Source organism: Paenibacillus vandeheii (genome assembly GCF_030433635.1).
In the GTDB taxonomy this organism is placed as follows: domain Bacteria; phylum Bacillota; class Bacilli; order Paenibacillales; family Paenibacillaceae; genus Paenibacillus; species Paenibacillus vandeheii.
Genome location: NZ_JAROCD010000005.1, coordinates 345,205 through 402,875 on the forward strand (window position 1 = coordinate 345,205; position 57,671 = coordinate 402,875).

Below are 57,671 nucleotides of genomic sequence, written 5' to 3' on the forward strand. Positions count from 1 at the left end.
CCTTATACTAACGGCGGCTGAACCCAAGACAGTTGTTGAGAAGTGGAATTGGCTCCAGAAGCATATGCCATACATATCTCCAGAACAGTTTATAACCTGTAAACGGAAGAATCTGATTAATTTCGATCTGTTAATTGATGATGGAGCGCATAACCTGATACCGGCGCTGAATGATGGTAAGAAAGTCATTTGCATCCCTCATCCATGGAATGTAAACGAGCGGGAGCAACATCAGTTTCCGTTAATGACCTCCTGGAAAGGTGCAAAGGCTTATGTGGATCGTTTGCTTGGAACAGAACATGAAGAGAGCAAGCTTGAAACGGTAAAGAGATGAACCCAGGGAAAGGAGCAGAAGGCAGGAACACTTAATTCGATGGTTTAGCTCTGAAGTTCCTGCGATAGCCCTGCGGGGTTTCTCCCGTAATGCGTTTGAAGACGGCGTAAAATGAATCTACATCCCGGTAGCCTACAAGTTCAGCAATTAAACTGACTTTATGTTGTGAATTCTTCAGCAATTCACAGCTTTTTTGTATGCGCAAATGTTGCAGATAGGCACCAAACGTCCGCCCGGTGTGGGTCACGAACATACGTCCAATATGTCTTTGACTCCAACCGGAGATATTCACGAGTTCGCTTAGACGGATTCGTTCGTTAACATGCTGGTCGAGGTAATGAAGGATGTGTTCCATATCGGCTGTATTTTCCTTCTCGGTCCAGGCAGGTTGATGGAGGTGTCTATAGGTCGTCACGACGAGTTGGCTTACGAGTGTATACAGGATCGTGGATGAGCCGATTCCCGGAACAGCAGATTCGCGGTACAGCTTTACCATTAATTCTTCCATCCGTTGGCTGTAATCAGTGATAGATACATAAGGAACCCGATTCTTTTCCATATCTGTCAGATGGTTTCGAATCTCCGCCTCCTGAATAATGATGGACAGGGTGTGGATCAGTTCAGAATTGAACAGACAGTTATAGATAATGAGTGGATGCTCTGATACATTCGCTGTAGCCGGACGGAATACATGAGGAACGCCAACCGGAATGACAAACAGCATACCTTTGTGCACCGGGACAATATCTTCACCGATGTGATGAAAGCCCTTTCCTTCTGCCACATAACTATACTCAACAAATTCGTGTGCGTGAAAGGGAACTACAAAATCCTCGGAGCATCGGTTCACGAACAGCTTCAAATTATTCTGAAAAAAGGATTCGCTCTTGAACAGTTGGACGGTTGGATTCACGGAATAGCCTCCTTGGTTGGAATGACCAGATTACCGGGTTAAACTGTCCTCATTGCCGGGTATTTCCGATCACAGAATCGATATAATTATATCGTAACCTTGAATTGGAAACCACGATGGAAAGGGATGGTTCTCTGATGTTGACCATAAGTCATCTGCGTTGTGAATACAGAATAAACCCGATTGGAATAGACATCACGTCGCCCAGGATAAGCTGGCATTTACAGTCCGATCGCAGGAATTGTGTACAGTCAGATTATCAAATTCAGTTGTCACGGACGGAAGTTTTCGATCAGATTGAATGGGATTCCGGCAAAAAGAGCTCTGATCAGTCCATTCATGTTGAACTGGATCACTGGGTACCTGAAGCACGAACCCGCTACTATTATCGCATTCGTGTCTGGGATGGTACAGGAGACGAGTCGGCTTGGTCGGAAACGGCTTATTTCGAAACGGGATTCATGGGTAGTGAAGATGCCTGGCAGGCAGAGTGGATCACAGTAGATCCATCCTCTCATCAGGATGAGTCTTGCCCGCGACTGCGCACCTTGTTTGAACTGAAAAAGCCTGTCGTTGCGGCAAGAATATATGTGACTGCACTTGGATTGTACGAACTTCATCTGAATAACCAGCGTGTGGGTGAGGCATACTTCACGCCGGGGTGGACCAGTTATGGTAAGCGGTTGCAATACCAGGTCTATGATGTGACCGATCAGCTTCAGAATGGACAGAACCTACTCGGTGCTTATCTGGGTGATGGTTGGTATAAAGGACATTTGGGATGGGATAAGAGGCAGAAGATCTACGGAGCAGACCATGCTTTACTGCTGGAACTTCATGTTCATTATGGGGATGGTTCGGAGGAACACATTGTATCGGATCAACACTGGGAGAGCGCGCCCAGTGCCATCCGCATGTCGGATATCTATATGGGTGAAACGTACGATGCTCGCCTGGAGTCCGAGTGGACAGATTCTACCTCAACGACATGGTCACCCGTACGTGTGCTGGACTATACGAAAGAGATCATCGTTGCTCAGGAGAATGTGGCGGTAACGCAAGTACAGGAATTGAGTCCGATCGCTTTGCTGAAAACGCCTCAAGGAGAGCGTGTGCTGGACATGGGACAGAACATGGTCGGCTGGATGAGATTCAGTATTCAGGGTGAGTCGGGTCATATGGTTGAATTACGACATGCCGAGATTTTGGATCATGCAGGTAATTTCTATACAGAAAATCTCCGTAGTGCCACTCAATGCATCCGCTATACGCTGAAAGGCAGCGGTGTGGAGACGTATGAGCCGCATTTTACGTTTCAGGGATTCCGTTATGTGAAGCTCATCGGGTTTCCGGACCACGTTAACCTGGAGGATTTCACAGGAGTTGTGCTGCATTCCAATATGGAGCGTACAGGTCACTTTAAGACCTCCAGTCCTTTGGTGAATCAACTTCATCACAATATATTGTGGGGGCAAAAAGGGAATTTCGTTGACGTACCGACAGATTGTCCGCAGCGTGATGAGCGGCTGGGCTGGACGGGAGACGCGCAGATGTTTATACGAACTTCTTCATACCTGATGAACACGGCACCATTCTTTACCAAATGGCTGCGGGACCTGGAAGCCGATCAGGGAGAAAATGGAGGTATTCCCTTCTTTGTTCCTGATCTGAGGAGTCCGACGTCTGAGGGATGGGGAGACACCAATCATTCTTCTGCCGCCTGGGGAGATGCTGCTGTCATCTGTCCATGGACGATCTACGAGATGTATGGGGATGTCAGGCTGTTGGCTGAGCAATATGACAGCATGAAACGTTGGATTAATTACATTCATGCTCAAGGGGAGAATCCTTACTTGTGGAATACAGGCTTCCACTTTGGCGATTGGCTCGGACTGGATTCCAAGCCGGACAGCTATATCGGGGCCACAGACAAGGATTTTGTAGCGACAGCATTTTATGCCTACTCTGTTTCTCATACAGGGAAAGCGGCCGCGGTGTTGGGGAAGAAGGAAGATGCAGTGTATTATGATAATCTTCATGACAACATTGTTGCTGCATTTCAGGATGAATTCGTGACACCTGCGGGCAAACTTGCCGTCCCCACACAGACAGCGCATGTACTTGCTTTGCATTTTGACCTATTGGATGCTACAGCTAGGAAACGTACCATTGATCAATTGGGGAAACTGGTTGCGGAAGCAGGGAACCATCTGACCACCGGATTTGTGGGAACACCTTATCTGAATCCGGTACTGAGTGATACGGGACATCATGATCTGGCCTATACGCTACTCTTTCAGGAGGATTATCCATCCTGGTTATACCAAGTGACACAAGGTGCGACTACAGTTTGGGAGCATTGGGACGGTATCCGGGAGGACGGAAGTCTGTGGAGTGCTGATATGAACTCATTCAACCATTATGCATATGGCGCCATAGGAGAGTGGTTATATCGTTATGTTGCAGGGATTAATACGGATGAACATCAGCCTGGATTCCGGATTGTGCACATCAAGCCCAAACCAGGACCTGGACTGGAGTGGGTTGAAGCAAGTTTCGAGACGATGTACGGTTGTGTGACATCAAACTGGTATCGTCGTGAACATAACGAGATGGAAGTCCATGTGACGTTTCCTGCCAATACGACGGGTACAATCCTTCTTCCTGGAGCAGATGTACAGACCGTTCGGGAGAACGGGAAAGCTTTGGACCAAGTAGCGGGTATTCATGATTTTCAAGCACAGGGAACCGATGTACGAATTGCGCTTGGATCAGGAAGCTATCAATTCACTTACAAGATGCTTGGAGCGGATCAGGAAGTCTATGCACAACAGACGGAATCAGTATAAAGAGTATGGATTAGAGGAATCTGCCAACAGGATCGTGAACTAATATAATAGCGAAAGCTGGACCCGAGAGGAGGATCTGCATACGCAGGTTCTCTTTTTATACTTGGATAATGATACTGTTCTTCAAATCGATAAGAGGATCATAAGTTATTAATGCAATGAAGGGAGATGGATTAATTTGACGAGTGGAAAAATACTGGGCATTGCATACAATGTCATTCCTGTGACAAATGTAGAGCAGTCAGCAGCATGGTTTGTGAACCATTTTGGATTCAATATCAGGCAGCCTAGAGAAGGCTATATTAGTCTATTTAGAGACAATAGACCGATTCTCGATTTGATTGAAAGTGATCATGACTCCAGAGCCGTATTTCAAGTGAGGCAGAAAAAGAGATGGGTAATCACTTTTTTTACTGACGATATCGTTAAACTCCATACTGAACTCACTGCTGGTCATGTCCGTGTTGGCAAAGTTAGTGATGAGGGTATATACGGGAAGTTTTTTACTTTCGAGGATTTGGACGGTAATCTGTTCGACGTTTGGGAGCATCATGACTGTGAATTAGTATATTAGGTTGAAATAGCAGGGCAATCAATATGAGTGAGGAGGACGTACGTAAAATGAGCAAAGAAAAAGTTAGACTAATCAAACCTTCAGCAGAATATAAAGAAACGTATATGGCATTTTATGAAGACTGGGTTGCAAGCGGAGAATCGATGGTACCGTGGGTCATTTCGAAAGAGCCCTACCCTTTTGAAGGGATGTTAGCTTTTTTGGAACGTAGTGAGCAAGGTATTGATATACCGGAAGGCTGGGTTAGGGACAGTACATACTGGCTCGTGACGGAAAGTGATCGAGTGGTTGGAGCCGTGAATATACGACATGAACTAAATGAGAAGCTGTTTCATAGCGGAGGACATATTGGTTATGGGATTCGTCCAGGCGAACGGCAAAATGGATATGGTGCCGAAATCCTCAAGCTTTCCTTGGAAATCACGAAAGATCTCGGAATCACGAAAGTGCTGGTCGTATGTGACGCGCACAATGAGGCATCCCGAAGAGTTATTCTTCGTAACGGAGGGATTCAGGATCAAGACTATGTTGAGCCTGATGGGAATATCGTAGAGCGGTTCTGGATAGGTGATGTCGAATAATGTTGATCATTGTTGTAATTTAACGAAAATAATATGGATTATGATTGTAATACCCACGTCTGCTGATTTAAAATGAAGGGTAGAATCTGGATTGCGGCCGGAAACTATCATTCTATCAGGCATAAGTGAGGTTTTGTTATGAATCATCCGGTTAATCGGCCCCGGCGTATTGAGTATCTGGATCTCTATCGTGCATTTGCAATCATGGCTGTGGTTGCTATTCATGCGACTTCAACGGCAGTTGCGCATTATCCCAAGCACACGCTGGATCATGACTTTTATTATTTTTGGAACAGCTTTCTGCAATTCGCCGTACCTGCATTTCTGTTCCTCTCCTCGCTGGTGTTGTTCTACAATTACAGCTCCAAGATGAAGGAAAAGGGCTGGATGCCCACTTTTTATAAAAAGCGATTATTTTATGTTTTTGTGCCTTATCTGGCTTGGTCACTCATTTATTTTATCGTCAAGCAGTGGTTAGCAAACAAAGAGCCTTTGGCACATGTGAAGCAGTTCTCGGAGCAATTGTTAACCGGCACTGCACACACGCATCTATATTTTTTTCTAATTATATTGCAATTTTATGTGGTATTTCCACTGCTTCTTTCGTTAACACGTTATCGTTTATTTAATCAATATTTACCGTTGTTTTTTATTGCGGCACAGGCTGTTTTTTACGCCCTGCATCTGCAGTTTCATTTCTCACGGATGGGGAGTTTGCTGCCAAGTTACTTGATTGTTATTGGATTCGGTGCCTGGATTGGGTTGAACTTCGATGCAGCAATGAAGAAACTGTTCTCCTATCGTTATGTGTTGATCGCTGCATTGTTGAGCGGAGGGGCCGTCTTTATTTATGGAAATACTTATGTAAAAACGACTTTCGCCGCATCTCCGGCGCTAACCTATACGCTACTATTTCTTTTCCGTAATCTGTTTACCCTTTCGGCCTGCTTGCTCTTGTTGATGACATGTGAACGAATGGGCGCTTGGAAACAGAGCGGATCTAATCGGGCAACTCGCATTCTGAACTCTTTGGGCACGGTGGCATTTGGTGTATTCTTAATACACCCATTAGTACTGTTGTTCTGGAGAAGAGAACTCACCGTGGAGCTCGCTCCACATTTTAGCCTAGGCATTATGCTTTCTTATGTTGTAGCAATACTGCTCTCATGGATTATTGCCATGGGACTCCGACGTATGAAGTGGGGATGGGTTCTGATTGGACGTTAATGTGGGTACACTGTGAAACGATGAATATAAAGTGTAACCGAAAAAGAGATTTCAAGCCCTGAACTTTCAGTGGATGGCTTGAAATCTCTTTTTTATTTGTCCAAGAGGCGTTATTATGGATTAATGTCCATAAAATTCAAGTAATGGAATACATGTAACTGAAGTCAGGAGTGGTGGAATGAAGTTTATCATTATTTTTGGTCCACAGGCTGTAGGGAAAATGACGGTTGGCCAGGAATTGGAGAAGATCACTAATCTGAAATTGTTTCACAATCATATGACGATTGAACTGGTGTCGCCTTATTTCAGTTATGGTACGCCTCAAGGAAAGAGGCTTGTTAACCTGTTCCGTCAGGAGATTTTTGAAGAAGTGGCGAAGAGCGAGCTGCCCGGTTTGATTTTTACATTTGTGTGGGCTTTCGATATGAAAGAGGATGGGGAGTACATTCGCAAAATCAGTGCGTTGTTCGAATCCAGAGGTGCTGAGGTATGCTATGTTGAACTGGAAGCTGATTCGACGGAACGTCTGGTTCGTAATAAAAGCCCACATCGGCTGCTGCACAAAGCAACGAAGCGGAATGTCGAATGGTCTGAGCAGGATCTGATTTCGAGCATGGAGAAATATCGATTGAATTCAGAGCCTGGAGAAATTACGCACGAGCATTATATTCGAATCAATAACACGGATAAGAGTGCGACAGAGGTTGCTCAACTCATCCAAGAACGATTCAATCTGTAATTGAAAGAGGAGGCGAAAAAGGCATGTACATTATTTTGGCTTTAGTAGTAGGAGTTGTTCTCTGTCTTCTGTTCCCATATGGTACGATTCTGGCAGGTGCTATTATATTTGCACTTGTTGCAGACAATTATCGTCAGACCATGAGTATGCGCGAGGATATTCGATCCATCAAGCATCATCTGGGACTGATGAACAAGGGTGAAGCGGAAGAATACAAGATAGATGAACAGTTGACAAATGTCGAACACTTGGATTCGGATCAGTTGAAAGTAATCAATCGCAGGATTGAAGCAGAGTTGGAGAAGGAAAGCCGCAACAATAAATCATGATGAAACGATTACACGAAAAGGGGGACACGAATGACTATTCATATAGATAATACTGAAGAATACGATAACCCTGCGTTATACGATCAGGAGAATAATGCATACCTTGAAGATGTGAAATTCCTTTCCAAATGGGCTGCAAATACGAATGGTGTGATTATTGATATCGCATGTGGTACAGGAAGAGCGACTATTCCATTAGCAATGGAAGGTCACCACCTGGTTGGTATAGATGTCCATAAAGGAATGTTAGAGGAAGCCAGAAACAAGACAGCCGATCTCCAGTTAGCTATTGAGTGGGTGGAACAGGATTGTACCAAACTGCAATTAAATGTGGTAAGCAGGCTGATCTACTCCATTGGCAATTCGTTTCAGCATTTCCTGACCAATGAAGCCCAGGATGGATTGTTATGCTCAGTGAACAAGCATTTAGAGATGGGAGGTCTCTTTATTTTTGGTACACGCTTCCCGAGCACAGAGGAATTGTTGCAACCTCCGATTGAAGAATACTGGAGAAGCTATGTCGATAGTGAAACCTATAATGCTGTCGATGTATATACCCTCAACCGATATGATTCAGTCCAGCAGATCCAGCACTATATTACAACAAGGAAGACGAAGGATGGGAATGGAAATATCATTAGTGAAAAAGGGACCAATATCCGTTTAAGATATACATATCCCCAAGAGATGGAGCGTCTATTACGTACAAATGGATTCAAAATACTACATCTCTACAAGGATTGGCAGGGTACACCGCTCACTGAAGAATGTTATGAAATGATATATGTCTGCCAAAAAAGTGAGCAATGCGTGACGAAATAAAAATATTTAATTTTTTTGCATGCAATTTTTCATTATTCGGACACATGAAGCCCTCTAAAATAGAGGGCTTTTTTGTATATTTTTTGATCCGAATTCAACTTGATTTTAAGAATTGTGAAAGTGAAAAAAGGTAAATAAGTGCAAGCGTTTTTTGTCTGAAATGAGGCGGAATTATTTATGAACGTATCTATTAATTTTGGCTTATATGCACAAAGTCAAGGGCGAGTAAGAAAAAGTGGTCTAATGCAGACAGGTATTGAAATTAAGGATTTGGTGTTCCGGGTGTCAAGTATAATTCTCTGGATAAGCGTCATGCTAAGGGAGTGGTTTTGATGGGAAGGCAGGAACATATAACTTGTTTATACGCAAACAGAAAAAAATACAAAGCAGCTGAACAGATTCATTTAGACGTTCAACATGTGGTTTGTTAGTGATAAAGCATGATCGATTTTTTTGTTGCACATTGTAGAAAAATGTAATACCATGAACGCACATTAGTTAATATTGAAGTGAAAGGGCAAGGCCAGTGACCTCGTAGAAGGTACGGTTTGCCTTTTTCTGTATATTGGAGTGGATAAAGTGAAGATCGAGAAGGTGTTAAACAATAATGCTGTAGTTGCGATTAAAGACGAACGTGAGGTCATTGTCATTGGCCGGGGCATTGCTTTTCAGAAGCGAGCTGGCGATGACGTGTCCGAGCAGCATATTGATAAGATATTTACTTTACAGAATGAAGATATCCAGGAAAATTTCAAGGCATTAATCGCGAGCATACCACTGGAATACATGAAAGTGTCTGAGGAGATTATTGCCTATGCCAAGCTAAAGCTTGGGAAAAAGCTCAACGAGAGCATCTACCTGCATCTGACGGATCATATTCATTTTGCCATTGAACGTTATCGTAACCATCTGCCCATCCGTAATGGATTGCTCTGGGAAACCAAGCAGCTTTACAAGGATGAATATGAGGTAGGAATGGAAGCGCTGAATATGATTTGTGATCAGTTTGGTGTGCTTTTGCCAGAAGATGAGGCGGGTTTCATGGCACTTCATTTTGTAAATGCGGCACTCAACGAAGAGATGCCTAACATCCGAAGCATGACGCAGGTCATGCAGGAGATTTTGACGATCATCAAATATCATTTCAAAATGGACTTTGACGAGAACTCACTGAATTATTATCGATTTGTGACCCATCTGAAGTTTTTCGCCCAACGGCTGGTGAAAGGCAAGCATTACAAGAGCAACAACGACGATGAGTTATTTGAGATGATTCAGAAGAAGTATCCTGAAGCGCACAAGTGCTCGGAGAAGATTCGAAAATTCATTGAAAATAACTACACGTATCAACTGACTAACGAAGAAATGATGTACTTAACCATTCATATCGAACGCGTGGTGCACGCCACATCAGAGTAACGATATTACAAAATAAAGATTCTTAAAAAAACGCTTGCAAAAGTTCAGAGGTTATTATATTATGAATTCATAAAGTAAGCGCATACATCAATCGGATTGTAACTGTTCAATCAGGCAATTCCGATACTTCCGACCACTCTGGGTCCGTAAAGATGGGTTGCAACTTACTTTAAGATGAAGTTGTTAGTGTAACAACTGAATATCGCTATGTACAGCCTTACAGGGTTGCAACCGTTAAGGGCAAAACCTGAATTGCTGAATATCACGACTTGTTTCCGGAGCTTCCGGTGCGTTGTGTATGTTCAGTAGTTCAGGTTTTCTTTGTTTCACAAGCATCGGGAGTCTACTTAGAGAGGGAGAATTACTATGAACTACGATCAACTGGCCAAAGACATCTTGTCTGGTGTAGGCGGAGCCAAAAACGTAAACAGTGTATTCCATTGCGTAACCAGATTGCGTTTCAAACTCAAAGATGAAAGCGTTGCTAAAACGGAGGAACTTAAAAATCTGCCAGGTGTTATTACCGTCATGCAGAGTGGTGGACAGTATCAGGTCGTTATCGGCAATGAAGTGCCGGATGTATATAAAGCAGTTGTTAAGGCAGGTAATCTGCCTGCTGAAGGACAGGTTGCAGAGGAACAGGAAGATTCGGGTAACAAGGGGAGTTTGTTCAGTCGTTTTATCGACATGATCTCTGGTGTCTTCACACCTCTGCTCGGACTACTCGCTGCGACAGGGATGATCAAAGGTTTTACAGCGATGTTTATATCCTTTGGTTGGATAACGAATACATCAGGAACGTACCATCTGTTGAATGCAACGGGTGACTGTCTGTTCTACTTCTTCCCGGTATTCCTTGGTTATACGGCGATTAAGAAATTTGGCGGATCACCGTTCCTGGGTATGGCGATCGGAGCTACGTTGGTTTATCCAACGCTATCCGGGTTATCTACGGGAGATCCACTGTACACCCTGTTCGCAGGTACATTGTTTGAATCACCAATTCACATTACGTTCCTGGGCATTCCTGTTATCCTGATGAACTATTCATCATCGGTTATTCCGATTATTATCGCTACATTCTTTGCTGTAAAAATAGAGAGATTCTTCAAAAACGTCATTCCTAAAGTGGTTAGTACGTTCCTGGTTCCATTCTTTACATTACTTGTTATTGTTCCAGCAACATTCCTTGTAATTGGTCCAATCTCTACTTGGGCAGGTCAATTGATCGGTGCAGGAGCAACAGGCATCTATGAATTAAGCCCGCTCGTTACAGGTTTGGTCATCGGTGGTTTGTGGCAAGTGTTTGTACTGTTTGGTCTCCACTGGGGATTGGTACCGGTTATGCTTCTAAACCTGAGCACGTCTGGATCCGATCCGGTGGTAGCGATGTCGTTTGCCGCTTCCTTTGCTCAAATTGGTGCAGTATTGGCTGTCATGTTAAAAACGAAAAATGCCAAATTGAAATCGTTAAGTATTCCAGCCTTCATTTCAGGTATTTTCGGAGTCACCGAGCCAGCCATTTACGGCGTGACGCTTCCGCTGAAAAAACCGTTTATCATGAGCTGTATTGCAGGTGGTATTGGTGGAGCCATCTTAGGGTTCTTCGGGTCTAAAATGTACATGTTTGGCGGACTTGGCGTATTCGGGTATCCAACCTTTATCAACTCGGCCACTGGCGTTGATTCCGGATTCTACATGGCACTTGTGGCAACAGCGGTTGCGTTCATACTTGGTTTTGTTCTTACCTACGTTGTTGGATTCAAGGACAAAGTAGAAGCAACGCCAGTATCCGCTCCCGCACCAGTACTTGATCCAAACCCGAACAACAGATATGAAATTTTCAGCCCAATGGCTGGTGAAGTGGTTGAACTGAAAGAAATCAACGACGTTACATTTGCTGGCGAGCATATGGGTAAAGGAATCGCCATCCGTCCAACCAGTGGCAGAGTGGTATCCCCGATTAATGGAGTTGTGCAAACCGTGTATCGTACGAAACATGCCATTGGATTGGTCACGGATGATGGTGTTGAGATGCTGATTCATATCGGACAGGATACGGTACAACTGAAAGGCCAACATTTCAATGCTCATGTGAAAGACGGCGACCGTGTAAATGTAGGGGATCTGATTATGGAATTCGATCTGCAAGCCATCAAGGATGCCGGATATGAGACGGTTACACCCATTATTATTACGAATACGTCGAATTATCTGGATGTCGTGGGAACCAAAGATGCCGTTGTGAATGAAAAAGACAAATTGCTTACAGTGCTCAGTTAGTTGAATGTTTTCAATACGAATAGGAGGAACAGCCGATGTTTGAAAAATTAACAGCCTTCCCGGAGAATTTTCTCTGGGGAGGAGCAACGGCAGCGAATCAGCTTGAGGGAGCCTATCTTGAAGGAGGTAAAGGGTTAACTACGGTTGACCTGATTCCAACAGGTGCAAATCGATTCCCTATTGCCATGGGAAAGCTAGATTCTTATAACCCGAAAGCGGGGGAGTTCTACCCTTCCCATGAAGCAATTGATTTTTACCATCGGTATAAAGAAGACATTGCCTTATTCGCGGAAATGGGATTTAAGTGTTTCAGAATGTCCATTGCCTGGGCACGGATATTCCCAAATGGTGATGATGTTGTGCCGAATGAGGCAGGATTGCAATTTTACGATGATGTCTTCGACGAATTATTAAAATATAATATTGAACCTGTGGTCACCATCTGTCATTTTGATGTTCCCGTGCATCTGGTCGAGACTTACGGCGGATGGAAAAACCGCAAAATGATCGGATTTTTCGAGACTTATGCAAAGACGCTGTTCAATCGTTACAAGGACAAAGTGAAGTATTGGATGACGTTTAATGAGATCAACATGCTGCTGCATCTACCATATATCGGTGCGGGTATTGTACTTCAGGAAGGCGAGAACAAAGACCAGGTTCTCTATCAGGCAGCCCATCATGAACTGGTAGCAAGTGCCCTTACGGTTAAGGCTTGTCATGAAATCATCCCCGGTGCTCAGATCGGTTGTATGCTTGCTGCAGGGATGGTCTACCCATACACATCCAACCCAGATGACGTATGGAAAGCGATGGAGCAGGATCGGGAGTCCTTCTTCTTCATCGATGTTCAGTCCAAGGGAGCTTATCCAGGTTATACCAAGCGTTTCTTCAGAGAACATGAGATCCTGATTGATATGCAGCCAGAAGATGAACATATTCTCTTGCAAAATACGGTCGACTACATCGGTTTCAGTTATTATGCCAGTCGCTGTACAAGCGCGGATCCAGAAATTTTAAAGGATTCGACGGAAGGCAATGTATTTGGCTCGGTGAAGAACCCCTATCTTCAAGCATCGGAGTGGGGATGGACGATTGATCCCAAAGGACTTCGGATTACATGTAACCAGCTGTATGATCGCTACGGTAAACCGTTGTTTATTGTAGAGAACGGACTTGGTGCTACGGATGTATTGCTGGACAATGACACCGTTGAAGATGACTACCGCATTGAATATCTGAATCGTCATTTTGCCGAGATGGCTGAAGCCATTCAGGATGGAGTTGAGCTTCTGGGCTACACCAGTTGGGGACCCATTGATCTGGTCAGCGCAGGTACTGGGGAGATGAAGAAACGGTACGGTTACATTTATGTAGACCGAAACAATGATGGGACGGGCACACTTCGCAGAGTGAAAAAGAAAAGTTTCCATTGGTACAAAGAGGTTATTGCCAATAATGGGGCGCAATATTTCTAAGTCTGATTTATATGCCGATCGAATCGAATGGAAGGGGCAGTCTCGTTATATGGGATTGCTCCTTGCTGTATGAAAATAGTGAGGTAAAAAAGATCATTCCCAGAACTAGCAGGGAAACATTTCTTTTACCTCACGTTTCTAGAAGATTTCATGTTAGAGGCGTGAGTGTAGAAACCGTAGGACAAGTCGTAGGCAGCATAAAATAAAATTCAGAGACTTCCGTTTATGATAAATAGAGAAAAGTATTAAGGTACCTGCAAACTGCGCTCGGCATTAAGTCGCCCATATTGCCAGTAGACACCAGAACCGGATACGGTATCGGATGCGAAGCATAGCGCATCGCGAATCTGAGCATTCGTTTTGCCCTGTGCAGCCAGCAGAGCCGCTACTCCCGCTACATGGGGAGCAGCCATGGACGTTCCACTGAGATAAGCATAAGAGCCACCCAGGTATGTGGACAATATGGAATCCCCTGGCGCAGCCATATCTACCCAGGATCCATAATTGGAGAAATTGGATTTGAGGTCGGAAGGATTGGTTGAAGCTACTGCAATGACGTTGGGATAAGACGCGGGTACAATCGGATACGAAGTATTATCATTACCTGCTGCCGCGATGATGACAGCACCTCGATCCCATGCATACTGCACGGCAGCCTGAAGAAAGGCTTCTCCCGTAGGCCCGCCGAGACTCAGGTTAACGACTTGAATACCATTGTTGGCGGCGTAAACAAGTCCGTTTCCGACGTTGCCCGTCGTACCTTGTCCATTGTTGTCCAGTACACGCAGCGGAACAATGGAAGCAAGCGGTGCAGCACCTGCAATGCCCACTCCATTGTTGGTAATGGAAGCGGCAATTCCGGCAACATGTGTGCCGTGCCCATTACCATCTTCGGGGACATTATCGTAATCAACGTAATCATAACCAGGTAGGATTTTGCCAGCGAGCTCGGGGTGATTCAGTTGTACGCCTGTATCAATGATGGCGATTTTGACCGAACGGTTACTCTGGGAAATATCCCAGGCAGCGGGAGCATTGATTTTTTGCAGGTTATATTGGTATGGGAAAAAGGGGTCATTTGGCGTAAACGATGACTGAAGATAATAGTTGGGTTCAGCGTGCTCAATAAGCTCATGATTGTTGTAATGCTTTAATATACGGTGCATTTTCTTTCTTGATTCGACGCGATACCAGCCCAGATCTTCATACGTTTCGGCTACGCTGCATTTTGCTTTTTTATGCAGCGTGTGCATCTCGTCGGCTGTCGTACCTTCCTTGAACTTAATTAACAACTGCTTTGGCGCATGGGGATGAAACTTCTTGGCTGCACGTTTATCTTCCGCATAGCGATAGACGAACCCCAACGCCAGCAGGACTGCAGCAGAGATCCCTAGCGATAACCACATATGTTCTTCCCCCTCGAATTTGATTGATGACACGCCTTATAGTATGCGGACCCTATCAGATCGCGCGGGCTTTCTTCTATTTTGGTTAGTAGCTTAGATAGATTGATAGGAAAGGATAAATTCGGTAAGATGAGAAGCAGAGGGAGAACTTGCATCTAAATGGGTTCGTAGATGGGGTTGTCATCAGACTCGAATATAACGGATAAGGAATGTGGTTTTTTGACACAGTTTCAGATAAAACCGAGAGTGATCGCTATTCAGGAGCACCTAATGAATGATGCAATTGATTTTGCCATGCGTGTACGCAGAGAAGTGTTTCCAAGGATAGATCATGAGAGATTACCTGCTGATTTGGAGCAATTCAGAGAACATTACTTGGATTCAGCCGATGCGGTCTTTCTTGTCGCTGTCATGGATGACAATCGGATTGTGGGTTCCATTGGCATCCTGCCGTATGATGGGCGTATCAAAGCATTGGCTGGAAGATATCCGGAGCAGTCTGCAGCCGAAATTGTGAAATGTTATGTGGATTCAAAATATCGCAGATACGGCATCGGTTCAATGCTCGTGAAGGAACTGGAGAACGTGGTGACAGAACTGCGCTATACAACGTTGTATTTACATACACACCGCTTTTTGCCTGGGGCCGTCGATTTCTGGAAACGTCAAGGGTATACGGTTATTGCTGAGCAGGACGATGACTGGCAAACCGTACACATGGACAAGTCAGTAGGCCAGTTATAAAGATTTTCTTTCAACTAATGGATTTTAAATGGTTTGATATAACATAGACAAGCTACATGATGGGGGCAAATGCAGATGAGCACAACGAATCGAAAGATTGTTTTTATAGATATTGATGGCACGCTGGTAGATGATGACGGCAACATTCCGGTGTCTGCACAACAGGCATGCAAACAGGCACGTGAAAATGGACATCTGCTCTATTTATGTACAGGGCGATCGAAGGCGGAAATCTATGATTCTATTTGGGACGTAGGGTTTGACGGTCTGATCGGTGCCGGTGGAGGATATGTTGAGTTCGGTCAGGATGTGTTATATCACAAAAGGGTAACAGCTGAAGACGTTCGGCATATGGTCGATTTCTTCAATGAACACCAGATCGACTTCTACCTTGAATCCAATTCGGCCTTGTACGCCAGCGCCAATCTTCAATCTCATCTGGAACGTCGCATCTATGGTGATGTGCATAATGATCCCAATGCCAGAGCGAAAAAAGAACAAAAGCCACATCCGTTTATTGCCGGTTTAACTTATGGCGAAGCGGATTTATACAAGGATGACGTAAACAAGGTTTGTTTTCTGGAGAGCCCTACAATTCCATTCGACCGGATCAAGCAGGAATTCAAAGGCAAATTCGAAGTCATTCAATGCACCGTGCCCATGTTCGGTGAAGGCAGTGGCGAACTGATGATCCCGGGCATTCATAAAGCCATTGCTATCGCAGATTTGTTGGAACATCTGGGGATGTCGCGTAAAGATACACTTGCCATCGGGGACGGCATGAATGATGCTGAGATGCTGGAGTTTTGCAACGTAGGGATTGCGATGGGAAATGCCAAGCCAGGTCTCAAAGCCATTGCAGATGATATAACCGGAACAATTGAAGAAGATGGTTTGTACCACAGTTTTGTGAAGTATGGTTTGATTGGGTCCTAATCAGTCTCAAACGTATCGTAAGCATGAGATTGCAAGAACTCGTATTTTACCTAGAGAAACAACATTGGCACAGCTTGAAGAAATGGTAAAGGAAATGATGGCGGAGATTAAAGAGGACTTCCAGCAACCGGAACAGTTATTAGCCAAAGTGACTCTGAGAGCCAAGGAAACAGATGGGGATTTGAAATATTTGGGTTAAGGTGTTTGTTTATATAGTTTAAACCTCGGACAAAACCCAGTAAATAAAACAACCAAAGGTCCCAATGCAAAGTCCGGCAATGAATGTAAAAAGCATAACAAATTTTTTCCCGTTCATAAACAACCTCCTCAAATAGTGTATTGTAACATACAAATATTTCATATTGTTTGTTTTTAGGCAAATGGTTGAGTATTAGAAGATAAAGGAGTGAATTACATAATTCCTCCCATCTAACCGATATAAAATAGGTATGTCTATTTACTAGAAAACGAGAGGAGTACAGAATATGGATATTGCAGCATTATCAATGGCCATGAGTCAAGTCTCAGTGGCGCAGTCGGCGAGTTTGCAAGTTATGTCCATGTCGAAAGACATGGCAGAGCAGCAAGGTCAGCAACTAACAGAAATGTTAAAGTCGGTTCAGGCTCCTCATCCCAATCTGGGTGGCAGTCTGGATATTTCGGTTTAAAATGATCATCTGATTAACCGTTCTTCGTTAAACTTGCAGCAAGCAAAGCCCAAACAGCTCCAATTCAATGAATTGAAGCCGTTTGGGTTATTTATTTTGTCTCAGTTCTTCGTCAAAATGGGTGATCTGCCTTCAAACGCCAGCGTGTCCTTAAGGGTCCATAACTCATCATAACTGGAGATCTGTAGATCGGCTTTGGACAAGTCCTGATTGCCTGATCCCGGATTGTGATATCCGATACAGTGCATGCCTGCACTTTTGGCAGCCTGGACGCCATTGCGCGAGTCTTCGATCACAAGACAGTTCGATGGGGATACCCCAATCATTTCAGCTGTGGTCAGAAAAATATCCGGTGCTGGCTTTCCGTGAGCGACTTCTTCACCTGTCATTCGTACCTCAAAGTATTTTCCAAGTCCGGTCTTGTCCATGATCAGATCAATCAGTGCACGTGGAGATGAAGAAGCAACGGCTATCGGAATGTGCTGCTCATGCAGCCAGCTTAACCAGCGTTCCACGAAAGGCATGGCCGTCAGCTTCGGATGGGCCAGCATCGTCTGCATCACATTATGTTGATGGTAGGCAAGGGCTTCTTCTACGGTAGCCGTCAACTGGTGCTTGTCCAATACTTGCCGCCACATCGATTCCAGTGTAACTCCAACATAGGTGTGATGTTCTGCCTCTGTCATCATTGCGCCAAAATGGGCAAAGGAGTTGCGCTCAATCTCGAAATAAATCGGTTCGCTGTCAATCAGTACGCCATCCATGTCAAAAATGACCGCTTGAATGATGCCATCATTCGCCTCTCCCAATCCGCCAAACTCCTTATTTGCTACCATGTTGTATTCCTCCTCCAGGATTCTAAGCAATTATCTCTAATTTATCTCAATCATGGCGAACATTCCACATTAGTAACTGGAATCGCTCGACTGCAGCACCACTTTGATGGCATGGGAAGAGGCTTGAAGTGTGCGTCCCTGAATATCGCAGCCGAGTGTGCGGAACGCCTCTTCGTAATCCTCCAACGGGAAGGAATGGGTGATGATTTTTTTCGCCGGAATGATCTGCTGCTCAATCATGTAATGTGCTGTTGCGAATGTGCCCAGGGAGTCGATGGAGCCAATGATTTTCAGGCTGCGGTCTACAACTTCCTTGGGATTGAAGGATGTGTTTCCATCTCTCAGACCGACCAGCATGAGATAACCGCCGCTGGCGAGCTGCGAAAGCACCTGTGTGCCAACAACGCCTGTCGTATCCACAATTATATCAACCTGATTGGTTGTGGGAGCGAGCGATTCTATCGCATTTTCAAAGGATGAATGAACCTCCCAGCGGTCCGGTGCAATCGACCCTGCAATAGCCAGGCGTTCTTCGGAGATGTCGACGAGACAGCCAGTTACGCCTTTGGAAGCGAGAGCGTAGCTGTATAGAATGCCAATCGGGCCCGCACCGAGAATAATCGTTCTGAAATTCGGCAGCAGATGAATCTGATTAATACCCGTAAGCATGCAGCTCAGCGGTTCAGTCAGGGTCGCTTCCTCATAGCTCACATGGTCCTTCAATTTGTACAAAAAGCGATCCTCGGTTACATAATAATCCGTAAATGTACCGTCAGCACTCACACCTGTCTCCGTAACCGACTTATGTGTGCAATGGTTTTGTCTGCCTGTTCTGCACATGTCACATTGTCCGCAATAATAGGTAGGGTCAATGACAACCCGGTCGCCCGGCTGCAGTGTCGTTACAGCAGAGCCCACGGCAATGACTTCCCCGGCAGACTCATGACCAAGAATGACGGAAGGAACCGCATGATATTTACCGCTGACAATACCGAGGTCGGTACCGCATACTCCAGTCGCCCGAATTCGAACCAATACCTGATTGTCTCTTGTGATTTCAGGAACAGGCCGCTCCTCAAGTGCTACATCCCATGCCGATTTGTATACCAATGCTAACATGTTAAAACCTCCTTATAAAAATATGAATTACGTACTAATGAACGCTGGCAAGCACCGAGTCCAGTCGCTCTACAATTTCAACCAATTCGTCCTCGGTTGTGGTAAGTGATGGTCGGACCTTAACGACGTTTCCGAAGCCGTAACGTGATCCTCTTAAAATCAGGTGTTCATCCGTGAAGGCACGGTCGATAATGGCATTGGTTTTATCCGTATCCGGTTCGTTATTGTCACCGACCATTTCCAGGCCCCACATCAGCCCGACCCCGCGAGCTTCACCGATGCTTGGATACTTCATCGCCAAATCCTGCAGCAATCCGCCCAAAATTTCACCTTTGCGTTTTACGTCATCCAGAAATCCGGGTTCGGATACAACCTCCAGGGTAGACTTGGCAGCGGTAACGGAGATCAGATTGCTTCCTGAGGTGAAGGAATGTTCATGCTTTTCCAGCACATTCAATCGGGACTGCATCAATACCGCAGCAACAGGTACACCGATTCCGCCAAGACCTTTGGCGAGGGTAATCATATCAGGCTGAATATCGAACAGTTCACTGGCGAACATGTACCCGGTACGTCCGATCCCGGTCTGCACTTCGTCGGCAATAAGAATGATGTTGTACTCATCGCACAGTTTACGCAGGCGTTTGAAGTATCCCGCAGGAGGGATAATATTGCCGCCATTGCCGAGGATCGGTTCAATGATCATGCAGGCGACTGAGCCGGAGCTCGCATATTCTATGGCATCGGAGATAGCTTCAACACATTGATATCCGCAGTCTCCGCTTGAAGATTTGAATGGGCAGCGATAGCAGTATGGTGCAGGTACATGAACAGAGTTGGCAACAGCCGAATTTGGAAACCGTTTCCGCCGGAAGGCATTTCCCGAAATCCCGGTTGCAAATTGAGTCTGCCCATGATGGGACAGATACAGGCTGATAATGTCTGTGGATTGCGTGTATTTTTGTGCAATTTTGGTGGCACATTCATTGGCTGTTGAGCCCGTAATATCCCGCATCCATCCGGCATTAATGTCGTTTGGAGCATATTCAATCAGATGATCGAGCACTTCATCCACATACGGTTCTGTGAAGGAGGAAGACATATGCGTCAGATTGCCGACTTGTTCCTGAATTTTGCTCACGACATGCGGGTGATTGTAGCCCAGTGAAAGATTGAATGTACCGGATACACCATCCAGATACTCAACGCCTGCATCGTCAATCAACTTAATCCCTTGTCCGGTTCTGAAACGGTTTTTGGTTAAAGTTTGCATACGATTCCCTCCATAAATGTAATGTTCTAGCCTGACGAAGATCAAAAATTCCGGATTACGCAGGCATCACCCCTCTCAAGAAGCAGCGTTTAGATCTCTTTGCTTGGATGTGCGAGAGTCCCACTTACGGTGCTATTCCTGACGTTCCAGAGCTGAGAGAGAATGAGGGTGAAGAGTAGTATCAGACAAAATCCGGCTAGAATCCAGATCGTATTCACTACAGGCCATGCGCTCATGCTCCAACCCGTTACATATTGCAAGATGGCACCACCAATACCGCCCGATGCAATCAGGATGCTGGTTGTTCTCTCGGTCATGCCAGGAATTAAAAGGTTGGCATAGACCAGTGCGATACAGAACAGCCCTGACATGAATAATCCAGTTCCGAAAATCAGTAGATACGTTGCCCATTGGCCTGTCACGAACACCATGGCGACCGTGAACAGAAGTGTACCCACCGTACTCCAGATCAGGAAAGGCATGTAGTTAACGGCTTCTGCAATTTTTCCAGAGAAAAGACGGCCGATTATCATTGCGATCCATAGAATGGACACACTCAATGAAGCGACAGACTCCTGCAGCTGCAATCGTTCCACGAGGATAGAAGGCAGGAAGTTCATCAGCCCTAGCTCCAGCCCCATATAGATGAAGAAAAAGATGACGAATATCGTTAGCAACCCCAGATGTTTTCTGGAATACCTGGCTCTGCCTGCTGTATGTGAAGCTGTATTTTCACCGGCTTGTTTCAGATAAGAAGCAGCTGAGGTGGGCATGGTCACCCATAATAACATGAGAATAAGGGATAACGCGGAAACGGTATAAAACGTGAGATGCCACAGGTCCAGCCAGATGTATAAGGCGGCAACTGCCGGAATGAGGAGTGCGCCCAGAGCGAAAAACACATCAAGCTTGGACATTGCGACCGCTTTTTGATTTTCAGTAAATTCTATCGTGAATGCACCAACGGAGGGCTCAATGATGCCTGAGCCAAAGCCAACGAGAATGGTGAGAAGAAGAACCACACTCCAGGATGGTAAAAATCCGAGAACAGCATAAGCCGCCACAATACAGATCAGTGCAAGGGTCAGCATGGATTTTCGACCGATGCGGGCAGTCATGGAAGGAGCAACGAGCACCCCGACAAGAAAACCGAGGAATTGCAAAAATAACAAAAATCCGCCATCACTGTAACCACGCTCATAATGTGTCAATAAAACGGGTAGAAGTGCACCGAGCACAACGCTGGTTATACCGATTAACAGATAGAAACCGCAACTTAAAGCGAAAATTCTTCTCATGAGTTGTCCTCCTAAGATGGATATAAATTTTATATTTTGTAATAAATGTTTCTTTGATATATAACTTATACCATAATTATGCAATTGTACATGCTTTTTATTGTAAAATAATGTTAAATTTTGACGAATGTATGATCTTACTCACACAATGTTCACCCTAAAACGATTTCGTGTCGAATGGGGTGAAGGAGAACAAATGAACAAATGATGTATTCCATAATATTTGCATTGGAGTACAAAGTTTACTGGAGGAAAGTCTTACTGAGCATGGGTTCCAAACGAAAAGATAGAGAGTGATAGAAGTGAGAAGTGAGAAGTGAGAAGTGAGAAGTGAGAAAGAACGTAGTCGCTGGGCTGATTTGCGATCCTCTGGAGTCGGTATATTTCAAAATTCAATTTGGATTTCCGATGACTTTCGTATAACAATTCATTGCTTCGTTTCAATATAAGTGAGATGATGTGGGATGAAAATCAGTACAAGGTACTGACCTATTGTACGAAGTAAATTACATGAGGATATGAATTCGCTAATGAAACAGCGGTAATATTACAGATGAGAAGTGGTGAAACATGCGCATTAACAAATACATAAGTGAAACGGGATACTGTTCCCGAAGGGAAACTAACCGATTAATTGCAGCCGGGCGGATTACGATCAATGGCGAAGTATGCGAAAAAGGAGCGGATGTTGAGTCAGAGGATATCGTGCTCATTGATGGCAAGGAAATTCCTCGTGACGATAGTGAGCCTGTCTACCTAGCGCTTAATAAACCAATGGGTATTGTCTGCACAGCAGCGAAACAGGTGGAGGGAAACATCATTGAGTATGTGAATTATCCATCACGCATTTTTGCCATCGGCAGATTGGACAAAGCGTCAGAGGGTTTGATTTTGCTTACGAACGACGGAGATATTGTGAACAAGATGATGCGTTCGGAGCATAACCACGAGAAGGAATATGTGGTGACCGTAGACAAACCTCTGACAGAACAATTCGTGCGGGCGATGTCGCAAGGAGTAGAGATTCTGGATGTGGTGACAAAGCCGTGTGAGGTGTATAAGCAGAGCGAGAACGTATTTCGTATCATTTTGACTCAGGGGCTTAATTTGCAAATCCGCAGAATGTGCAAAGCCCTGGGTTACAGAGTGCTCAAGCTGGAGCGCGTCCGTATTATGAATGTTACGCTGGATGGAATGGAACGTGGACAATGGAGACATCTGGAGGAGCAGGAATTGGAACACCTGTTGTCCATGTTGGACTAAGAATTGAATTCAAATCATGTCCCTGGCACAATGAAGAGAGGCACTAATCCATCGTGGATTCAATGCCTCTTTTTGTTGAAAAGTTCAATGGGCTAGTCTAACAGGTTAAGGTGTTTTTTGCTTCGTACTTTCTTCTCTGAAACAAACGATCCGAGTAACGTTAGCAACGTTCCAAGTAGTGTTATCCAGGTAATTCGTTCGTGCAGTATCAGAGCGGAAGCGATCAGGGTAATGACAGGTACCAAATAAATGTAGACACTTGTTTTGACGGCTCCCAGCAGATTCACTGCCCGGTTCCAGGTTACAAAACATAAGGCCGAGGCACCCAGCCCGAGAAAAAGAAGGTTCGAGAGGTTGGCCATGTTCGCGAAGCGTCCGAGATCAAAGTGAAATTCAAATAGGAACAAGGCTGGCAGCATGAATAATAGTCCATAAAAGAATACTTTGCGTGTTGCACCGATGGTGTGATACGGAAGTTTACCAATTTTTCGCATGAGTACAGAGTATATCGCCCATACAGCTGGTGCCACGAAAGCGAGCAGGTCTCCCAGCGGATTCAGTTGCAGAATGATACTGCCGTTGAGTCCAATCAGGATGATGCCGGTCAAGGCAATGCCGAAGCCCACAATAAACCGCCTGTGCAATCTCTCTCCATTCAGGAAAAAATGTGCAAGGACCGCAGTGAAGAAAGGGGCGATGGAGACAATAATGCCTACATTGGAAGCAAGTGTGTACACCAGTGCAATATTTTCAATGAGAAAATATAACGTGACCCCGCATAATCCAGCCCCGATAAACAGCCCTTCTTCTCTGAAAGACGTCATTCGCATTGAACGCGGATAGATCAGGAGCAGTACCACATAGCCAATCAGGAAACGAAAAAACAGAATTTCAACAGGCGTAAAGTCAATCAGCAGAACCTTGGTGGAGATGAACGTTGTTCCCCAGATCAGGATTGTAAGCAAGGCCAGCAGATGTCCGGTGGAGACTTTGTTCTGATCTGTCATGACATCTCATCGATGGAGCATTTTGATTCCACATCATGGTTGAAAATGCGTCTGTATTGCTTGGGTGTCAAGCCGATCAGCTTTTTGAAAAAATTCGTAAAATGACTCTGATCGCTAAATCCTGTTTGCGATGCGACCTCAATCGGGAGCTGTCCTTGTTCCAGTAACCGCTTGGCCTGATTTATGCGAATCGTTTCCAGGTAGCGGTAGGGAGATATTCCTTTTTGGCGAGTGAATAAACGCAACAGATGGTATTTGCTTAATCCTGTTAACTCCACCAATTGGTTCAACGTAATACTCTCCATGTAATGAGACTCTATGTACTCGCATATGCGTCTGATCTCGATGGTGACGTCCTGGGCGGAAACGGGCGGTTCAGCATCGGCATATTCTCTTAGCAGCTGTTCCAGCAGAAAGAGTAACAACTCTTCTTTGTAGAAGTCGGATTGCTCTTCCAAAATCATCTGATGAAGCTCATGTAAAGAAGCAACATGTTCACTCTGGTAGAGGACAGGGGAAGTAAATCGGGGCAAGTAATCTTGTCCGGTAATTTCATGTACATATTGGCGCATGATTTCAGGCTGAATGTTGACGCAGCGATAATCCAGAGTTCTGCCGTCCACCTGTTCGCAGGCATGGGGATCATGCGGATTAAAAATAATCATGTCTCCTGTGTTCAGGAGATATTCTTCGTTATTACATACGAGATGTCGTTTACCTTGCTCAATAAAACCAATGACGTAATAGTCATGAAAGTGATTGGGGAATTTCTGCATAATGCCTTCAAATTGATAGGCTTCAAGCTGTAGATCGGGATCAAACACAACGGTTCGCACTTCGCGAGTCACCTGCTGCACCTTCCTTCTAGTAAGTTAATGCCATTATAATATGAATAGAAGGAACTTTCTTGGATGATATTGCTCGCTCCGTCATAGGCGGAAACGCATATAAAACCAACGTACCCGCTGCCAGCAAGGCATTGGAGCACATTGGTTTCAATGAAGTCCGACCAACAAGCTCTTAATGCAATGTGGCAAGCGTTCTGGTGTAAAAGCTTATTTGGCAAATATGCTAAGCTGGTCCATCTATGGGGTGACGTATCGCTGGAATTTGGAAGAAAGACAGCAATCCCCGACTGAATTGGCCGAGCAGGTAGTTCCTTTTCTGTTGAACGGGGCCGGAATACTGAATAAATAACGCCATAGAAAAAGAGCAGATGATCTGCTCTTTTTTTGTTATCTATAAGAAAATTCTACAGGATTGTATTACTTATATAGTTTAAGCGGCAAATGATTTAAGGATTGTCCGACGGCGGCTGGAACAAGGTTGTCCTCCAGAATAAATCCCTCCACGTTCTCAATGCGTGAGAAGGTCTGAATGAAGGTAGAGAGTGCGATTTTGGCCTCTAACCGGGCAAGTGGTGCGCCAAGACAGAAGTGTGTGCCATACCCAAAAGAAATCTGTTTGTTATTGTTGGAGCGATGAATATTGAATGTGAATGGATCTTCAAATATACGTTCATCCACATTGGCTGCACTCATCCATGCAACAATGGCATCTCCTTTTTTGAGATCAATCCCCAGCAGGTTGTTGTCTTTTTTGACCATACGATCCATCTTGCTGATGTTGAAACGATATCTTAGCATCTCTTCCACCGCGTTCGGAATCAGCTCGGGATCGTTTCTTAACTCCGCATAGACTCCTGGTTGGTCATACAACATGGCATAGAACGAATTGGCGAGCAGGATACTCGTCGTTTCCACACCAGCACCCAATATAAACATCGTTGTCCGTACGATCTCTTCATCTGAAAAGTGGTCGCCATCTACCTCTGCCCGGATGAGATCAGATATGATATCTTCTCCCGGATTTAATCTTTTGGCGACAACGACAGGATACAGGTATTTGAAATATTCTTCTCCGGCCGTTTTTTTCATTTTGTTAATTTCAGCAAAGGTGGCATGGGTGGAGGGCAGAAAGAGCTGGTTAACCCATTCCTTGAACAAATGATGATCCTTCGAGGGAACGCCCAGCAGATCTGACATGATCATGACGGGGAATACGCTCGTATATGCCTCGACGATATCCACGACAGGTTGATCAGCAAACTTGGCTACCAGTTGTTCGGCAAGTGCCTGAATCCGTGGTTCCCATAACCGCAAGCTTCTTGGCGTAAATGCGTTGGCAAGTAATGATCTCCGTTTACGATGTTCCGGTGGGTCCACATTATGAATATCCAATCGATCCGGGATATGATGTTCCCCTTCGTTGTTGTTATCATCCTCGCTGATATACCCTACATTAACAATGGTTCTTTGGCGTTCACTGGAGAAATGCTCATGGTCATTAAGGACCGTTTTCACAAGATCATACCCAAATACATGCCATGAATCGGACGCTTCATTATAAACGACAGGGTCTTGCTTCAGCATGTGGCGATACCAATGGTGAGGACTGAATTCATCTTCCTTGGACTCAAAGTCGGTCATTTCGGATAAAGAAATAATCGGGTTGCTCATTCCTTACGCCTCCTTGGTTCGAAGATTGGGTGAATCTGATGATGAGGTCCTGCTTGATCGGATAGCAGATAGGGAGCAGGGCCATGATATCTATCTTCCTAAACTATCCTTGTTGACAAATATAACAAACCAGATTACTTTAATTCAAGTATTATAAATATAAATTTGGTTAATGAATCGAATCCAGCAACCGTTACAAGCATGATGAAAACGGTCTCCACAGAAATCACAGCCGGACTTCAAGCGCAAGTTCAATCCCAGAGCTTCGAGGGTGTGCTAAACCGTATGCAGGTTCCTGCGGACCAATCCAAACAGATTGTGGAAGCCACGATGGGGAAAGTTTCCTCCAATCTGGTTATGACCAACCCGCAGCCAGCAGGTATGCAAAATCAGATGGCCCCGATGTTTATCACCATGGCGCTATATGTAGGAGCGATGATCTATTCCATGCAAAGTGTGGGGGGATTAAGATCGCTGCAACAACAGATGGGGAAATGGAAGGCATTTTTCTCCCTGCGTCTGGTTAACCTGCTCATCTCACTGATCGCTCCACTGGTCGCCATAGGCATATATTATATGGTTCAGGGGTATGGGATGGAGACATTTATGAAACTATGGTTACTACACAGCGTTCAGTTATTCGTTTGTATTGAATTTACAAGTATCTTTATCATGCTGCTGGGTCAGGGAGGCATGCTGCTTAACTTGCCCATTCTGCTCAGTCAGACGATTGCTAATGGCACAACCTTGCCTCCCGAGATGATGCCAGGATATTTTAAATTCATGAGCCATATCACACCGATGTTCTATTCCACTCATCTGGACTACAATATTCTCTTTGGCGGGGGAAAAACCTTCGATTACGGAATAGGTTTGGCGTTGGTTGGTCTTGCAGCATTTGCAATCAACATCGTAATCCATCATTTCAAAAGTGCCCGTCAAACCGATGCTTTGAAGGAGACTGTACAACAGTCCGTTATGGTTTAAAATAGAGAGAGAGGGCTGGTTCGTTGTGCTTCATTGTACTCGCCCTCTGGATTAGCAGAAATGGGGGCAGTCACATGTCGATTCAAATTTTTATACTTGGTACGTTAAGCGAGGAACAGTGCCATCCCTATGATATTAAGAAGAGAATTCTTAAACATTTGGATCAAACCGATGCCAAAGTAACGGAAGGCACGATTTATTATAATTTTGAAGTGTTGCTGAAGAAGGGTCTGATTGAGAAGATCGAAATTATACAAACCGATAATCGACCAGATAAAACGACTTATGGTATTACTGAAAAAGGACGGGATGCCTTGCAAGAGGGGATCTATGCGGCTTTTCAAAAATTCACGAACGTGCAATCCCTCTATGCAGCGCTGGTCAATCTGGATAAGGTGGACTTACACAAGATTGCATATCTGATTGAGGATATTCTTCGTAAACTGGAAAAAAGAATTGCATATATTGAACGTGATAGGCCAGAGATCGAGGAGTTCGAGGTGGATCTGAAAGATACATTGTTTTTAATGAAAGATCATGCCTACCACTCTATTCAGAACGATATCACCTGGCTGAAGAAGCTGCTGCATCATGTTCAGAGCAGAGCTTTGAAGAAATAAGCATCGTTTGAATTTGAAGCTTCGGATTATTTGAAAGGTACGTCCAGTAGAGTCACACCATGGCTTGGAGTTGCAATGAAAATCGTACGAGGTACACTTAGATCATGATTGGAGAGCGTTGCTTCGAGATAAATAGATTCAAGAAAGTAAATGGGAGGAAAGAAGAAATGTTCGAACATTTGGTTGTATTTAAATTCAATGATAAAATTACACCTGCGAAACAGCAGGAATTCGTGAATCAATTGTTGTCCCTGAAGGAACAGATTCCGGGAATCACAGCACTGACTGCGGGAATTAACGTGACTGAAGAGACGAATAATATCCAAGGTTATACCCTTGGATTGAGAGTTACTTTTACAGATCAGGAAGCGTTGCGTTCCTATGGCCCTCATCCTGCCCATCAAGCATTCGTAGCTTCACTCGATGGTTGGCTGGAAAATGTGATCGTGGCCGACTTCCCGATCTAAAAGTTGGTTTCTTGGTGCCGAAAGCCGGAAGACATAAATAGCGTCACAATCGAAGTCGCCAATAGGCGGCTTTTATTATTTTGAGGAAGGACCAAATGGTGGTTCAGATGTGTAAACACAAATCCATTTGGGTATGCAAATTTCTATGATTTCTGGGCTGTAATGATATTATTACGATTCAATTGTGCCATGAAAAAATGAAGGATGGCTCCTCCGAAACATACCGTCAATACGGTTCCGATCCCAATGGGCCCTTGAAATAAAAAGGAGAGAACCAAAAAAACAATATAGATCAACGTTCTGGAGTACATCACACTTTTTTTCGTTAAGAGCTGAATGATGACCATTAGATGATCGACAGGTATACGAGCAAAGCGAGCACGTAAATACATAGCTGTACCCCATCCGGAAACAAACATGCCGACAATAAAATAAATGAAGTTGGACAAGTGTCCTACCTGAAGCCAGTGTTCAATAACCCAGAGCCAGGTATCAATACACAAGCCTGTTGCAAGAGCAGTAAGCAATCCCTTGAATTCAGGTTTCTGTCTAATGAGGACAGCATTGAGAAAAATCATGATCAGGGCAAGCAAAATCTCCCAACTTCCTACAGTAAGCCCCACATGCATGGATAACCCCACCAACAAGGCATCAAAAGGAGAGACGCCAAGCCCGGCTTTTATGTTTAATGAGATGCCTAGGGATAAAAGAATAATTCCGGTCCAAAAGTCAAGAATTCTAGGTGATCTAAATATAATACGATTCATGCTAGAGCGTGCATCCTTTCCAATAGCACTTTTCTATATAATAAATCAGTTTTTTTATGTTGTAAATGCAACGTTTTATAACTCGTTAGGATAAAGGTTTACTCATGAATATCAGATAAGTTGATTTCACTCCCTAAAAATTGATAAGAGAGATGGTGTTGACATGAAACCAGTTACATGAAATACAATGATGTTGTAGCTGATCGGTTCCCGATGATTGACAAAGTGAGCTTTTCACTACATTATTTTATAGATACTTTATAAATAAACATTATAAAGTATCTATATATTCTTATTGCTTCTGAACTTTTTGATAGGAGCGGGAATGCAGTGGGATGAATGACACTATATTCTGGCAGCCACAATTGGAGGAACTATTTATGATTAAACTTGTTGTTACTGATCTAGACGGTACTTTTCTCAACAACCGGGGTTTGTTCGATACCAAGCTTTTTACTGATGTACATGAACAAATGCAGAAAAAAGGAATCATTTTTGCTGCATGTACGGGAAAACAATGTGAGCGTGTGGAGAAATTGTTCGGGGAACATGGAAAGGGAATCTGGATTCTTGGAGACAGTGCAGCCCGAATCAAGAAGGACGGAAAAGTTGTGAAGGAATTCAGCATCGAACGGGATCTCGCTCTGCGTGCTCTAGAAGAGATTCAACGATTCGCCGATAACATGACCATAATTGTATGCGCTAGTGATGCTGCATATGTGCATTCTTCCATCCATGAAGACATGTATGAGGTTGTTAAAGGCTCCTATGAACATGTCATTAAAATAGGCTCCTTCTCTGAAATCGATAGCCCACTCATTAAAATTACGGTGTATGATCCTGAAGAGCGGAGCAGAGCACTGAGAGAATATGTTGAATTGACGCTGGATGGGCAAATCTACATTGTGGATTCAGAAGCAAGATGGCTTGATATTACGGCACTGCACACACATAAAGGCGAGACAGTAAAAAAACTGCAAGAAATGTTGGGCGTAACAGCTGAAGAAACAATGTCATTTGGGGATGGGGAGAATGATGTGGAACTGATGGCAATTGCTAAATATAGCTTTGCGGTTAGTAATGCCTGTGAAAATACTAAAAAAGCAGCAAGTTTCGTTACCAAATCTAATCAGGAGAATGGAGTTCTTCTTACCATTCAGAAAATGATGGACCTGTTCTAGATTTATGCAGTTAAGAAATAATATTTATGTGATCGGTATCATACTGAATATCAAAAAAGGATAATAGGAGCTGAAAATATATGACTGAAGAAGAACGCATATTGAAGGGGATTTTATTTAGTCCAAGTGATTCGGAATTGAAAGCGCTGAAACGGCGTTCGCATAAACTGAGCAATCAATATAGCCGTACATTTGAGGATGAAGTCGAGGAACGAGAATTGTTATTGAAGGAATTACTTGGTCGAAAGGGACAGGGGTGCTTCATGCAAGGCCCGATTTTCTTTCATTATGGAGTTCATACCGATATCGGTGATTATTTCTTTGGTAACTACAATCTTACTGTTCAAGATGATGCGAAAGTCACCATTGGTAATCATACGAGTTTTGGACCCAATGTGACCATTGTTACGCCAATTCACCCATTCATTGCTTCAGAGCGTCGACAGATGTTGGATCAACATGGGACACCCAAGTCTCTTTGTTACGCTAAACCTGTCACTATTGGAAACGATGTATGGATATCTGCCAACGTAACTGTATGCGGTGGGGTAACGATTGGAGACGGATGCGTAATTGGTGCAGGCAGCGTCGTGACCCAAGATATCCCGGAGAACTCTTTAGCGGCAGGTGTACCGTGCAGAGTCATTCGTAAAATCACTGAATCAGACAGTATGCGATACAAACCGGAAATATTAGCGGATTGTCGTGTGATAGAATAAAATTTTCGAGGTAGGAATTGCTGGCTCTGTTATGGAGCGAACAATTTCTGCCTTTTTTAGTCCCACTAGAACTCGGCAGTTTTCACTCACAACGCTCTAATGGGACAAAAGGAAAAGGAAGAGGAAGAGGTTGGGTAAAGAATTTGCTTTTCTTCACTTTATTTGGAGTGTATGACCTTTTTATGTCAACTAACATTACGTGAAAAGAGAGCGAACTATTTTTGTTTTGTATAACATGCCCAAAAACATTGATTCTCTTTATATCCTCCAACAATCTTATGTTATGAATCATGGAACTTCCCCCAATTGTTTATATAATGTGAATCAACATAACATGATTTGCAGCGGTAACTGGAATCTAAATTACAGGGGGCAGGTTGGGATGAGAGAAACCAAGAGAATGAGGATTTTTTCACTGGGAATTCAGCACGTATTGGCGATGTATGCCGGGGCCATTTTGGTTCCGCTGCTTGTGGGAAGGGCGCTAAATCTGACTGCTGAACAGCTCGCGTATCTGGTATCCATTGACTTGTTAACCTGTGGGGTTGCAACCTGGCTTCAGGCACGCAAAGGAAAGTATCTGGGGATTGGATTGCCGGCGGTGCTGGGAAGCTCATTTGTTGCCGTGACACCCATGATTGCGATTGGCTCACAATACGGGATCCCGGCCATTTACGGTTCCATTATCGCAGCAGGGATATTCATCGTCATATGTGCTGTCTTCTTCAGTAAAATTGTCAAACTGTTTCCTCCTGTCGTAATCGGCACGGTGGTAACCATTATCGGTCTGGCGTTGATTCCAACGGGTATCAAGAACATGGCGGGTGGAGCAAACAGCGAGAATTTCGGAAGTCTGGATAACTTGGCGCTTTCATTCGGTGTGTTACTTTTTATTCTCATACTAAATCGCTATGCTCGCGGTTTTGTTAGATCCCTCGCAGTTCTCCTCGGCATTATTGTGGGCACCCTTGTTGCTGCTATAATGGGGAAAGTGAATTTCGCTTCCGTGCAGGAAGCCTCCTGGTTTCACTTGCCGCAGCCGTTTTATTTTGGATGGCCTACCTTCGAATTGGGCCCTATTATTACAATGATTATCGTAGGTACGGTTGTTATTATTGAGTCGACAGGTGTATTTATGGCTCTAAGCAAAATCTGTGATCAACCGATTAACGAAAAGGATCTGGCGCGAGGGTATCGTGCGGAAGGTTTAGCGTTTGTCCTTGGCGGTATTTTCAATGCCTTTCCGTATAACACATTTGCCCAGAATGTCGGTTTGGTTCAGCTCTCCAAGGTGAAAACGACCAATGTGGTTGTTGCGGCCGGAGGCATCCTGATTTTTCTCGGGCTCATCCCCAAAGTTGCGGCATTTGCAACGATTATTCCCAGCGCGGTGCTTGGAGGGGCAACGGTGGTTCTGTTCGGCATGGTGGTCTCATCCGGGATTAAAATGCTGCAACATGTCGATTTCGGCAAGCAATCCAATCTATTGATCGTTGCTTGTTCGGTTTCCCTTGGTCTTGGTGTAACGGCTGTTCCTGATCTATTTGCCCAGCTGCCTCAAAGTATTCGCATTATTGTCGGTGATGGCATTATCACAGGTAGTCTGTGCGCTATCCTGCTCAATGTCTTCTTTAACCTCGGATTTAAAAAGGAGAGTCTGCCGGTACAGCCCGTTCAGGCCCAAGAAGCACATACTTAATTTAGTTTTATTTACAGGCTTGTGACTCACAAGAATGGCCCCCAAGGCGGTTTCAACTGCGGTGGAATGACGGATTCTGACTCATTCACCAAAGAAACCTCTTGGGTTTTTAGTATGATTTGGATTGGAAACAATATCGGGTGGGGCTATTTAACAGTTATCGTATAAATCACGAAAGTTACTGTAGGATGAATGCAAAAGGGATATAAATATGCTAAAGTTTCATCATGAACATGTTACATGTTCTTTCTGTTGAATTTCCATGCGACTACATAAATGAGCATTGGTTCACAAGGCTAAAATAAAACCAGGGATGTACCCTGGTTACAGAAAAGGAGTTGTGATCACCATGCAACAAGAAACACAGAAAAAAGGATGGCATTTTGACAATAGTTATGCGCATTTGCCACAGGTTTTTTTTACAAAGCAGGGAGCGGTACCTGTTCAATCACCAAAGATGATCATCTTCAATACATCACTTGCTACCAGCTTGGGGTTAAATGCTGAGGCTCTCAATAGTGCTGAAGGAGCGGAGGTCTTCGCAGGTAACCTGATTCCGGAAGGAGCCGAGCCTCTGGCTCAGGCATATGCGGGTCACCAGTTTGGCAATTTTAATATGCTTGGTGATGGACGGGCTTTGCTGCTGGGAGAACAGCTTACGCCGCAAGGCGAGCGAGTGGATATCCAGCTCAAAGGTTCGGGAAGAACCCCTTACTCTCGCGGAGGTGATGGACGTGCTGCCGTTGGGCCAATGCTGCGGGAGTATATTATTAGTGAAGCGATGCATGCACTGGGCATTCCAACCACGCGAAGTTTGGCAGTCGTATCGACTGGAGAAAACATTATACGTGAAACAGAACGACCTGGTGCAATCCTGACGAGAGTGGCTTCAAGCCATCTGCGTGTAGCAACCTTCCAATACGCTGCCAGATGGGGATCAATCGATGATCTCAAAGCATTGGCTGACTACACACTGCAACGGCATTTTCCGAATATCGCCGAAGCCGACAATCGTTACTTCCTGCTGCTTCAGGAAGAGATTAAGCGACAGGCATCACTTATTGCCAAGTGGCAGCACGTTGGTTTCATTCATGGTGTAATGAACACGGATAACATGGCGATTAGTGGTGAAACAATCGATTATGGTCCTTGTGCTTTTATGGATGTTTATAATCCAGCGACGGTATTTAGCTCCATTGACACACAAGGCCGGTATGCCTATGGCAATCAACCGTATATTGGTGGCTGGAATCTGGCTCGGTTTGCCGAGACGCTTCTGCCACTGCTGCATGAGGATGAAGAACAGGCCGTACAAATCGCCCAGGATGCCATTGCACAATTCTCTGAATTGTATCACCACTACTGGCTTTTAGGCATGCGGAGCAAGTTGGGCTTGTTTAATGAAGAGGCTGAGGATGAAGCGCTAATCAGGGATCTTCTTGAATTGATGGAGAAGCATAGTGCCGATTACACGAATACGTTCGTGGCGCTGACCTTTGACACACCGCTTAAAGGCTCACCGTTGTGGGAAGCACCAGAGTTTGAGCAGTGGAATGAGCGCTATACGGCAAGATTGGGAAGACAGCAGCAAGGAAAAGAAGCATCACAACAATTGATGAGGAACAGCAACCCGGCGGTCATTCCCCGTAATCATCGGGTGGAAGAAGCGTTGGAACAAGCGGAGAATCACGGGGATCTCAGTGTGATGGAGAAGCTTCTTGCAGTGCTTTCAAACCCGTTTGCACACTCTCCTGAACAGGCTGAATACGCAGAATTGCCTGCTCAGTGCAATACCTCCTATCAGACGTTCTGCGGGACCTGATTGAAGAAATGCTGGGAAGAGGCTGCCATTTGGCAGCTTTTTCATTATCATGCCAACGCATACAGCGAATAAACGATGTGAAACTTTTCGAGGTGGTGAGTATATGTCCGACATACGAAGCAAAACAGAGATTGCAAAAACCCTTCTACAGTTGCTTGTGCGTACATCCTTCCACAGGGAACAGTTGGAAAACTATGTTAACCGCTTGTTTGAGGCCTTTAAATGGGAAGGCGTTCCTTATGTAGAAATCGAAAATGATGTGTATGTTGTTCGAATATACGAGCGGGGTATTGTCATGCTGGAGAAACGGCTGAACCAGACGGATGAAGTCATCTACTGGCTGCTGGAGGATATCATTTTTACGGCGGCGCATGTAGAATTGCTGGAACAGCATGGTGTGGATAATAAACAGATACATTTGAACTATACGGGCGAAGTGATGCAAGAACTGGAACGAAGTGTTGAGCAGGCTTTCCAACAGATCGGTAATCCATACTTACATTGGCATAAGACGGGTAAACGACAGGAGCTGGAGAGGCTGAAACCAGGAGGTGAACGTCTTTAACAATGGTTTAAGCCATATGAATATGATCACGGGAAGTTGAACATGATGACTTTATAAGTTTGGAGCAAGCACTGATCTGATGTTCAATCTTAAGTTTGCATACTTGCCCTTGCAATGATATTAACGTTCGGCTATACTGGCTATAAATTGAATACATGAATTACGTTGATAGAGCGCAGTAGCGGCTTTGTCCCTGTTACAGAAAGTCAGGGGTTGATGGAACCTGATACATACAAGGGCTGCGAATTACACTCTGGAGTACTTGGGTAATGCCAAGCGGAATGGCAAACGATATTTTGCCGAAAGCGGTATGGACAGCGTGTAAGCTGTTGTCTGTGCAAGTTGGGTGGTACCACGGTTATGATAATCGTCCCTATGTCTATTGAAGACAAGGCGGCGATTTTTTTGTGTCCAAAAAAGCCTCGCCCGGCTTAGCTGCTTGTGAATTAACGTAGATCATGGCCTAATACCAATGCATAGAGAAGGGGTTGTTTGTTTTGAATATTATTGATGAACTGGAATGGCGCGACGCCATTAACCAACAAACGGATGCGGAGGGTCTTCGTGAGCTAACCGAGACGACATCGGTATCGCTGTACTGTGGAGTTGACCCAACAGGAGACAGTATGCACATTGGACATTTGATTCCGTTCATGATGCTAAAACGTTTCCAACTCGCCGGCCACCGCCCGGTCATTCTGATTGGTGGGGCAACAGGAACTATTGGTGATCCGAGTGGTCGTCAATCGGAACGTTCCCTGCAAACGATGGAAGAGGTACAGGCGAACGTAGACGCGCTGACTGCCCAAATGAAAAAGCTCTTCGTAACCGATGGCGACAATCAGGTACGTATGGTCAACAACTACGACTGGACGCATAAAATCAATGTAATTGAATTTTTACGTGACTACGGTAAAAACTTTAATCTGAACACGATGCTGGCGAAAGATGTCGTTGCGAGCAGACTGGAAGACGGTATTTCGTTTACCGAGTTTTCCTACCAGATTCTCCAATCGCTCGATTACCTGCACCTGTTCCAACATGAGAATGTACAGCTGCAAATCGGGGGTTCCGACCAATGGGGCAACATTACAAGTGGCCTAGACCTCATTCGTAAAAAAGAAGGGTCCGAAGCGAAAGCCTTCGGTCTGACGATTCCGCTGATGCTCAAATCCGATGGAACGAAATTCGGTAAAACCGCAGGTGGAGCCATCTGGCTTGATCCAAACAAAACGACTCCATTCGAATTCTACCAGTTCTGGGCAAATACGGATGATCGTGACGTTATCAAATACCTGAAGTACTTCACGTTCCTGAGCAAAGAAGAAATTGAAGCCTTGGCTGAAAAGGTAGAAACGGAGCCGCATAAGCGTGAAGCACAAAAGGCACTCGCTGAAGAAATGACGAAGTTTGTTCACGGTAACGATATGCTGGAGCAGGCGAAGCGCATTACCGCAGCACTGTTCAGCGGCGACATTCGTTCCCTTACAGCAGACGAAATCGAGCAGGGCTTCAAGGAAATGCCGACCTTCGAGACCGATGGAGAAGCGAAAAATATTGTAGACTGGCTCGTAGACCTTGGGCTTGAGCCATCCAAACGTCAGGCGCGTGAGGATGTTACCAAAGGAGCTATCTCTATGAATGGTGAGAAAGTTACGGAGCTGGAATTCACGGTCTCTGCGGAGCACGCAATCGGCGGTAAATTCATCATCATCCGCAAAGGCAAGAAAAACTACAGCCTGGTGAAATTGAAGTAGCAAGAGGATTACAGAGTATGATTCGGGGGAAGGTAGAGGCGAACGTTAAATCTTCTTCCCCAGCAACACAAAAGGACCGTCCCCATTCATGTCAGTGACATGATGGAGACGGTCCTTTATGCATGCCATCCGCAAATGGCTTATTAGTTATTAATTTATTGATTCACAATCGCTGTGATTTCTTCATCCAGATCAAGTCTTACATTCTCACGGTAAGCCCGAATGTCGTATTCACTGTGCAGGTAGCGCAGGATGGCTTCAATCATGTTGGATTCGACCAAGTATTGACTGCGGCCTTGAATCCAGACTTCAGCGGAATATCCCGTATCTTCTTCCCAGCTCAGTTCCACATTGACATCGGTTGGGCGTACACCCTTGCGTTCCGCCATGTGAATACAAATCGCGTTTACAATTTCATCCATGCTTAGAACCATAGAGATTAGTACCGTCCGTTTCTGTTGCGGTCATCATCATCACGATCATTTTTGCGGTCATAGCGACCATCGGCTGCCGGTTTGCGGCGATTCGTAATGGCTCTGAACAGGGCCATCGCGAGCATCACGATCAGCATAATAGCAGCGACGTTTACGAGCAATCCAAGAATGTTACCCAGTGCTCCCATACCGCCGAACAATCCACCAAACATCATACCAGCCAGACCGCCCAGCATCATGCCTTTCATAAATCCACCGCCACCGCCGAAGAATCCGCCACGATTGGTTGTAGCTGCTCCAGTGCTGGAGTTGTTATTCGTATTTGATTTGCTCACATTACTGTTGGAATCGGACTTCTTAGGTGTGTTAGTAAAGCTTTTTGTTCCCGATTTGAAACCGCCACCACGTCTAGCATCGGCAGAATCCGGATTTGCGACTCCGACTGTTGCGAACAATAATGTAAAGGCCATGAAAACCATCATGAGATGTTTGATTCCGAATTTTTTCTTCATTGTAAAGATCGTAACCCCCCGATTAATTTGTTTGAATCACCCAAAATTGGGCCTTACTCAAGTAATACGGTCAACTTGCAGGAACGTTTCAAAATTTGTTTAATTTTCTGAATGAGTTGGACAAGGGTCCTGAATAGCGGCCTGACCATCGAGTAGTTGAGTAACCCAGTTGCACCATTCGATGCCCGTCTGTGCGTTCATCAACCCTTTTTGCACCAGAATGTAGCTTCCGAATTCCCGACTGCCTACTCGCAAATTATCCTGAGGTATACGGGACTTCAAATCTTCGAAATAACGGATGCGTTCCAAAAACCAGTTTTTGCGCTCGTTCAGAATGCGTCTCATGCTTCCATCTTCCGCAATGCCTACACATAAAATACGCAGATTGAATTCGTCACGCGTAACCGGAGCGGTTACGGGAGTGATCATCCAATCCAGCAGTTTTTCAATACCTTTTTCCGTGACTGCATACATTTTTTTGTCCGGTTTGTCAGACTGTTGCACCCAGCGGGAGGCTAAAAGCTCATCGTTTTCCATTTTGGAGAGGAGGGGATAGATCTGACTGTGTTTAGCCTGCCAATGTGGCTGGATTTTCAGCATTAGATCATAGCCTGATGACTCCTCGCGGGTAAGAAGCCCGAGCAATCCGTAGGAAAGTATGTTCATGCACATGTCTCCTTAATATTAGGGCTGGGCCAGCAAAAACAATAAAAATTGCTTTCTTTGACCGCTTTCATAAAAGTGTACACTGAAACTGTATGGTTTGACAACCTGACAGAACAACTGCCTCAATTTAGACAAAAAAGAGTGCGGACCCGGAGGTCCGCACCCAAACCATTTTAGAGAGAGGTCTATTGCCCATAGCCCTCTGCGACAAGATCAAGTTCACCTGTATAGGAGTCGATGACCATGCCGTGTACGGGTACATTGGGCGGAAGCAATGGATGTTTCTTGATCACTTCCACAGTATGTTTTACCCCTTCTTCAACGCTGTCAAACCCGCGCAGCCACTTTTGCAAACGAATACCCGAGTTCTCCAGCGTGCTCATGACTTCCTCAGACACACCCCGTTCGACCATATGTCCAATCATGGTCTCAGCGTGTAGGGAAGCCATACCGCATTCCGTATGTCCAACAACCAGTACTTCATCAGCACCAAGCTCATAGATGGCGACAAGAACACTACGCATAACAGACCCGAAAGGCTGAGAGATAATTGCGCCAGCGTTTTTGATAATTTTCACATCGCCATTCTTCAGGTTCATGGCCTTGGGCAGCAATTCCACCAGACGGGTATCCATACAGGTGATAATAGCCATCTTTTTGGTTGGAAACTTGCCAGCCGTATACTTTTCGTATTCTTTAGTCTCGACAAATGTTTTGTTGTAAGCCAGAATCTCTTGAATGTTGTTCATGTCCATTGCCTCCTGTTATCCAATACGATGAACACAGCCACTTGCATCCAATGCAGCTTGTCCTACGTCCTTTGGTTTCATTTAGTTATATCACGGTCAGCAAATTGCATTATTCCGCGATTTAGAGGAATAATGCAATTTGCATCTGTTAAAAGTTGATTATACGCATTGCAAAAAGTATCATCAATAGGGAATCCAACATTTTTTTGAAGAGGTGAACGTTAATAATGGAACAACAAGCACAGCAACAGCTGGAATCCTTCCGTAATTTGGCTCGCAAAATCAAGAGTTATCATGAAGCCATTGGTTTGCTTCACTGGGATCTGCGCACAGGTGCGCCCAAAAAAGGTGTACCGACACGTTCGGAAACACTTGGAATGCTGTCTACTGAAGCATTTAAGCTGCAAACCTCGGCTGACATGAAATCTTACCTGGATACATTAACAAGTCCAGAGGTGCTGGAACGGCTGGAAGATATTGACCGCCGTCAGGTGGAAGATTGTCAGAAAGAATATGATCGCAGTCAGTCCGTCCCACCGGAAAAAGTACAAGCGTATACCGTACTTACCGCCAAATCGGAAACGGCTTGGGAAGATGCCAAGCATAATAGCGATTTTGCAGGGTTCTCTCCTTACCTCACCGATATTGTGAAGCTCAAGCAAGAGTTCATAGACTACTGGGGTGTGAAAGATACTCGTTATGATACCCTTCTTGATATGTATGAGCCGGAACTGACCGTTGAAAAGGTAGACGCGGTATTTGCCCGTCTCAAAGCGCGTTTGGTGCCCCTGCAAGAGAAGATCAATGCGTCGGCCAATAAGCCTAACACGGAGTTCCTGAACCAACTGTTTGACAAGGAACAACAGGAAAAATTCAGTCTGTTTATTCTGGAACAAATGGGTTATGACTTCGAAGCTGGAAGACTCGATGAGAGTGTTCACCCGTTCGCAACGGGCTTGAATCCGGGTGATGTGCGAATCACGACGAACTATTTGCAGGATGATGTGACGAGTGCGGTCTTCAGTTCACTGCACGAAGGCGGACACGCCCTGTATGAACAAAATATTGACGACAATCTGGCTGGTACTCTTCTCGCCGAAGGGACGTCCATGGGGATCCACGAATCCCAGTCGCGCCTTTGGGAAAATATGATTGGCCGCAGTCTTCCATTCTGGACGCGCTATTATAAAGATTTGCAACAGCACTTCCCTCAATTAAGCGAGGTAGAACTGGAAGACTTCTACCGGGCAATTAACCGGGTTGAAAGCTCTCTGATCCGGATTGAAGCCGATGAGCTGACGTACAATCTGCATATCATCATTCGTTATGAAATTGAGAAAATGCTGTTTAACGAAGGGCTGGAAGTCAAGGACCTGCCAGAGACATGGAATGCCAAATACAAGGAGTATCTTGGTGTGGTGCCGCCGAATGATGGTATGGGTGTGCTTCAGGATGTTCACTGGTCGGGCGGTGACTTTGGTTACTTTGCTTCTTACTCGCTCGGCAATATGTATGCTGCACAGATTCTACATACACTGCGCAAAAAAATGCCGGAGTTCGATGCCCATATTGCCGAAGGTAACCTGATTCCCATCAAGGAATGGTTAACTGACAAAATTTATCGTTATGGCAAAAGTCGTACCCCTTCCGAATTGATTGTCGCCGTAACGGGTGAAGAGTTGAACCCGGACTATTTGGCAGACTATCTGGAAGCAAAATATACCGAGATTTACAAGCTGTAGGACAGCTATAACATCAACATATAATTTTGAAGAGCGGGGCAGAATTGCCCGGCTCTTCTTTTGCATGCAAGTTCTTAACCTTTTGTTAGGCATCAGCATATCCATAGTAGAGAGAACAGCTGAAACCAGTGAAGGAGGGAAATATCATGAAATACACGCCCTGGTTCATCCGGGCCATCGTCATTTTGCTCATTATCATTGTGGCTCTCACCAGCTGCAATAAAGATAAGGATGTAAACAAAATTACGATTGGTGAAGTCACACGTTCTGTGTTTTACGCACCGGAGTATGTGGCTGTGGCCCAAGGTTTTTTTGAGGAGCAGGGGCTTGAAGTGGACATTCAGACGACGGCTGGCGGAGACAAAACGATGGCAGCATTACTTGCTGGCTCAGTAGACATCGCATTGGTAGGAGCAGAGACGTCTATTTATGTCTACCAACAAGGCGCAGAAGATCCGGTTATTAACTTTGCTCAGCTTACACAGACGGACGGAACGTTTCTGTTTGCCCGTAATCCCGATGGCGAATTCAATTGGGATCAACTGAAACAGAGTACATTCCTTGGACAAAGAAAAGGTGGCATGCCTCAAATGGCAGGCGAATTCACGCTGAAAAAACATGGCATCGATCCGCTGAATGATCTGGAATTGATTCAAAATGTGGATTTTGCCAACATTGCTTCTGCATTCGCTTCAGGGACGGGGGATTACGTGCAGCTGTTTGAACCTCAGGCGTCCATCTTTGAGAAAGAGGGTCGCGGCAAGGTTGTAGCCTCGTTTGGAACAGAAAGTGGCCATCTGCCTTATACGGTCTTCATGACCAAACAAAGTTATATCCATGATAACAAGGACATCGTTCAGAAGTTCACAAACGGCTTGCAAAAAGCACAAACTTGGGTAGATTCCCATACGGCTGAAGAAATCGCTGAAGTGATCAAGCCCTACTTCAAAGATATTGATCCGGCCATTTTGATAAGCAGTGTGAACCGTTACAAGGAACAGGGCACATATGCAACCGATCCAGTCATTGATGAAGATGAATGGAATAACTTGCTGGACGTTATGAGTGCTGCGGGAGAACTGAAACAGCGGGTGGATTCTCAAACGATTGTCGATAACTCCTATGCTGAACATGCAGCATCAACGAAGTAACCAGGTATTCAGGAAAGGACGTGAGCATGTATGCCTGAATCCGAAACGGTGATCAGACTGGAAGGGATTTCGCAAGTCTATGTCAGCGAGCGCGAAGCATCACTGGTAATCGAGAATTTGAATCTTCAGGTCGAACAGGGAGAGTTTGTTAGTCTTGTCGGCCCAAGCGGATGTGGTAAAACCACATTGCTGTCGATCATCGCCGGGCTGCTCACACCGACCGCTGGCGAGGTTAAGGTTAAAGGGAAACGTATCGAAGGTCCATCTGCCCAGATCGGCTATATGCTGCAACAGGATTATCTGTTTCCGTGGCGTACCATTTTGGATAATGCCCTGATTGGACTTGAACTGACAGGTACCCTTAATGAACAGAGTCGTGTGCGTACGCGTGAGCTGTTGGCAGGTATGGGGCTTGCTGGCACCGAAAGCCAGTATCCTTCCGAGTTATCCGGGGGCATGAGGCAACGGGTGGCTTTGGTACGTACACTGGCTACGGACCCGGGAATACTGTTGCTGGATGAACCCTTCTCCGCACTCGATTATCAAACCAAGCTGCAGCTGGAGGATCTGGTTTCGGACACATTGAAGAAATCCGGCAAAACTTCGGTGCTTGTCACCCATGATCTGTCGGAAGCTATTGCCGTCAGTGATCGCGTCATTGTGCTGGATCGCAATCCGGGTCGCATTCGGCGAGAGTTCATCATTCCTGAAGATTTGCGGAATGCACAGCCTTTTTACGCAAGGGAGCAGCCGGGGTTCAATGAGCTGTTTCAGGCGTTATGGAGTGAACTGGATCAGTCCGGAGGAGGTGAGAAGAACGGGTGAATCAGACGAATCAGAAGCAGGAAATGCGTGATAATTGGATGAGACAGCTGCACCAAAGTCATATTCAGCAGGTTGCCAGATGGCGACATAAAGTGCTGGCGGTACAGCTGTCCATGCTGGTGTTTATGTTTTTGCTGTGGGAACTGGCGGGAAGGCTGCGCTGGATTGATGTGCTTTTGTTCAGTTATCCCAGCAAAATTTTTAATCAGATCTGGAAGGACATCGTCAGTGGAGAACTATGGGCGCATGTTGGGGTAACCGTAGGGGAAACGGCAGTCGGCTTTTTGCTGGGGACACTCGTCGGAACACTGCTTGCGGTTCTGATCTGGTGGTCTCCTTTTTTGTCCAAAGTGCTTGATCCCTATATGGTTGTGTTCAACAGCATGCCAAAGGTCGCGCTGGGTCCCATCTTTATCGTCATGTTTGGTGCAGGATTTACTGCCATTGTCATGACGACTTTGTCAATTACAGTCATTATTACTACACTTGTTGTGTATAACAGTTTTAATGAAGTAGATCAGAACTATATTAAGGTTATCCGTACGTTTGGTGGCGATCGCTCGGAAATTTTCACCAAAGTAGTATTGCCCGCTTCCTTCCCAGCCATTGTCTCTACCCTAAAAGTAAACGTTGGGATGGCCTGGGTCGGTGTAATTGTGGGTGAATTTCTGGTCGCCAAGCAAGGGCTGGGCTATCTGATCATCTATGGATTTCAAGTATTCAACTTTACCCTTGTTTTATCGAGCCTGCTCATTATTGCGGCTGTCGCCACAGCGATGTACCAGCTCGTTGTATATGTAGAACGCAAGCTGCTGGCAGGACGCAGATAATGTTGTGAAGCATGCGCGTGTATAAAAAACCATTCACAATATGTATACAATTTCACAAGAGGTGTCACGTTGCCCGAACCCGTAAAATCAAGTACCATACAATTACGAATATTCCGCGCAGTCCGGAATGAATGCGACGATTGGAGAAGAGGGCCTAGAGGCTTTTCGTCGCATCAATCAAATTGCCAGCGTCCCTCATCCGGGGCGCGTTATTGTGACCGACATGCATGCGCATGTCGGTTGATGCCGTTTATGAGTTTAATAGGTCATTGAGATATGCTGTTCTTGCAGATACAATTCTTTTGATTAGAGAAGAAATGGTTTTTGGCAGGATGTGTAATACTATGGATAGGATATAGAACAGTAGACGCTATTAGGCAGTGGACAGGCGTTCACCTGGATAGGTATGGCTCGCTTGCTTTGACATTTTTGCAGCTTAGAGGAGAGGGAATGTTAGATGGGTTTTAGGGTAATTAAAACCGCAATCGCCGCGCTGATGGCCGTGCTGATTGCGGACTGGTGCGGCTTGCCTGGACCAACATCAGCTGGCTTGCTAGCCATTCTTGGCGTTGATGTAACACGAAAAAGAAGTATTCGCACCATATCTGCCAGATTCTTCGCTTCCGTAGTGGGGCTTTTATTTGCAAGTGTACTTTTTCACTTACTTGGTTTCCATTACTGGGTACTGGCAGTCTACATACTAATTGCGTTTCCCGTTATCGTTAGAGCAGGATTCAAGGAAGGCATTGTGACGGGATCTGTCGTGGTGTTCCGGGTATTTGGCGGCGGTGAGATGGATGTTCATGTGGTTTTGGTACAAATTGGACTGCTGCTGATTGGTCTCGGTTCCGCGATGGTTGTCAATCTGGCCTATATGCCGGCTGCGGACCCGCAGATGCTGCGTATTCGCAAAAGAATTGATGAATTATTCTCAGTCATCTTCAAGGAGTTTGCAGCTACACTGCGCAATCCGAATGAAGTGTGGGCAGGAAAAGAGCTGATTGAAGCCGATAAGGCTGTGCTCGGCGGCATTGAAGCGGCCAAACGCTCATTGGAAAATCAGGTCATCCACCCGAACGAGGGATGGAGTGTCTACTTTTATATGCGCAAAACGCAACTGGATTCCATCCAACATATGATGCATCTCGTATCCCAGATCTATCAGAAGATGCCGCATGCGGAAATGGTATCGGAGCTGTTCGACCAGCTCAGTCAGGATGTACTCACTGAATCTTACACCGGACGCACGGAAAAACTTCTCGCAAATGTGCAAGAAGAATTCAAACGCATGGAGTTGCCGGATACAAGGGAAGAATTCGAGATTCGTTCCGCGATTCTCCAGCTGTGCCGGGAACTCGCGCTGTATCTGAAAATAGCCAAGAAGGACAAAGCACCGTCTCCGATATCGGACCGGTCCCAATCTACAAATGAATAATAGAAAATAGTTGTCACCCTAGACGGATGCCCTGCATACACTTGTAAAGAATGATTGTATGGAGGAGGTTTAAAGATGTCATTGAGTCATAAACATCAATGTAGAGAGATCATCACGAAGGCGATCTGCGGCAAAGGTCGTAAGTTCTCTACCGTAACACATACCGTGACTCCGCCACATGGTCCGACCAGTATTTTGGGGGCTTGGATTATCAACCACCAATATGAAGCCGTATCAGCGGGGGACGGAATTGAAGTTATTGGTACTTACGATATCAACATTTGGTATTCCTATGACAAAAACTCACAGACGGATGTAGCCAAAGAAACGGTGTCGTATGTAGAACATGTGCCTTTGTCCTATCTGGACCCGAAACACCGGGCCACCACGGTAGAGGTATCTGCGGATGCAACGCAGGAACCAAGCTGTGTGGAAGCCACGGTGTCGGCAGGTGGAGGCAGCGTAATTATCCGGGTAGAACGGGAATTCGCTGTTGAACTGGTCGCCGAGACCAAAGTTTGTGTGAAAGTGTGCACGGATGGCTGTGGAGATTACGAAGACAAGGATTATGACTTCGGCAGTGGAGATGGAGATTATGACGATCTCGATCCCGACTTGCTTGACGATGAGCTGTAAGCTTAGCGTTCTTGATTCATAAACTTAAGGTATCATATGCGCCGCGAGCGGCAGTGAAGAGGGCGTAAGCCCTCTTTTTTTCATTTTGGGCGAGAAACGGGAGGATGGACAGGATGAATGTGATGGAAGAGGCCGAGGAGGCGGTGCGCCGATATGAACGCATGCTCCCTCGCGAACGGACAAATCGCCTCAAACGATCCGGGATTGAAGTGCTTGCTTCGCAAGACAGGCGTAATCGAGAGTTGGGATTGCGTGTTCGTTACGATGTAGAGATATGCTGTCTGCAAGCGATCCGTATCAAACGTAGGGATACCAGCGGCATGGGTGGAGCGCAAGAAAGTGTGCTGGATCGCGAAGCCGCATCAACGTTGTTCAAACGTATTGAACGGCTTGCAACCAAAACCTTGTATACGGTTGGACTGGATCACGGCGCAGTAAGACTGGAAGCCTCGGGAAAGAGCGGTTGTGCAGTCATTTCGATTAACCCAAGGCCATGGAAGGGCATGACTGATCTCTCTGCCATGTATCGTGCAGGCTGGAAGCAGCTTCAGTCTGAACTGGATGAAGAACGGCAGCATAATGCAGCCCCGATACTTGGAATGGACCCCGAGTTCCTGCTTGTGCAGATGCCAGAGTCCAAAATCGTGCCCGCCTCCAGATTTCTCGAACGAACAGGCGTAGCTGGCTGCGATTCCGTGACGATTGGTGGACGACGAATATATCCTGTAGCCGAACTGCGACCTGCCCCAAGCTCTGAACCGCGTGAACTGCTCGCTCATCTGATGAGAGCCTTTGCGGCCGCATCCCGAAGTATTAGTGATCATTCGCTGATCTGGCAGGCAGGGGGAATGCCCCAGCGTGGATTGCCACTCGGTGGACATGTTCATTTCAGTGGCGTTACGTTAAACGGAGAGCTGCTGCGTGCACTTGACAATTATCTGGCATTGCCACTCGCCGTTCTTCAGGACCCCCGAGGTTCTGGCAGACGTCCACGCTATGGGGCATTGGGGGATTTTAGGCTGAAATCCTACGGTGGATTCGAATACCGCACTTTACCTAGTTTTCTGGTATCTCCTCTGGTTGCCAAAGGTGTTGTTGCTCTGGCTGGTCTTATCGCAAAAGACTATCAGCAACTGCGTCAACGTCCATTGGCGAAGGCGGCTATTCATACTGCTTTTTATGAAGGGAACCGTGAGGTGATGCAAGCGTATATTCCGGCATTGCTGGATGACCTGACGAAAATGGATGGTTTTGAACGTTATGAACAATACGCGGCTCCTTTAATTAGCCAGCTAAGACAGGGTAGGACATGGGACGAGAGTCGGGATATACGTAAACTCTGGAATATTCGAGCAGGTTCATGAAGAGTGGGCACTTTTTTGGTATAATGAGAAATAAGTCGATTTTGATCATCGTTACGGAAGAAATGGAACAGCAACCTGTGAGGGACGCGGCGGATGGCCGAAACATGAGGCGGTGGCACGAATCAGTTGCCTGACCGCCTTATTGCTCCTTCCGGTACAGCGTCTCTTCCTGACAACATTGGAACGGATGGAGGATACTCATGGCTCAGTATACGCCAATGATTCAACAATATTTGCAAGTGAAGGCCGAAGCGCAGGACGCTTTTCTTTTTTTTAGATTAGGTGATTTCTATGAATTGTTCTTTGAGGATGCGGTCAATGCTTCCCGTGAGCTTGAAATCACATTAACAGCTCGCGCAGGAGGTGGAGAAGATAAGATCCCGATGTGCGGCGTGCCTTATCATTCGGCTGACAATTACATACAGCGCTTGATTGAAAAAGGATACAAAGTGGCCATCTGTGAACAGATGGAAGATCCAACGGTAACCAAAGGCATGGTACGCCGTGAAATTGTACGAGTCATTACACCGGGAACGGTGATGGAAGGCAAGACATTGGGGGATAAGTCCAATAACTATATGGTTTGCCTGACAGGAAACCAGAACACACTTGCACTGGCTGCCTGTGACTTGTCTACTGGGGAACTCTACGTGACCTCAGTTCCATACTCCCAAGAATGGCTCAAGGATGAAATCGGGATCTACGAACCTTCGGAACTGGTGGGGGATGCTGCGCTGCTGGATACGGTGGCTACCCAGGCATCTCCAATTGGTCGACCTGTGGTGTACACGCCGTGGACGAAGAGTAAAGAAGATTTGGTGCGTCAGCAATTCGGCGAAGCGGTATGGGCACGTCTGGAGCCTGAACGCCAAGCGTGTATAGCGCGTCTTTTCTCCTATTTAAGTGAGACACAGAAGCGTTCACTCGGACAATTGACACAGGTTTCAACGTATGAGCCTGACCACTTTATGATACTGGACCCGTTTACTCGGCGTAACCTGGAACTGGTGGAAACCGTACGTGAGCGTTCCAAAAAAGGTTCGCTGTTATGGCTGCTGGACCGCACAGAGACGTCCATGGGTGCACGAATGCTGCGTCGTTGGGTTGATAAACCCTTGCTGCAAAAAGGAAAAATCAATGAGCGTTTGGAAGCGGTAGATACACTGTATAACCAGTTTATATTGCGGGAAGATCTGCGTGCTGAACTCAAAGACATCTATGACCTGGAACGTCTGGTAGGTCGAATTGCCTTTGGTAACGCTAACGGACGGGATCTGAATGCACTCAAGCTGTCATTGGACAAAATTCCGGGGCTGCGTCAGTATTGTGCAGATTCGCCTTCCACAACGCTGCAGCACATTGCTAGTGTTATGGATGATTGCAGTGATTTGCGAGATGCAATCGGTCAGGCGATCGTTGATGAGCCGCCTGTGTCGGTCCGAGATGGTGGCTTAATTCGCGAGGGGTATCATGAGAGGCTGGACGAGCTCCGGGAAGCATCGGTGAATGGCAAGCAGTGGATTGCAGAGCTGGAAGCCAGAGAGCGTGAAGCGACCGGCATTCGTTCTCTGAAAATCGGTTACAACAAAGTATTTGGGTACTATATTGAAATTACCAAGTCGAATCTGGCTTCTTTGCCGGAAGGCCGTTACGAGCGGAAGCAGACTCTTGCCAATGCCGAGCGTTATATTACGCCCGAACTGAAGGAGAAGGAAACACTGATTCTCGAAGCGCAGGACAAGATGGTCGATATTGAGTATGGCTTGTTCGCGGAATTGCGGGAACGGCTCAATCAGGAAATCGCCAGGCTGCAGAAGTTGGCTGAGCTGGTCGCAGAGATTGATGTGTATCAATCCTTTGCGGTCATCAGTGCAGAGCGCAATTTCGTAAAGCCTACATTGACTGATGGGTATGATCTGGTTGTGGAACAGGGACGTCATCCGGTGGTTGAAGCGGTGATGCGAGATGGAGCTTTCATCGCCAACAATACTGCAATGCAGAAGGACGAGGCGCACATTCTGCTGATTACCGGTCCGAATATGGCGGGGAAAAGTACGTATATGCGGCAGGTGGCACTGATTTCGATTCTGGCTCAGATTGGCTGTTTTGTGCCGGCAGGACAAGCTGAAGTGCCGATCATGGATCGTATTTTCACACGAATTGGTGCAGCAGACGACCTCATTGGCGGGCAAAGTACGTTTATGGTGGAGATGGCTGACATTCAGGTGATGACGGATAAAGCAACACCACGCAGTCTGATTATTATCGACGAATTGGGACGTGGAACATCCACTAGTGAAGGTATGGCCATTGCTCAGTCCGTTATTGAATATGTGCATGATATTATTGGCTGCAAAGCGCTTGTATCCACTCATTTCCATGAGCTTGCTCATCTGGAAGAGAGTCTGGACAAGTTGGCGAATTACTCCATGGCCGTTCAGGAGAGTGGGGACAAGGTTAATTTCCTGCGCAAATTGATTGCCGGGGCAGCCAGCAGCAGCTACGGAATCTATTGCGCACGGCTTGCAGGTCTGCCAGACAGCATCATTGAGCGGGCGAATGGCTTGCTGCACGGTTTCGAACATGCGGCAGCCCAGGTTGCAGTCGGCAGCGAATATGCAGGCAATAGCAAACAGCAGATTGGCGTTGATGTGCAAGGCGGTGCGGAGTTCCAGACTACAGATGACTCGTCATTGATCCGGGAGAGCGAGTCTGCGGTACCTGTTGAGTTCACAGTTTCGAGTGAAGATTCAGCAGGTAAACAACACGACAAGAAACAAAACGGCAAGCAGCAGTCGGGCTCCAAACATGCGGACGTGGTTCAACTGTCCATATTTGGTGATGACGAGCCAAGTGTAACTCCGAAACCGGATGTGGTTGCGGTTGACAAGCCCGCCCGGGAGTTTATCCGTCATATGAAAGATATTGATGTCATGAACATGACGCCGCTTCAGGCGATGCAGATATTGAATGATCTTAAGTTGAAGGCACAGCAATTATCCTGAGTATAGGGGAGGGGAAAACCTGTGGCGAAAATACATGTACTTGATGAACATATTGCCAACCAGATTGCGGCGGGTGAGGTCGTTGAACGGCCTGCTTCAGTTGTCAAGGAGTTGCTGGAAAACTCGGTAGATGCAGGTGCCTCCAAAATTGAAGTAACAGTGGAAGAGGGCGGCCTGCTCAGCATTCGTGTCAAAGACAACGGTTCCGGTATCGAGGCTGAGGATATGGAAACAGCCTTTTATCGTCATGCAACCAGCAAAATAGCCCAGGGCCGCGATTTGTTCCAAATCACAAGTCTTGGATTCCGTGGAGAAGCCCTGGCGAGTATTGCCGCTGTATCTAAGGTAGAAGTGTTATCGGCTAGTGGAAATGACGGGCGAGGGCGCCGTATCGTAATTGAGGGCGGCAAACTTTGCTCCCATGAGGATGCAACCTCACCTCAAGGCACAGAGTTTGCAGTGAAAGAACTATTTTTTAATACGCCTGCCAGACTTAAATATATGAAAACGATCCAGACCGAGCTGGGTCATATCTCGGATGTACTTTACCGCATGGCGATGTCTCATCCAAACATTTCGTTTAGGCTGCGTCATAATGAGAATGTGCTGCTTCAGACGCTGGGGAACGGGGATCTGCTGCAAGTGGTGGCAGCGATCTATGGTACAAGTGCTGCCAAAGCGATGCTCCCGATCCAGGGTGAAAATCTGGATTATCGTGTGAGCGGGCTCATCAGTTTGCCGGAATGGACTCGTGCCAATCGTGGCGGAATGTCAACCATTGTGAATGGACGATATATTCGGAATTACGGTCTCAATCAGGCTATTCTAAAGGCGTATCATACCTTGCTGCCTATTAATCGGTATCCGCTTGTCGTGGTGCAATTGGAAATGCATCCGTCCCTGGTCGATGTGAACGTACATCCGGCGAAGCTGGAAGTTCGTTTCAGCAAGGAAGCAGAGCTGTATGAGTTTGTTGAAACCACACTGCGAGGTATATTGCGGCAGGAAGTGCTTATTCCACAGGTAACCAAGCAGCAAATTAGACGTGGAGACAACAGTTCCTTTATTCAGGAACAATTCCTCTTTCCAAGAGGTCCTTTGAAGGATGAATCCGAATCGGCAGGTTATGGACAACAAGGTCCGTTGGGGAAACAGCCTGAGCTTGGTAAATTGACTCCGGAGGATGATGATCTGGATGCTCCGGCTGATGTGCAATCAGGTCCTGATGGAAATGGTGTGGGTCAGATGTTACCGTTGCCTGAAGCTCCACCTGAGATGCCGCCTTCCTATGATCCATTTGGGATGTTAAGCGGGGAATCAGGATCTAATGTACTAAAGCATAATTATAGCGATAACGAAAATTCCCATAGCGGTCCAGCTTCTGCTGTGAGTGGAAATAACGGTGCTGCTGCAGATCGTGCTTCGCAAGATGCCGCACCTTCCGCAGAGGATAATGGGTCATCTGCTCCTGCTTCACAGGGTGCTGCTTCTGCCTATCGTTCCCATTCGGTGAATTCTCCAGTTAGAGAAGGTCGTTCATCTTATAATCCGTCTGCACCGGGTGCAAAAGGAGAGCGGAGCTGGATGGCTGCAAGTTTACCGGACCCGGAAAGACTGGCATCTGCTGTTAAATCAGATGTTTCGATGCCTGCATTTCCTGAATTAAGCCTGATTGGACAGCACCATGGGACGTATTTGATTGCACAAAATCAAGACGGTCTATATCTGATCGATCAGCACGCGGCTCATGAACGAGTGAATTATGAGTATTACTACGAGCAGTTTGGCAATCCCGCTCAAGCCTCACAGGAGCTGCTGCTGCCCATTACACTGGAGTTCACACCATCCGAGACCGAAAAGCTCAAAACAAGACTGGCTTGGTTCGAGCAGGCAGGTGTTTATTTGGAACATTTCGGTGGACAGACCTTCCGGGTGCGTTCCCATCCGTTCTGGTTCCCCAAGGGGGATGAGAAGGACATTATTGAAGAGATGTCAGAATGGGTTCTAAGTGAACGAAGTATTGATGTTGCCAAGATGCGAGAAGCGGCGTCCATTATGTGCTCCTGCAAGGCTTCTATCAAAGCCAATCAGAAATTGACGGATCAGGAGGCGGAAGTATTGATTCAGCGTCTTGGTTCCTGCCGTCAACCATATACTTGTCCACACGGGCGACCGATTGTGGTGTCATTTTCAACCTATGATCTGGAGAAATTGTTCAAACGGGTCATGTAGCTATTTAGGAGGAAGTTATGTATATTACAACCGGTGAAAAGGAAGCTGGCCACCTTGTGGAACGTGCACGAAACCTTGCGGAAACAACGGGAGGGACCTATATATCGCGCCAAAAAATGTCTTTGCCTGCACTGGTCGCACATTATGGGATAGATGAGGTTCTGGTTGTACTTCAGGGTAAAGTACGTTTGTTTCGTCCGGATTCACCGCTGCTTGAGTTCCACCCCAGTATGGGATTTGTACGCGCCAAACGTGTGTTAAATGGAGAGGCTGACCCGATGCTGGAGGCGGGGGCTGTACTTGAAGGGGATACCGTTATCGACTGTACAGCTGGATTGGGCACGGATGCACTGGTATTCTCGGTTGCAGTAGGCAAAAGTGGCCGAGTGATTGCATGCGAAAGCTCCCTTCCGCTTTATACGCTGCTAGTGGAGGGAATGTCCCAATATGAGAGTATTAAGCCAGCGGTAAATGAAGCTTTCCGGCGCATTGAGCTGCGTCATGCAAATCATCTCGATTTACTGCGCTCTTTGCCAGATCGAAGCTGTGACACGGTCTATTTTGACCCCATGTTCCGTGAACCGATGATGGATTCAAGTGGCATCAAGCCTTTGCGGGATTATGCAAATCATAATGCATTGGATGAACAGAGTATTATTGAAGCGAAAAGGGTTGCACGTAAGCGGGTGGTCATGAAAGAGAAGCGCGGCAGCGCGGAGTTTACGAGACTCGGTTTTGAAGTGCACGACCGGGGCAATGCAAAAACACTGTACGGAGTGATTAATGTTGAAAGCGGAAGTTAAACCGAAGCTGCTTGTGCTGGTCGGACCGACAGCTGTAGGCAAAACGAGAATGAGTATTGAGCTTGCACAGGCGTTCAATTGTGAGATTATTTCGGGGGATTCCATGCAGGTATATCGCGAAATGGATATTGGGACGGCCAAAATTACTTGCGATGAAATGAAAGGTGTACCCCACCACCTCATTGATATCCATGAACCGGAATACCCCTATTCCGTGGCGGAATTTCAGGAGAGCTGCACACGTCTGATTGGGGAAATTCATGAGCGCGGCAAGTTGCCTTTTATTGTTGGGGGTACCGGTCTGTATGTGGAATCGGTAAGTTACGGCTTTCAATTCTCGGACAGCGGCTCGGATGAAGCGTTTCGGGATGAACAGTTCCGTTATGCCGAGCAGTATGGCCCGCAGGCGTTACATGATAAGCTAAGGGTCATTGATCCAGTTAGCGCAGAACGACTGCATCCGAATGACCAGCGACGAATTGTTCGTGCACTTGAGATTTATCACCTCACAGGTGAGAAGTTATCCGAGCAGCTGGCTACCCAGAAAAAAGAGTCTCCATATGACCTGCTCATAGTGGGTTTGACGATGGATCGGCAGAAGCTGTACGCCCGAGTGGAAGAGCGGATTGATCTTATGATCGAGCAGGGTCTGATAGACGAGGTCAAGTCATTACTGGAGCGCGGCGTAGCGAGAGGGCATATCTCCATGCAGGGACTCGGCTATAAGGAAATTGCGGCTTATCTTCAGGGTGAAGTAAGCTGGGAGGCTGCCGTAGAGTGGCTGAAAAGAGATACGCGCCGGTTTGCCAAGCGGCAATTGTCCTGGTTCCGTCATATGAAGGACATTGAATGGGTAGATATGACGGATACCGAAGATTTTGCAGGCAATTATGCCCACGTATGTGAGCTGATCAAACGCAAATTTGACTGAATATAGAAGGTGGGTTTTGCCACCTGTTTAGGACTATAGAACCTCTATCTTTTAGAAATGAAAGGTAGAGGTTTTTTATATAAAATCGTGATTACAATAAGGCAGTTATAGGAAGCCTGTGATGATTCTATTGAAGAAAATGGTTGTAAAAAAATAACATAAATATTAAAATAATTAAAAAAATAAAATATTATAAAATGCGCTTGTTTAGTTTGGGTGAAAGGCTTTTCATCGGAAGGGGGAGATTGTATGAGTGCGGAACCGAGCGGAGTGGCAAGTTTATATCTCTTTTTCTCAGGATTATTTGGAATTGGGTTTGCCATTGCGGGTCTAGTTGCCTTGATTTGGTTAATTATCGTTCTAATCCATACCAATACATACCTGAAACTCTTAATCAAAGATAGAAAAAATCGGCAAAATATGACGTTAGCCAGTGAAGAAGAGAAACCGTTTACAGGTCAGGAGAAGTGAAGAGGAAAGCATGCTGAAAAGGGAGAATTTGTCCCTCTTTTGCAATTCCGGCAAGCGGTGTATAATGGATAAGTCTTCTAGTTGCAGGCGAAGCGTTGGCAAAGGTGCAAAATAGCAGACAAGGGGTTTTTGTGGATTATATGAATCCGTTCATGATATAATAGCACGAAAGCTACTCAGCGATATTGAATATTACTTAAACACGAATTCAAATGAACCAATGGGGGTACGGCTAATGAACAAGTCCATCAACATCCAAGATACGTTCTTGAACCAACTGCGGAAAGAAAACATTCCAGCTACGGTCTATCTGACCAATGGCTTTCAAATCCGCGGAACGATCAAGGCATTTGACAATTTTACGATCGTCATTGACAGCGACGGACGCCAGCAAATGGTCTACAAGCACGCCATCTCCACGTTCACGCCGCAACGCAGCGTATCGCTGATGCAGCAAGATAATAGCGGCGAAGCTTAAAAAATTACGAAACCTTTTTATCAACCATTTCGTCTACACGTATAGGAATTGAAACAGAGCAACCTGAATAAGGGTTGTTCTTTTCATTCCGGGGTAAATAAGCTTTATAGAAGCTTGAGCCAGCAGACGAATAGAAATTATGCAACCGAAAGGGAGTCAGGAGGTAACATGCCAAACGATCCGTTGTCGAGGTCTAACAATCGCAACAGTAATAACAAGTCATCCAAAAAAGCGAAGCCAAAGACCTCTAAAAAGAAAAAAATTACGGGTAAACGCGTTGGATGGACACTGTTTTTTACCATGGCAATCGCCATATTCTGTGCACTTGGCGGATATTTATTTATTATGGTGAGTGGGGAAAAGCTGCTCAAAGCCAATATGGACAAAACAACAATCAATGAAACTTCGAAAGTATATGATCGCAACGGACAGTTAATGGGCGAGTTGTCCATTCAAAAGCTGGAGCCAGTCAAAGAAGAGGATATTCCGGAATTAGTAAAGGAAGCCTTTGTTGCGACCGAGGATAAACGATTCTACGAGCATCAGGGCGTGGATATCTGGTCCATCGGACGGGCGGCGGTAAAAGACGTCATGGCCCGCTCCATGGTGGAGGGCGGCAGTACGTTGACCCAGCAGCTTGCGAAAAATATGTTCTTGTCCCGTGACAAGACCTTCTTCCGTAAAGCAACGGAAGTATCCATTGCGATGGCATTGGAGCGCAAGTACACAAAAGACGAAATTCTGACGATGTATTTGAACCGGATTTTCTTCGGTCATCAGCGTTATGGAATTAAGGCTGCGTCCGAATTTTATTTTGGGGAGTCTAACCTTAACGATTTAAAAATCTGGCAAATTGCTACGCTGGCAGCAATGCCTAAAGGGCCTTCTGCCTATAACCCGCTGAGCAATCCCAACGATTCCAAGGCACGCCGCGCCGTGGTATTGCAGCTGATGTATGAGCAAGGTTACATCACCAAGGCGGAGATGGATGAAGCTAAAGAAGTAGATTATGACTATACTCCGCCTGAGAAAGAGCAGAAGTATCAAGCCTTTATTGACTATGTTCTGCGTGAAGCGGAAAAAGTGACTGGTAAAACGGAGGATGATCTGAATATCGGCGGGTACAAAATTTATACGACGATGGATGCTCAGGCTCAAACAGCCATGGAGAGTGCGTTCTCGGATGATAGCTTGTTTGAGTCAAGTAAAGATGATCAACCCGTTCAAGGCTCCATGGTAATTATGAACCATGAAAATGGCAGTCTCGTCGCTTTGCTGGGCGGACGGGATTATCAAACAAAGGGCTACAGCCGGGTAACACAGAGTCGCAGACAGCCTGGATCGGCATTTAAACCGATTGTGACTTATGCACCTGCACTTGAGTCAGGTAATTACAATGCAAACTCACCTCTCAGTAATGAGAAGCAATGCTTCGGGAATTACTGTCCGGGTAACTTGCATGGTTATTCTTCAACCATTAGCATGACGGATGCCATTACAAAATCGGAGAACATCCCGGCAGTATGGCTCTTAAATAAAATTGGTGTGAATACAGGTGTTCAGTTTGCAAAAAGCGTAGGTATTCAGCTTACGGATGAAGACAAAAACCTGGCGATTGCGCTGGGTGGTCTTAGCAAAGGTACGAATACGCTGGAAATGGCGCAAGCCTATAGTGCATTTGCCAATCTGGGTGAGTACCAGCAGGCGTATTCCATTAAGGAAATTAAGGATAGTTCCGGGAAAACGACCTTTAAACACGATAAATCGGATACAACACGTGTCATGAGTGAGCAAAATGCGTATTCCCTGACGCAGATGCTGCAAAACGTGGTGAATGACGGTACAGGTCGTTCTGCACGTCTGGATCGACCGGTTGCTGGTAAGACGGGAACCGTTCAAAGTGGTATTTCCGGCAACAGTGCCAACCGTGATGTTTGGTTCGTCGGATACACGCCAGAATGGACTGCTGCAGTATGGATGGGTTATGACAATCCTGATGCAAACCATATGCTCAAGAATAGCAGTAAGCTGTCAGCGGCGTTTTTTGCCAAAGTTATGGGGGATGCGTTAAAAGGAGTGCCTGTGAAGGACTTCAAAGCTCCAGCAGGAGCCCAGACACCACCTCCGCCGGAAAAAGAACCAGAGCAACCATCGCTTTCTGTTAGCGGGTTGAATGGTTCTTACGATCCATCTACACAAACGGTGT

At 45.8% G+C, this 57,671-nt stretch carries 54 protein-coding genes and 1 other annotated feature (2 of these 55 only partly in view); of the genes, 40 read left to right on the forward strand and 14 right to left on the reverse strand.

Annotation, left to right across the window (positions count from 1 at the left end; translation table 11 throughout):
- Window positions 1–334, forward strand: the 3' portion of a protein-coding gene (locus P5G61_RS11980; RefSeq protein WP_301246622.1) for a 5' nucleotidase, NT5C type. The gene continues 260 nt to the left of window position 1, outside the view; only the last 334 of its 594 coding nucleotides appear in the window; its start codon lies off the left edge, out of view; its stop codon occupies window positions 332–334.
- A gap of 31 nt (window positions 335–365) precedes the next feature.
- Here P5G61_RS11980 and P5G61_RS11985 read toward each other — a convergent pair whose 3' ends face one another.
- Window positions 366–1,247: an AraC family transcriptional regulator gene (locus P5G61_RS11985; protein WP_301246623.1), complete on the reverse strand. Its 882-nt coding sequence runs from the start codon at window positions 1,245–1,247 to the stop codon at window positions 366–368.
- Between the two features lie 137 nt (window positions 1,248–1,384).
- Here P5G61_RS11985 and P5G61_RS11990 point away from each other — a divergent pair, with 137 nt between their 5' ends.
- The 10 genes from P5G61_RS11990 to P5G61_RS12035 all read left to right on the forward strand — a co-directional run bounded on the left by P5G61_RS11990 (window position 1,385) and on the right by P5G61_RS12035 (window position 13,548).
- Window positions 1,385–4,096 (forward strand): alpha-L-rhamnosidase, encoded by a 2,712-nt coding sequence (locus P5G61_RS11990; RefSeq protein ID WP_301246624.1) that lies wholly within the window; start codon window positions 1,385–1,387, stop codon window positions 4,094–4,096.
- A gap of 178 nt (window positions 4,097–4,274) precedes the next feature.
- Entirely contained in the window at window positions 4,275–4,670 is a 396-nt protein-coding gene (locus P5G61_RS11995) for a VOC family protein (RefSeq protein ID WP_301246626.1), read from the forward strand.
- A 47-nt stretch (window positions 4,671–4,717) separates the two neighbouring features.
- Window positions 4,718–5,251: a GNAT family N-acetyltransferase gene (locus P5G61_RS12000; protein WP_301246627.1), complete on the forward strand. Its 534-nt coding sequence runs from the start codon at window positions 4,718–4,720 to the stop codon at window positions 5,249–5,251.
- A gap of 138 nt (window positions 5,252–5,389) precedes the next feature.
- A complete protein-coding gene (locus tag P5G61_RS12005; RefSeq protein WP_301246628.1) occupies window positions 5,390–6,478 on the forward strand; it encodes an acyltransferase in 1,089 nt (362 codons plus the stop codon).
- Between the two features lie 178 nt (window positions 6,479–6,656).
- Window positions 6,657–7,217, forward strand: a complete 561-nt coding sequence (locus P5G61_RS12010) for a DEAD/DEAH box helicase family protein (protein ID WP_301246630.1) — start codon at window positions 6,657–6,659, stop codon at window positions 7,215–7,217.
- A gap of 23 nt (window positions 7,218–7,240) precedes the next feature.
- The gene (locus P5G61_RS12015; RefSeq protein WP_094937292.1) at window positions 7,241–7,546 is read left to right on the forward strand and encodes a hypothetical protein; all 306 of its coding nucleotides are present in this window, start codon (window positions 7,241–7,243) and stop codon (window positions 7,544–7,546) included.
- A 30-nt stretch (window positions 7,547–7,576) separates the two neighbouring features.
- The gene (locus tag P5G61_RS12020; RefSeq protein WP_301246632.1) at window positions 7,577–8,368 is read left to right on the forward strand and encodes a class I SAM-dependent methyltransferase; all 792 of its coding nucleotides are present in this window, start codon (window positions 7,577–7,579) and stop codon (window positions 8,366–8,368) included.
- Window positions 8,369–8,947: 579 nt separating this feature from the next.
- Window positions 8,948–9,787: a BglG family transcription antiterminator LicT gene (licT, locus tag P5G61_RS12025; protein ID WP_301246770.1), complete on the forward strand. Its 840-nt coding sequence runs from the start codon at window positions 8,948–8,950 to the stop codon at window positions 9,785–9,787.
- A 366-nt stretch (window positions 9,788–10,153) separates the two neighbouring features.
- The gene (locus P5G61_RS12030; RefSeq protein ID WP_024630512.1) at window positions 10,154–12,070 is read left to right on the forward strand and encodes a beta-glucoside-specific PTS transporter subunit IIABC; all 1,917 of its coding nucleotides are present in this window, start codon (window positions 10,154–10,156) and stop codon (window positions 12,068–12,070) included.
- Between the two features lie 35 nt (window positions 12,071–12,105).
- Window positions 12,106–13,548 carry a 6-phospho-beta-glucosidase gene (locus tag P5G61_RS12035; protein WP_301246633.1) on the forward strand — a complete coding sequence of 481 codons (1,443 nt, stop codon included), beginning with the start codon at window positions 12,106–12,108 and terminating at the stop codon, window positions 13,546–13,548.
- Window positions 13,549–13,793: 245 nt separating this feature from the next.
- Here the strand turns inward: P5G61_RS12035 and P5G61_RS12040 are convergent, their stop codons facing one another.
- Complete coding sequence (locus tag P5G61_RS12040) at window positions 13,794–14,954, reverse strand: S8 family peptidase (protein ID WP_301246635.1); 1,161 nt, start codon at window positions 14,952–14,954, stop codon at window positions 13,794–13,796.
- A 270-nt stretch (window positions 14,955–15,224) separates the two neighbouring features.
- On the opposite strand from P5G61_RS12040, the gene P5G61_RS12045 reads away from it, so the two are divergent.
- From P5G61_RS12045 to P5G61_RS12060, 4 genes are all read left to right on the forward strand, one after another.
- Window positions 15,225–15,698 (forward strand): GNAT family N-acetyltransferase, encoded by a 474-nt coding sequence (locus P5G61_RS12045; protein ID WP_301246636.1) that lies wholly within the window; start codon window positions 15,225–15,227, stop codon window positions 15,696–15,698.
- A gap of 75 nt (window positions 15,699–15,773) precedes the next feature.
- The gene (locus P5G61_RS12050) at window positions 15,774–16,634 is read left to right on the forward strand and encodes a Cof-type HAD-IIB family hydrolase (protein ID WP_301246637.1); all 861 of its coding nucleotides are present in this window, start codon (window positions 15,774–15,776) and stop codon (window positions 16,632–16,634) included.
- A complete protein-coding gene (locus tag P5G61_RS12055; protein WP_301246638.1) occupies window positions 16,624–16,833 on the forward strand; it encodes a hypothetical protein in 210 nt (69 codons plus the stop codon). The genes P5G61_RS12050 and P5G61_RS12055 overlap by 11 nt, the downstream gene beginning before the upstream one ends.
- Before the next feature lie 286 nt (window positions 16,834–17,119).
- Window positions 17,120–17,302 (forward strand): YjfB family protein, encoded by a 183-nt coding sequence (locus P5G61_RS12060; RefSeq protein WP_301246640.1) that lies wholly within the window; start codon window positions 17,120–17,122, stop codon window positions 17,300–17,302.
- 101 nt (window positions 17,303–17,403) lie between these two features.
- Here the strand turns inward: P5G61_RS12060 and P5G61_RS12065 are convergent, their stop codons facing one another.
- From P5G61_RS12065 to P5G61_RS12080, 4 genes are all read right to left on the reverse strand, one after another.
- On the reverse strand, window positions 17,404–18,138 hold the full coding sequence (locus P5G61_RS12065; protein ID WP_301246641.1) for an HAD family hydrolase: 735 nt from the start codon (window positions 18,136–18,138) through the stop codon (window positions 17,404–17,406).
- 69 nt (window positions 18,139–18,207) lie between these two features.
- Window positions 18,208–19,257 (reverse strand): zinc-dependent alcohol dehydrogenase, encoded by a 1,050-nt coding sequence (locus P5G61_RS12070; protein ID WP_301246642.1) that lies wholly within the window; start codon window positions 19,255–19,257, stop codon window positions 18,208–18,210.
- Between the two features lie 34 nt (window positions 19,258–19,291).
- Complete coding sequence (locus tag P5G61_RS12075; RefSeq protein ID WP_024630502.1) at window positions 19,292–20,530, reverse strand: aspartate aminotransferase family protein; 1,239 nt, start codon at window positions 20,528–20,530, stop codon at window positions 19,292–19,294.
- An 89-nt stretch (window positions 20,531–20,619) separates the two neighbouring features.
- Entirely contained in the window at window positions 20,620–21,828 is a 1,209-nt protein-coding gene (locus P5G61_RS12080) for an MFS transporter (protein ID WP_301246643.1), read from the reverse strand.
- Window positions 21,829–22,398: 570 nt separating this feature from the next.
- Between P5G61_RS12080 and P5G61_RS12085 the strand changes: the two genes are divergently transcribed.
- The gene (locus tag P5G61_RS12085) at window positions 22,399–23,091 is read left to right on the forward strand and encodes a pseudouridine synthase (protein ID WP_301246644.1); all 693 of its coding nucleotides are present in this window, start codon (window positions 22,399–22,401) and stop codon (window positions 23,089–23,091) included.
- Between the two features lie 92 nt (window positions 23,092–23,183).
- Here the strand turns inward: P5G61_RS12085 and P5G61_RS12090 are convergent, their stop codons facing one another.
- Both P5G61_RS12090 and P5G61_RS12095 read right to left on the reverse strand, forming a co-directional pair.
- A complete protein-coding gene (locus tag P5G61_RS12090) occupies window positions 23,184–24,098 on the reverse strand; it encodes a DMT family transporter (RefSeq protein ID WP_301246645.1) in 915 nt (304 codons plus the stop codon).
- Complete coding sequence (locus P5G61_RS12095; RefSeq protein WP_301246646.1) at window positions 24,095–24,946, reverse strand: AraC family ligand binding domain-containing protein; 852 nt, start codon at window positions 24,944–24,946, stop codon at window positions 24,095–24,097. Before P5G61_RS12095 ends, P5G61_RS12090 begins: the two co-directional genes overlap by 4 nt.
- Window positions 24,947–25,157: 211 nt before the next feature.
- On the opposite strand from P5G61_RS12095, the gene P5G61_RS12100 reads away from it, so the two are divergent.
- A complete protein-coding gene (locus tag P5G61_RS12100; protein ID WP_301246648.1) occupies window positions 25,158–25,295 on the forward strand; it encodes a hypothetical protein in 138 nt (45 codons plus the stop codon).
- 68 nt (window positions 25,296–25,363) lie between these two features.
- On the opposite strand, the gene P5G61_RS12105 is transcribed toward P5G61_RS12100, so the two are convergent.
- Window positions 25,364–26,617, reverse strand: a complete 1,254-nt coding sequence (locus P5G61_RS12105; protein ID WP_301246649.1) for a cytochrome P450 — start codon at window positions 26,615–26,617, stop codon at window positions 25,364–25,366.
- Window positions 26,618–26,818: 201 nt separating this feature from the next.
- On the opposite strand from P5G61_RS12105, the gene P5G61_RS12110 reads away from it, so the two are divergent.
- The 3 genes from P5G61_RS12110 to P5G61_RS12120 all read left to right on the forward strand — a co-directional run bounded on the left by P5G61_RS12110 (window position 26,819) and on the right by P5G61_RS12120 (window position 28,691).
- Window positions 26,819–27,604, forward strand: a complete 786-nt coding sequence (locus tag P5G61_RS12110; RefSeq protein WP_301246650.1) for a hypothetical protein — start codon at window positions 26,819–26,821, stop codon at window positions 27,602–27,604.
- A gap of 74 nt (window positions 27,605–27,678) precedes the next feature.
- Complete coding sequence (locus P5G61_RS12115; RefSeq protein WP_301246651.1) at window positions 27,679–28,224, forward strand: PadR family transcriptional regulator; 546 nt, start codon at window positions 27,679–27,681, stop codon at window positions 28,222–28,224.
- A gap of 167 nt (window positions 28,225–28,391) precedes the next feature.
- Entirely contained in the window at window positions 28,392–28,691 is a 300-nt protein-coding gene (locus P5G61_RS12120) for a Dabb family protein (RefSeq protein ID WP_301246653.1), read from the forward strand.
- A 143-nt stretch (window positions 28,692–28,834) separates the two neighbouring features.
- Here the strand turns inward: P5G61_RS12120 and P5G61_RS12125 are convergent, their stop codons facing one another.
- Window positions 28,835–29,458, reverse strand: a complete 624-nt coding sequence (locus P5G61_RS12125) for a YczE/YyaS/YitT family protein (RefSeq protein ID WP_301246654.1) — start codon at window positions 29,456–29,458, stop codon at window positions 28,835–28,837.
- 380 nt (window positions 29,459–29,838) lie between these two features.
- Between P5G61_RS12125 and P5G61_RS12130 the strand changes: the two genes are divergently transcribed.
- From P5G61_RS12130 to tyrS, 6 genes are all read left to right on the forward strand, one after another.
- The gene (locus P5G61_RS12130; RefSeq protein ID WP_301246656.1) at window positions 29,839–30,639 is read left to right on the forward strand and encodes an HAD-IIB family hydrolase; all 801 of its coding nucleotides are present in this window, start codon (window positions 29,839–29,841) and stop codon (window positions 30,637–30,639) included.
- Window positions 30,640–30,719: 80 nt separating this feature from the next.
- Window positions 30,720–31,358 carry a sugar O-acetyltransferase gene (locus tag P5G61_RS12135; protein ID WP_301246658.1) on the forward strand — a complete coding sequence of 213 codons (639 nt, stop codon included), beginning with the start codon at window positions 30,720–30,722 and terminating at the stop codon, window positions 31,356–31,358.
- Between the two features lie 382 nt (window positions 31,359–31,740).
- The gene (locus P5G61_RS12140) at window positions 31,741–33,057 is read left to right on the forward strand and encodes a nucleobase:cation symporter-2 family protein (protein ID WP_301246660.1); all 1,317 of its coding nucleotides are present in this window, start codon (window positions 31,741–31,743) and stop codon (window positions 33,055–33,057) included.
- 349 nt (window positions 33,058–33,406) lie between these two features.
- Window positions 33,407–34,879 carry a protein adenylyltransferase SelO gene (locus tag P5G61_RS12145; RefSeq protein WP_301246661.1) on the forward strand — a complete coding sequence of 491 codons (1,473 nt, stop codon included), beginning with the start codon at window positions 33,407–33,409 and terminating at the stop codon, window positions 34,877–34,879.
- 103 nt (window positions 34,880–34,982) lie between these two features.
- A complete protein-coding gene (locus P5G61_RS12150) occupies window positions 34,983–35,444 on the forward strand; it encodes an Imm63 family immunity protein (protein WP_301246662.1) in 462 nt (153 codons plus the stop codon).
- A 156-nt stretch (window positions 35,445–35,600) separates the two neighbouring features.
- Window positions 35,601–35,822 (forward strand) — a binding site (T-box leader).
- A gap of 119 nt (window positions 35,823–35,941) precedes the next feature.
- Window positions 35,942–37,201, forward strand: a complete 1,260-nt coding sequence (gene tyrS, locus P5G61_RS12155; RefSeq protein WP_301246663.1) for a tyrosine--tRNA ligase — start codon at window positions 35,942–35,944, stop codon at window positions 37,199–37,201.
- A 155-nt stretch (window positions 37,202–37,356) separates the two neighbouring features.
- Here the strand turns inward: tyrS and P5G61_RS12160 are convergent, their stop codons facing one another.
- The 4 genes from P5G61_RS12160 to P5G61_RS12175 all read right to left on the reverse strand — a co-directional run bounded on the left by P5G61_RS12160 (window position 37,357) and on the right by P5G61_RS12175 (window position 39,562).
- A complete protein-coding gene (locus P5G61_RS12160) occupies window positions 37,357–37,635 on the reverse strand; it encodes a YxcD family protein (RefSeq protein ID WP_024630486.1) in 279 nt (92 codons plus the stop codon).
- Window positions 37,636–37,640: 5 nt separating this feature from the next.
- Window positions 37,641–38,147, reverse strand: coding sequence for a hypothetical protein (locus P5G61_RS12165; RefSeq protein ID WP_024630485.1), 507 nt, complete (start codon window positions 38,145–38,147; stop codon window positions 37,641–37,643).
- A gap of 99 nt (window positions 38,148–38,246) precedes the next feature.
- Window positions 38,247–38,813, reverse strand: a complete 567-nt coding sequence (locus P5G61_RS12170; protein WP_024630484.1) for a PadR family transcriptional regulator — start codon at window positions 38,811–38,813, stop codon at window positions 38,247–38,249.
- A gap of 185 nt (window positions 38,814–38,998) precedes the next feature.
- A complete protein-coding gene (locus P5G61_RS12175; protein ID WP_079349272.1) occupies window positions 38,999–39,562 on the reverse strand; it encodes a beta-class carbonic anhydrase in 564 nt (187 codons plus the stop codon).
- A 227-nt stretch (window positions 39,563–39,789) separates the two neighbouring features.
- Between P5G61_RS12175 and P5G61_RS12180 the strand changes: the two genes are divergently transcribed.
- From P5G61_RS12180 to P5G61_RS12245, 14 genes are all read left to right on the forward strand, one after another.
- Window positions 39,790–41,304: a carboxypeptidase M32 gene (locus tag P5G61_RS12180; protein ID WP_301246666.1), complete on the forward strand. Its 1,515-nt coding sequence runs from the start codon at window positions 39,790–39,792 to the stop codon at window positions 41,302–41,304.
- 146 nt (window positions 41,305–41,450) lie between these two features.
- Window positions 41,451–42,455 (forward strand): ABC transporter substrate-binding protein, encoded by a 1,005-nt coding sequence (locus P5G61_RS12185; RefSeq protein ID WP_301246668.1) that lies wholly within the window; start codon window positions 41,451–41,453, stop codon window positions 42,453–42,455.
- A gap of 30 nt (window positions 42,456–42,485) precedes the next feature.
- On the forward strand, window positions 42,486–43,280 hold the full coding sequence (locus P5G61_RS12190) for an ABC transporter ATP-binding protein (protein ID WP_301246669.1): 795 nt from the start codon (window positions 42,486–42,488) through the stop codon (window positions 43,278–43,280).
- Between the two features lie 38 nt (window positions 43,281–43,318).
- Entirely contained in the window at window positions 43,319–44,110 is a 792-nt protein-coding gene (locus tag P5G61_RS12195; protein WP_373456216.1) for an ABC transporter permease, read from the forward strand.
- A gap of 457 nt (window positions 44,111–44,567) precedes the next feature.
- Window positions 44,568–45,545, forward strand: coding sequence for an aromatic acid exporter family protein (locus tag P5G61_RS12200; protein WP_301246670.1), 978 nt, complete (start codon window positions 44,568–44,570; stop codon window positions 45,543–45,545).
- Between the two features lie 75 nt (window positions 45,546–45,620).
- The gene (locus tag P5G61_RS12205; protein WP_079349268.1) at window positions 45,621–46,181 is read left to right on the forward strand and encodes an outer spore coat protein CotE; all 561 of its coding nucleotides are present in this window, start codon (window positions 45,621–45,623) and stop codon (window positions 46,179–46,181) included.
- A 113-nt stretch (window positions 46,182–46,294) separates the two neighbouring features.
- Window positions 46,295–47,545, forward strand: a complete 1,251-nt coding sequence (locus P5G61_RS12210) for a putative amidoligase domain-containing protein (RefSeq protein WP_301246672.1) — start codon at window positions 46,295–46,297, stop codon at window positions 47,543–47,545.
- 200 nt (window positions 47,546–47,745) lie between these two features.
- Window positions 47,746–50,550 (forward strand): DNA mismatch repair protein MutS, encoded by a 2,805-nt coding sequence (gene mutS / locus P5G61_RS12215; protein WP_301246674.1) that lies wholly within the window; start codon window positions 47,746–47,748, stop codon window positions 50,548–50,550.
- Between the two features lie 21 nt (window positions 50,551–50,571).
- Complete coding sequence (gene mutL / locus P5G61_RS12220) at window positions 50,572–52,782, forward strand: DNA mismatch repair endonuclease MutL (RefSeq protein WP_301246675.1); 2,211 nt, start codon at window positions 50,572–50,574, stop codon at window positions 52,780–52,782.
- Between the two features lie 17 nt (window positions 52,783–52,799).
- Window positions 52,800–53,585 (forward strand): class I SAM-dependent methyltransferase, encoded by a 786-nt coding sequence (locus tag P5G61_RS12225; protein WP_094937262.1) that lies wholly within the window; start codon window positions 52,800–52,802, stop codon window positions 53,583–53,585.
- On the forward strand, window positions 53,569–54,516 hold the full coding sequence (gene miaA / locus P5G61_RS12230) for a tRNA (adenosine(37)-N6)-dimethylallyltransferase MiaA (protein WP_435874144.1): 948 nt from the start codon (window positions 53,569–53,571) through the stop codon (window positions 54,514–54,516). The genes P5G61_RS12225 and miaA overlap by 17 nt, the downstream gene beginning before the upstream one ends.
- Before the next feature lie 249 nt (window positions 54,517–54,765).
- Window positions 54,766–54,987 (forward strand): hypothetical protein, encoded by a 222-nt coding sequence (locus P5G61_RS12235; RefSeq protein WP_301246679.1) that lies wholly within the window; start codon window positions 54,766–54,768, stop codon window positions 54,985–54,987.
- Between the two features lie 235 nt (window positions 54,988–55,222).
- Entirely contained in the window at window positions 55,223–55,465 is a 243-nt protein-coding gene (gene hfq, locus P5G61_RS12240) for an RNA chaperone Hfq (RefSeq protein WP_017687918.1), read from the forward strand.
- A gap of 168 nt (window positions 55,466–55,633) precedes the next feature.
- Window positions 55,634–57,671 carry the 5' portion of a PBP1A family penicillin-binding protein gene (locus tag P5G61_RS12245; RefSeq protein ID WP_301246681.1) on the forward strand. 626 nt of this gene lie beyond the right edge of the window, so 2,038 of the gene's 2,664 nt are visible here — the first part of the coding sequence; the start codon lies at window positions 55,634–55,636; its stop codon lies beyond the right edge, outside the window.

Coding starts and splice junctions, on each gene's coding strand:
- P5G61_RS11990 (WP_301246624.1), top strand. CDS start 1,385: ATGTTGACCATAAGTCATCTGCGTTGTGAATACAGAATAAACCCGATT.
- P5G61_RS12000 (WP_301246627.1), top strand. CDS start 4,718: ATGAGCAAAGAAAAAGTTAGACTAATCAAACCTTCAGCAGAATATAAA.
- P5G61_RS12005 (WP_301246628.1), top strand. CDS start 5,390: ATGAATCATCCGGTTAATCGGCCCCGGCGTATTGAGTATCTGGATCTC.
- P5G61_RS12010 (WP_301246630.1), top strand. CDS start 6,657: ATGAAGTTTATCATTATTTTTGGTCCACAGGCTGTAGGGAAAATGACG.
- P5G61_RS12015 (WP_094937292.1), top strand. CDS start 7,241: ATGTACATTATTTTGGCTTTAGTAGTAGGAGTTGTTCTCTGTCTTCTG.
- P5G61_RS12020 (WP_301246632.1), top strand. CDS start 7,577: ATGACTATTCATATAGATAATACTGAAGAATACGATAACCCTGCGTTA.
- P5G61_RS12030 (WP_024630512.1), top strand. CDS start 10,154: ATGAACTACGATCAACTGGCCAAAGACATCTTGTCTGGTGTAGGCGGA.
- P5G61_RS12035 (WP_301246633.1), top strand. CDS start 12,106: ATGTTTGAAAAATTAACAGCCTTCCCGGAGAATTTTCTCTGGGGAGGA.
- P5G61_RS12040 (WP_301246635.1), bottom strand. CDS start 14,954: ATGTGGTTATCGCTAGGGATCTCTGCTGCAGTCCTGCTGGCGTTGGGG.
- P5G61_RS12045 (WP_301246636.1), top strand. CDS start 15,225: ATGAATGATGCAATTGATTTTGCCATGCGTGTACGCAGAGAAGTGTTT.
- P5G61_RS12050 (WP_301246637.1), top strand. CDS start 15,774: ATGAGCACAACGAATCGAAAGATTGTTTTTATAGATATTGATGGCACG.
- P5G61_RS12060 (WP_301246640.1), top strand. CDS start 17,120: ATGGATATTGCAGCATTATCAATGGCCATGAGTCAAGTCTCAGTGGCG.
- P5G61_RS12065 (WP_301246641.1), bottom strand. CDS start 18,138: ATGGTAGCAAATAAGGAGTTTGGCGGATTGGGAGAGGCGAATGATGGC.
- P5G61_RS12070 (WP_301246642.1), bottom strand. CDS start 19,257: ATGTTAGCATTGGTATACAAATCGGCATGGGATGTAGCACTTGAGGAG.
- P5G61_RS12075 (WP_024630502.1), bottom strand. CDS start 20,530: ATGCAAACTTTAACCAAAAACCGTTTCAGAACCGGACAAGGGATTAAG.
- P5G61_RS12080 (WP_301246643.1), bottom strand. CDS start 21,828: ATGAGAAGAATTTTCGCTTTAAGTTGCGGTTTCTATCTGTTAATCGGT.
- P5G61_RS12085 (WP_301246644.1), top strand. CDS start 22,399: ATGCGCATTAACAAATACATAAGTGAAACGGGATACTGTTCCCGAAGG.
- P5G61_RS12090 (WP_301246645.1), bottom strand. CDS start 24,098: ATGACAGATCAGAACAAAGTCTCCACCGGACATCTGCTGGCCTTGCTT.
- P5G61_RS12105 (WP_301246649.1), bottom strand. CDS start 26,617: ATGAGCAACCCGATTATTTCTTTATCCGAAATGACCGACTTTGAGTCC.
- P5G61_RS12110 (WP_301246650.1), top strand. CDS start 26,819: ATGATGAAAACGGTCTCCACAGAAATCACAGCCGGACTTCAAGCGCAA.
- P5G61_RS12115 (WP_301246651.1), top strand. CDS start 27,679: ATGTCGATTCAAATTTTTATACTTGGTACGTTAAGCGAGGAACAGTGC.
- P5G61_RS12120 (WP_301246653.1), top strand. CDS start 28,392: ATGTTCGAACATTTGGTTGTATTTAAATTCAATGATAAAATTACACCT.
- P5G61_RS12125 (WP_301246654.1), bottom strand. CDS start 29,458: ATGAATCGTATTATATTTAGATCACCTAGAATTCTTGACTTTTGGACC.
- P5G61_RS12130 (WP_301246656.1), top strand. CDS start 29,839: ATGATTAAACTTGTTGTTACTGATCTAGACGGTACTTTTCTCAACAAC.
- P5G61_RS12135 (WP_301246658.1), top strand. CDS start 30,720: ATGACTGAAGAAGAACGCATATTGAAGGGGATTTTATTTAGTCCAAGT.
- P5G61_RS12140 (WP_301246660.1), top strand. CDS start 31,741: ATGAGAGAAACCAAGAGAATGAGGATTTTTTCACTGGGAATTCAGCAC.
- P5G61_RS12145 (WP_301246661.1), top strand. CDS start 33,407: ATGCAACAAGAAACACAGAAAAAAGGATGGCATTTTGACAATAGTTAT.
- P5G61_RS12150 (WP_301246662.1), top strand. CDS start 34,983: ATGTCCGACATACGAAGCAAAACAGAGATTGCAAAAACCCTTCTACAG.
- P5G61_RS12160 (WP_024630486.1), bottom strand. CDS start 37,635: ATGGTTCTAAGCATGGATGAAATTGTAAACGCGATTTGTATTCACATG.
- P5G61_RS12165 (WP_024630485.1), bottom strand. CDS start 38,147: ATGAAGAAAAAATTCGGAATCAAACATCTCATGATGGTTTTCATGGCC.
- P5G61_RS12170 (WP_024630484.1), bottom strand. CDS start 38,813: ATGAACATACTTTCCTACGGATTGCTCGGGCTTCTTACCCGCGAGGAG.
- P5G61_RS12175 (WP_079349272.1), bottom strand. CDS start 39,562: ATGAACAACATTCAAGAGATTCTGGCTTACAACAAAACATTTGTCGAG.
- P5G61_RS12180 (WP_301246666.1), top strand. CDS start 39,790: ATGGAACAACAAGCACAGCAACAGCTGGAATCCTTCCGTAATTTGGCT.
- P5G61_RS12185 (WP_301246668.1), top strand. CDS start 41,451: ATGAAATACACGCCCTGGTTCATCCGGGCCATCGTCATTTTGCTCATT.
- P5G61_RS12190 (WP_301246669.1), top strand. CDS start 42,486: ATGCCTGAATCCGAAACGGTGATCAGACTGGAAGGGATTTCGCAAGTC.
- P5G61_RS12195 (WP_373456216.1), top strand. CDS start 43,319: ATGAGACAGCTGCACCAAAGTCATATTCAGCAGGTTGCCAGATGGCGA.
- P5G61_RS12200 (WP_301246670.1), top strand. CDS start 44,568: ATGGGTTTTAGGGTAATTAAAACCGCAATCGCCGCGCTGATGGCCGTG.
- P5G61_RS12205 (WP_079349268.1), top strand. CDS start 45,621: ATGTCATTGAGTCATAAACATCAATGTAGAGAGATCATCACGAAGGCG.
- P5G61_RS12210 (WP_301246672.1), top strand. CDS start 46,295: ATGAATGTGATGGAAGAGGCCGAGGAGGCGGTGCGCCGATATGAACGC.
- mutS (WP_301246674.1), top strand. CDS start 47,746: ATGGCTCAGTATACGCCAATGATTCAACAATATTTGCAAGTGAAGGCC.
- P5G61_RS12225 (WP_094937262.1), top strand. CDS start 52,800: ATGTATATTACAACCGGTGAAAAGGAAGCTGGCCACCTTGTGGAACGT.
- P5G61_RS12235 (WP_301246679.1), top strand. CDS start 54,766: ATGAGTGCGGAACCGAGCGGAGTGGCAAGTTTATATCTCTTTTTCTCA.
- hfq (WP_017687918.1), top strand. CDS start 55,223: ATGAACAAGTCCATCAACATCCAAGATACGTTCTTGAACCAACTGCGG.